General features: G+C 64.7%; 48 protein-coding genes and 3 pseudogenes (2 of these 51 only partly in view). 30 read left to right on the forward strand and 21 right to left on the reverse strand.

Annotation, left to right across the window (positions count from 1 at the left end):
• The 4 genes and pseudogenes from BAC01S_RS06240 to BAC01S_RS06255 form a co-directional block, all read left to right on the forward strand.
• Positions 1-33, forward strand: partial view of a hypothetical protein gene (locus BAC01S_RS06240; protein WP_027793982.1) — the 3' end only. Its footprint begins 2094 nt before the window's first position; the window shows 33 of its 2127 coding nt (coding positions 2095-2127); the start codon falls outside the window, past its left edge; the stop codon is at positions 31-33.
• A 175-nt stretch (positions 34-208) separates the two neighbouring features.
• Entirely contained in the window at positions 209-1300 is a 1092-nt protein-coding gene (gene serC / locus BAC01S_RS06245; protein WP_027793983.1) for a 3-phosphoserine/phosphohydroxythreonine transaminase, read from the forward strand.
• Between the two features lie 48 nt (positions 1301-1348).
• Positions 1349-1510 (forward strand): annotated as a pseudogene (locus tag BAC01S_RS35910) (hypothetical protein); the annotation flags it as partial.
• Positions 1511-1636: 126 nt separating this feature from the next.
• A complete protein-coding gene (locus tag BAC01S_RS06255) occupies positions 1637-2770 on the forward strand; it encodes an ATP-grasp domain-containing protein (RefSeq protein ID WP_027793985.1) in 1134 nt (377 codons plus the stop codon).
• Positions 2771-2804: 34 nt separating this feature from the next.
• Here BAC01S_RS06255 and BAC01S_RS30495 read toward each other — a convergent pair whose 3' ends face one another.
• Both BAC01S_RS30495 and BAC01S_RS30500 read right to left on the reverse strand, forming a co-directional pair.
• A complete protein-coding gene (locus BAC01S_RS30495; RefSeq protein WP_052408705.1) occupies positions 2805-4508 on the reverse strand; it encodes a tetratricopeptide repeat-containing sulfotransferase family protein in 1704 nt (567 codons plus the stop codon).
• Positions 4509-4623: 115 nt separating this feature from the next.
• A complete protein-coding gene (locus tag BAC01S_RS30500) occupies positions 4624-5580 on the reverse strand; it encodes a LysR substrate-binding domain-containing protein (RefSeq protein ID WP_043201354.1) in 957 nt (318 codons plus the stop codon).
• A gap of 173 nt (positions 5581-5753) precedes the next feature.
• On the opposite strand from BAC01S_RS30500, the gene BAC01S_RS30505 reads away from it, so the two are divergent.
• From BAC01S_RS30505 to BAC01S_RS06285, 4 genes are all read left to right on the forward strand, one after another.
• Entirely contained in the window at positions 5754-7133 is a 1380-nt protein-coding gene (locus BAC01S_RS30505) for an MFS transporter (protein ID WP_043201357.1), read from the forward strand.
• 63 nt (positions 7134-7196) lie between these two features.
• Positions 7197-8471, forward strand: coding sequence for a CaiB/BaiF CoA transferase family protein (locus tag BAC01S_RS30510; RefSeq protein WP_043201359.1), 1275 nt, complete (start codon positions 7197-7199; stop codon positions 8469-8471).
• An 18-nt stretch (positions 8472-8489) separates the two neighbouring features.
• Positions 8490-9311: an enoyl-CoA hydratase/isomerase family protein gene (locus BAC01S_RS06280; protein ID WP_218001630.1), complete on the forward strand. Its 822-nt coding sequence runs from the start codon at positions 8490-8492 to the stop codon at positions 9309-9311.
• A gap of 58 nt (positions 9312-9369) precedes the next feature.
• Entirely contained in the window at positions 9370-10533 is a 1164-nt protein-coding gene (locus BAC01S_RS06285) for an iron-containing alcohol dehydrogenase (RefSeq protein WP_027793987.1), read from the forward strand.
• 93 nt (positions 10534-10626) lie between these two features.
• Here BAC01S_RS06285 and BAC01S_RS06290 read toward each other — a convergent pair whose 3' ends face one another.
• From BAC01S_RS06290 to BAC01S_RS06320, 7 genes are all read right to left on the reverse strand, one after another.
• Positions 10627-11856 (reverse strand): glycoside hydrolase family 88 protein, encoded by a 1230-nt coding sequence (locus BAC01S_RS06290; RefSeq protein ID WP_245616516.1) that lies wholly within the window; start codon positions 11854-11856, stop codon positions 10627-10629.
• A 71-nt stretch (positions 11857-11927) separates the two neighbouring features.
• On the reverse strand, positions 11928-12824 hold the full coding sequence (locus BAC01S_RS06295; protein ID WP_027793989.1) for a helix-turn-helix domain-containing protein: 897 nt from the start codon (positions 12822-12824) through the stop codon (positions 11928-11930).
• 63 nt (positions 12825-12887) lie between these two features.
• Positions 12888-13361 carry a MaoC family dehydratase gene (locus BAC01S_RS06300; RefSeq protein ID WP_027793990.1) on the reverse strand — a complete coding sequence of 158 codons (474 nt, stop codon included), beginning with the start codon at positions 13359-13361 and terminating at the stop codon, positions 12888-12890.
• A complete protein-coding gene (locus BAC01S_RS06305) occupies positions 13358-14551 on the reverse strand; it encodes a CaiB/BaiF CoA transferase family protein (protein WP_027793991.1) in 1194 nt (397 codons plus the stop codon). Before BAC01S_RS06305 ends, BAC01S_RS06300 begins: the two co-directional genes overlap by 4 nt.
• A 25-nt stretch (positions 14552-14576) precedes the next feature.
• Entirely contained in the window at positions 14577-15743 is a 1167-nt protein-coding gene (locus BAC01S_RS06310; RefSeq protein WP_027793992.1) for an acyl-CoA dehydrogenase family protein, read from the reverse strand.
• Complete coding sequence (locus tag BAC01S_RS30515; protein ID WP_043201363.1) at positions 15740-16567, reverse strand: enoyl-CoA hydratase/isomerase family protein; 828 nt, start codon at positions 16565-16567, stop codon at positions 15740-15742. Before BAC01S_RS30515 ends, BAC01S_RS06310 begins: the two co-directional genes overlap by 4 nt.
• A gap of 4 nt (positions 16568-16571) precedes the next feature.
• Entirely contained in the window at positions 16572-16997 is a 426-nt protein-coding gene (locus BAC01S_RS06320; protein ID WP_027793993.1) for a MaoC family dehydratase, read from the reverse strand.
• 298 nt (positions 16998-17295) lie between these two features.
• Here BAC01S_RS06320 and BAC01S_RS06325 point away from each other — a divergent pair, with 298 nt between their 5' ends.
• Genes BAC01S_RS06325 through BAC01S_RS06340 form a run of 4 tightly spaced genes read left to right on the forward strand, consistent with a single transcriptional unit; the run spans position 17296 to position 21419 of the window.
• A complete protein-coding gene (locus BAC01S_RS06325) occupies positions 17296-18330 on the forward strand; it encodes a TRAP transporter substrate-binding protein (RefSeq protein ID WP_027793994.1) in 1035 nt (344 codons plus the stop codon).
• 40 nt (positions 18331-18370) lie between these two features.
• On the forward strand, positions 18371-18904 hold the full coding sequence (locus tag BAC01S_RS06330; protein WP_027793995.1) for a TRAP transporter small permease: 534 nt from the start codon (positions 18371-18373) through the stop codon (positions 18902-18904).
• A 10-nt stretch (positions 18905-18914) separates the two neighbouring features.
• Positions 18915-20186: a TRAP transporter large permease gene (locus BAC01S_RS06335; RefSeq protein ID WP_027793996.1), complete on the forward strand. Its 1272-nt coding sequence runs from the start codon at positions 18915-18917 to the stop codon at positions 20184-20186.
• A 48-nt stretch (positions 20187-20234) separates the two neighbouring features.
• On the forward strand, positions 20235-21419 hold the full coding sequence (locus BAC01S_RS06340) for a fumarylacetoacetate hydrolase family protein (RefSeq protein WP_027793997.1): 1185 nt from the start codon (positions 20235-20237) through the stop codon (positions 21417-21419).
• A 134-nt stretch (positions 21420-21553) separates the two neighbouring features.
• Here BAC01S_RS06340 and BAC01S_RS06345 read toward each other — a convergent pair whose 3' ends face one another.
• A complete protein-coding gene (locus BAC01S_RS06345) occupies positions 21554-22204 on the reverse strand; it encodes an SGNH/GDSL hydrolase family protein (RefSeq protein WP_084168271.1) in 651 nt (216 codons plus the stop codon).
• 138 nt (positions 22205-22342) lie between these two features.
• On the opposite strand from BAC01S_RS06345, the gene BAC01S_RS06350 reads away from it, so the two are divergent.
• The 4 genes and pseudogenes from BAC01S_RS06350 (at position 22343) to BAC01S_RS06365 (ending at position 26879) form a co-directional block, all read left to right on the forward strand.
• On the forward strand, positions 22343-22945 hold the full coding sequence (locus tag BAC01S_RS06350) for a TetR/AcrR family transcriptional regulator (RefSeq protein WP_027793999.1): 603 nt from the start codon (positions 22343-22345) through the stop codon (positions 22943-22945).
• 168 nt (positions 22946-23113) lie between these two features.
• A complete protein-coding gene (locus BAC01S_RS06355) occupies positions 23114-23797 on the forward strand; it encodes a type 1 glutamine amidotransferase domain-containing protein (protein ID WP_027794000.1) in 684 nt (227 codons plus the stop codon).
• A 64-nt stretch (positions 23798-23861) separates the two neighbouring features.
• A pseudogene (locus tag BAC01S_RS30520) lies at positions 23862-24349 on the forward strand (oxidoreductase); the annotation flags it as partial.
• Positions 24350-24518: 169 nt separating this feature from the next.
• Entirely contained in the window at positions 24519-26879 is a 2361-nt protein-coding gene (locus BAC01S_RS06365) for a tetratricopeptide repeat protein (RefSeq protein WP_027794001.1), read from the forward strand.
• 380 nt (positions 26880-27259) lie between these two features.
• Here BAC01S_RS06365 and BAC01S_RS35465 read toward each other — a convergent pair whose 3' ends face one another.
• Positions 27260-27532: a hypothetical protein gene (locus tag BAC01S_RS35465; protein ID WP_245616517.1), complete on the reverse strand. Its 273-nt coding sequence runs from the start codon at positions 27530-27532 to the stop codon at positions 27260-27262.
• A 22-nt stretch (positions 27533-27554) separates the two neighbouring features.
• On the opposite strand from BAC01S_RS35465, the gene BAC01S_RS06370 reads away from it, so the two are divergent.
• The 3 genes from BAC01S_RS06370 to BAC01S_RS06380 all read left to right on the forward strand — a co-directional run bounded on the left by BAC01S_RS06370 (position 27555) and on the right by BAC01S_RS06380 (position 36164).
• On the forward strand, positions 27555-29348 hold the full coding sequence (locus BAC01S_RS06370) for an arabinofuranosidase catalytic domain-containing protein (RefSeq protein WP_245616518.1): 1794 nt from the start codon (positions 27555-27557) through the stop codon (positions 29346-29348).
• 362 nt (positions 29349-29710) lie between these two features.
• Positions 29711-35623, forward strand: coding sequence for an excinuclease ABC subunit UvrA (gene uvrA, locus BAC01S_RS06375; protein WP_027794003.1), 5913 nt, complete (start codon positions 29711-29713; stop codon positions 35621-35623).
• 310 nt (positions 35624-35933) lie between these two features.
• Positions 35934-36164, forward strand: coding sequence for an H-NS histone family protein (locus BAC01S_RS06380; protein WP_027794004.1), 231 nt, complete (start codon positions 35934-35936; stop codon positions 36162-36164).
• A gap of 412 nt (positions 36165-36576) precedes the next feature.
• Here the strand turns inward: BAC01S_RS06380 and pcaG are convergent, their stop codons facing one another.
• Entirely contained in the window at positions 36577-37164 is a 588-nt protein-coding gene (pcaG, locus tag BAC01S_RS06385; RefSeq protein WP_027794005.1) for a protocatechuate 3,4-dioxygenase subunit alpha, read from the reverse strand.
• Positions 37165-37167: 3 nt separating this feature from the next.
• Entirely contained in the window at positions 37168-37872 is a 705-nt protein-coding gene (gene pcaH, locus BAC01S_RS06390; RefSeq protein ID WP_027794006.1) for a protocatechuate 3,4-dioxygenase subunit beta, read from the reverse strand.
• A gap of 133 nt (positions 37873-38005) precedes the next feature.
• On the opposite strand from pcaH, the gene pcaQ reads away from it, so the two are divergent.
• Positions 38006-39031 (forward strand): pca operon transcription factor PcaQ, encoded by a 1026-nt coding sequence (gene pcaQ / locus BAC01S_RS30525; protein ID WP_043201367.1) that lies wholly within the window; start codon positions 38006-38008, stop codon positions 39029-39031.
• Positions 39032-39047: 16 nt separating this feature from the next.
• Here pcaQ and BAC01S_RS06400 read toward each other — a convergent pair whose 3' ends face one another.
• On the reverse strand, positions 39048-39713 hold the full coding sequence (locus BAC01S_RS06400; protein WP_027794007.1) for a helix-turn-helix domain-containing protein: 666 nt from the start codon (positions 39711-39713) through the stop codon (positions 39048-39050).
• Between the two features lie 328 nt (positions 39714-40041).
• Here BAC01S_RS06400 and BAC01S_RS06405 point away from each other — a divergent pair, with 328 nt between their 5' ends.
• Together BAC01S_RS06405 and amaB are read left to right on the forward strand one after the other, a co-directional pair.
• Positions 40042-40245 (forward strand): DUF6900 domain-containing protein, encoded by a 204-nt coding sequence (locus BAC01S_RS06405; protein WP_043201369.1) that lies wholly within the window; start codon positions 40042-40044, stop codon positions 40243-40245.
• A gap of 398 nt (positions 40246-40643) precedes the next feature.
• Positions 40644-42143, forward strand: a complete 1500-nt coding sequence (gene amaB, locus BAC01S_RS06415; protein WP_027794009.1) for an L-piperidine-6-carboxylate dehydrogenase — start codon at positions 40644-40646, stop codon at positions 42141-42143.
• Positions 42144-42234: 91 nt separating this feature from the next.
• Here the strand turns inward: amaB and BAC01S_RS30530 are convergent.
• From BAC01S_RS30530 to BAC01S_RS06430, 3 genes and pseudogenes are all read right to left on the reverse strand, one after another.
• A pseudogene (locus BAC01S_RS30530) lies at positions 42235-42721 on the reverse strand (metal-dependent hydrolase); the annotation flags it as partial.
• A 141-nt stretch (positions 42722-42862) separates the two neighbouring features.
• The gene (locus BAC01S_RS06425; RefSeq protein WP_027794010.1) at positions 42863-43219 is read right to left on the reverse strand and encodes a hypothetical protein; all 357 of its coding nucleotides are present in this window, start codon (positions 43217-43219) and stop codon (positions 42863-42865) included.
• Positions 43220-43451: 232 nt separating this feature from the next.
• Positions 43452-44615: a porin gene (locus BAC01S_RS06430; protein WP_027794011.1), complete on the reverse strand. Its 1164-nt coding sequence runs from the start codon at positions 44613-44615 to the stop codon at positions 43452-43454.
• Positions 44616-45272: 657 nt separating this feature from the next.
• On the opposite strand from BAC01S_RS06430, the gene BAC01S_RS06435 reads away from it, so the two are divergent.
• A complete protein-coding gene (locus BAC01S_RS06435) occupies positions 45273-45794 on the forward strand; it encodes a hypothetical protein (protein WP_027794012.1) in 522 nt (173 codons plus the stop codon).
• A 21-nt stretch (positions 45795-45815) separates the two neighbouring features.
• Here the strand turns inward: BAC01S_RS06435 and BAC01S_RS06440 are convergent, their stop codons facing one another.
• Positions 45816-46241, reverse strand: coding sequence for a hypothetical protein (locus BAC01S_RS06440; protein WP_027794013.1), 426 nt, complete (start codon positions 46239-46241; stop codon positions 45816-45818).
• Positions 46242-46514: 273 nt separating this feature from the next.
• Between BAC01S_RS06440 and BAC01S_RS06445 the strand changes: the two genes are divergently transcribed.
• From BAC01S_RS06445 to ggt, 6 genes are all read left to right on the forward strand, one after another.
• A complete protein-coding gene (locus tag BAC01S_RS06445; RefSeq protein ID WP_043201372.1) occupies positions 46515-47225 on the forward strand; it encodes a CDP-alcohol phosphatidyltransferase family protein in 711 nt (236 codons plus the stop codon).
• The gene (locus BAC01S_RS06450) at positions 47222-48067 is read left to right on the forward strand and encodes a HalD/BesD family halogenase (protein ID WP_027794015.1); all 846 of its coding nucleotides are present in this window, start codon (positions 47222-47224) and stop codon (positions 48065-48067) included. The genes BAC01S_RS06445 and BAC01S_RS06450 overlap by 4 nt, the downstream gene beginning before the upstream one ends.
• Complete coding sequence (locus BAC01S_RS06455) at positions 48064-49098, forward strand: lysylphosphatidylglycerol synthase domain-containing protein (protein ID WP_027794016.1); 1035 nt, start codon at positions 48064-48066, stop codon at positions 49096-49098. The genes BAC01S_RS06450 and BAC01S_RS06455 overlap by 4 nt, the downstream gene beginning before the upstream one ends.
• Positions 49099-49151: 53 nt before the next feature.
• The gene (locus tag BAC01S_RS06460; RefSeq protein WP_027794017.1) at positions 49152-49931 is read left to right on the forward strand and encodes a phosphocholine cytidylyltransferase family protein; all 780 of its coding nucleotides are present in this window, start codon (positions 49152-49154) and stop codon (positions 49929-49931) included.
• A 107-nt stretch (positions 49932-50038) separates the two neighbouring features.
• The gene (locus tag BAC01S_RS06465) at positions 50039-51442 is read left to right on the forward strand and encodes an MFS transporter (RefSeq protein ID WP_027794018.1); all 1404 of its coding nucleotides are present in this window, start codon (positions 50039-50041) and stop codon (positions 51440-51442) included.
• A 120-nt stretch (positions 51443-51562) separates the two neighbouring features.
• Positions 51563-53290 carry a gamma-glutamyltransferase gene (gene ggt / locus BAC01S_RS06470; RefSeq protein WP_027794019.1) on the forward strand — a complete coding sequence of 576 codons (1728 nt, stop codon included), beginning with the start codon at positions 51563-51565 and terminating at the stop codon, positions 53288-53290.
• A gap of 38 nt (positions 53291-53328) precedes the next feature.
• On the opposite strand, the gene BAC01S_RS06475 is transcribed toward ggt, so the two are convergent.
• The 3 genes from BAC01S_RS06475 to BAC01S_RS06485 form a co-directional block, all read right to left on the reverse strand.
• Positions 53329-53520 carry a hypothetical protein gene (locus BAC01S_RS06475; protein WP_027794020.1) on the reverse strand — a complete coding sequence of 64 codons (192 nt, stop codon included), beginning with the start codon at positions 53518-53520 and terminating at the stop codon, positions 53329-53331.
• Between the two features lie 25 nt (positions 53521-53545).
• On the reverse strand, positions 53546-55252 hold the full coding sequence (locus BAC01S_RS06480) for an FAD-dependent oxidoreductase (protein ID WP_027794021.1): 1707 nt from the start codon (positions 55250-55252) through the stop codon (positions 53546-53548).
• A 142-nt stretch (positions 55253-55394) separates the two neighbouring features.
• Complete coding sequence (locus tag BAC01S_RS06485) at positions 55395-56213, reverse strand: helix-turn-helix transcriptional regulator (RefSeq protein ID WP_027794022.1); 819 nt, start codon at positions 56211-56213, stop codon at positions 55395-55397.
• 281 nt (positions 56214-56494) lie between these two features.
• Here BAC01S_RS06485 and BAC01S_RS06490 point away from each other — a divergent pair, with 281 nt between their 5' ends.
• Positions 56495-56848, forward strand: the 5' end (the start) of a protein-coding gene (locus BAC01S_RS06490; RefSeq protein ID WP_027794023.1) for a VTT domain-containing protein. 678 nt of this gene lie beyond the right edge of the window; 354 of the gene's 1032 nt are visible here — the first part of the coding sequence; its start codon is at positions 56495-56497; the stop codon falls past the right edge of the window.

The following is a 56848-nucleotide window of genomic DNA, read 5'->3' on the forward strand; positions in this document are numbered from 1 at the left end:
ATGCTCGACAGTCTTCGTGACGGCCAGGTCTAGCCGCCATGAGCCGCCGTCTCGTTCCGCGGCATGGTCGGTTCCGGCATACCTTCGTATGCCGCCATGCCTCTTCGCACCGGCCAGTGGCGGTGGCTTCCATTTCATTCATACTTCGTTCATGCGTGGTCTACCCGTCGTAGCGAACGATGTTGCATATTCCCGAGCGAGGCGCAAATTGGATCTTCAATACAACTTCTCCGGCGGACCGGGCGCTCTTCCGCTGCCGGTCCTGATGCAGGCGCAGCAGGCCATCCAGATGGTTCCGGAAGCCGGTCTCTCCGTGCTGGGAATCAGCCACCGTTCAGACTGGTTTCGCGAAACGCTCGACGAAGCCGAAGCGAATATCCGCCGCCTGCTGGCGATTCCGCCGAACTATCACGTTCTCTTTCTGCAGGGCGGCAGCACCTTGCAGTTCGCGATGCTGGCGATGAACTTCGGCGAAATGGGGGACAGCGCGCCGTCGTATGTGTCGTCGGGATACTGGAGTCGCAAGAGCGTATCCGACTCCGGCGCCGCGGCTCGACTGCAGGTTGCGTGGGATGGCGAATCCAGCGGCTATCGGCGCGTTCCCAAGGCTTCGGAACTCAAGCTCTATCCCGGCACCAGCTACCTGCACTACGTTTCGAACGAAACGGTGGAAGGGCTGCAGATTTTCGACACGCTTTCCGCCGGCGATACGCCGGTCTTTTGCGACATGTCTTCCGATTTCATGTCGCGGCCGGTCGATATCGCCCGCTACGCGATGATCTATGCCCATGCGCAGAAAAACCTCGGGCCGGCGGGCGTGACGATTGCGATTCTGCGCGACGACATCGTCGAGCGGGCGCAAACGGGGCTGGCCAAAATCCTCGACTACCGGACCCACATCGACGCCCGCTCGATCTACAACACGCCGCCGGTATTTTCCATTTATATCGTGCTGCTGGTGACGCGCTGGATTGCCGAGACCTTCGGCAGCCTCGCGGGACTCGATGCGGCGAACCGGAAAAAGGCCGATCTGCTTTATCGCGTGCTCGATGCCGAGCCGGAGTTTTACGTGGCGCACGCAGAACGCGATTCGCGCTCGCTGATGAACGTCACGTTCAATTGCCGCACGCCCGAGCTCACCGCGCGGTTTCTGCGCGAGGCGCGGGCCGCCGGCCTGCATGGGCTGGAGGGCCACCGTTCGATAGGCGGCGTGCGCGCCTCGCTGTACAACGCGCTGACCGGGCACGAGGCCGGTGCGCTGGCTTCGTTCATGCAGGATTTCCACCACCGGCATTCCTGATTGCACCCGCTGACTGCACCCCTGATCGCACCTCTATCGGCCCACACCATGTCCCTCGACACTCTCTTGTCAGAAGCGCTCGCGCATTCCCGGGCAAAGCGGTTCGATCTTCTGGAACCGGTCCTGCGGCAGATACTCGCTGCCGAGCCGCGCCACCCCATAGCCAGCCTCGAACTCGCGCGGGTGATGATTCTCGAACACCGCTTCGACGACGCGGTCGACGTGCTCGATCCGCTTGCCAACGACCCGGATAACGGCATTCAGGTCCACGGTGCCGATGTTCATCGAAAGCTCGCGCTGGCGCACTCATACGCGGGCAGAAAGCGCCGTGCCGTCATGCACTACCGGCGAGTTCTCGAATTCGTGCCCGACGACGGGCAGGTGTTGCACAGCATCGCGAATCTGGAGCAGGCGCTGGGGCTCGCGGACGAGGCCGCGATCACCTATCGCCGCGCGATCGAAGTGAAGCCTTTGTGGACGATGCCCGCTGCGGTATCGCCGCCGGACTTCCGGGTCCTGCTGATGTTCGCGCCGGGCGGGGGCAACACGCCGATCGACTATTTCATCAACGACGCCCGTTTCGAAAGCCATATCTTTACGGCGCTGAAAGGCGTCGAGTACGACGTCGACCTGCTGCACAACCAGACGGACGTGGTCGTCAACCTCGTTTCCGACGCCGACAACGGCCGCGCCATTCTCGGCACCGTGGAAGCGCTCGCGGAGCGGATCGGCCGGCCCGTGGTCAATCATCCGCGACTGATCGCCGGTACGGACCGCGCGACGATTTCGGCGCGTCTTGCCGGAACGGCGGGTTGTCTCGTGCCGCGCACGCGCGTGTTTTCGGAAGCCGGGTTGCGGCAATTGGCGGGCGAGGGTGCCGACGCGGCGCCGCAGTTTGCCTTGCCGTTTCCTCTGCTGGTTCGTCCGCTGGGAACCCACGGCGGCGAAGACTTCGAGAAGATGGACGACCGCGATGAGCTGGGCCGCTTCCTGAGCCGTGTCGGCGGGGAGCATTACTACGTCACGCCGTTCGTCGACTACCGGTCGGAAGACGGCTATTTCCGCAAGTACCGCTTCATTTTCGTGGGAGACGAGATTCTCCCGTACCACCTTGCGATCGACGAGAAATGGAAGATCCATCACGCGACGACGCCCATGGCGGAGTTGTCGTGGATGCAGGACGAAGAGCGGGCGTTCCTGGCCGATCCGTGGCGGGTTTTCGGCGCGCAGCAGCAATCGGCGTTGGGTTCGATCCGCAATGCGATCGGTCTCGACTACTTCGGGATCGACTGCGCGCTGACGCCGGGCGGCGAGGTTGTGGTGTTCGAGGTCAACGCGACCATGCTGGTGCACGGCAGGAACGAAAGCTTTCCGTACAAGAACGAGGCCGTCAGCCGGATCAGGCAGGCATTCCATTCGTTGCTCGAGCGGATTGCGCGCGGGGTGCGCTGCCCACCGCCGCACCCGTGAACTCGCACATTACGCGCAGGCCGAGACATGGCCTTTAGTCGTTCGCGTTGTTCGCGAGGCCGTCCAGAAGCGGCTGCAACACGGGCTGGGGCGGCCGCCAACGCTGCAACGACGATCGGAACAGGGGCCTGCGAACCTGTTGGGCGCTCATGGTCATAACGGGGCGCCGGGTTTCGTGAAACAGCATGCAGCGTTCGTCCCAGTCGAGCCCGCAATGATCGAGCATCCGGCGGACGGTGTGCTCGAAGTCGTTGACCAGGTCCTCGTACTGAATCTCGAGCAGGGCGCCTTCCGGCAAGATACGCCGCCAATGCGCCATCAAACCGGCATACGCGCGATAGTAGCGGCCAAGCTCACCTGGATCGTAGGCAAACGGGACATCGGCAAACAGCTTCGAGTAGATTGACAGGCAGGTATCCACGGGATCCCTTTGGATGTGGATCAATCTCGCACTCGGAAAAGCCAGATGAATCATGCCCAGATAGACAAAGTTAAACAGATATTTGTCTGTAGTCCTCTGATAATCCTTATTTCCTGTGGCAGCCAGTTCGACGGCCAGATCAACGCGGCGCAGGTAATCATGCGCAATCGGCGTCAACGGCATGGCCGTCATTGCGCGGATCGCGTCGACGTCGATTCTGCCGCCTGCGTTTGTGCGTGCCAGCAGCGCCCTTTCGAAGTCAGGCCGCTCTCCGAGTGCGAACACCTTGGGATGGCTGGAAAGGATCTGTTCGACCAGCGTTGAACCCGAGCGTGGCATACCTACGATAAAGATCGGGGAGCACGATGGGTGGCCCGTGCCGCGACGGGCTTCCAGAATCTCGCGCGTGATGACGTCCGGTATCCGCCGGAGCAGATCGAGCGTCAATGCTTCGTCATACTGAATGCTCGCGCGATACAGGGCGTTGGCCTTCTGAATGTGCTCGAACGACGGCTCATGGTTTCCGTTGTCGGCCAGCGCCTGCCCGAGTGCGAAGTGCAGGTGCATCTGGTTAGCCGGCGTTAGCGAATCGATATTCTTGATGCGCTCGCTCATGGAAACAACGCACGGATCGCCGATAGACAGGCGTTTCGCTTCAGCCAGAAGCCGGTAGTACGAAAAATTTTCCGGGTCGGCGGCAATCGCGCGCCGGAAGTGCAATTCGGCGCTCTCCACTTCGCCTGCCGACACCAGCGCTTTCGCCAGATTGTTGTGTATCGCCGGAACGTCCGGCGCAAGTTCGAGGGCTTGCCGCAGATGCCGAAGGGCCGCTTGCGAATCCCCCAGGTCGTTCAGGACCGTCCCCAGGTTGTTGTGCGCCTCGGAATTGCCGGGATCGAGCTGAATGGCCTTGCGGTAGTGAGCGGCGGCATCCGGCAGATTTCCCTCGAACTGAAGGGCGAGCGCCAGGTGGTAGTGAAGCATGGCAAAGTCAGGCTGCTGCGCCAGCCCTTCGCGAGCGCTCCGGACCGCCGCGGCGAACTTCTGCATCGTTAGCTGAACGATGCAGAGGCTGTTGTAGAACACCGGATTCGAGCAAGCATTGATTGCGTGCGAAATCCATGCTTCTGCAGACGCGTGCTGGTTTGCGTCAAATGCAACCAGGCCGCGCAGGTGCAAGCCTTCGGCATGTGCGGGATTGACGGCGACGAGACGTTCGAGCCACTGCGCGGCAGCGTCGAGTTTGCCCGACCGATATGCCTGTTGCGCTTCCTTGAACCAGATTTCGCTATATTGCTGTAGGAAAACAGAATCCATTTTGAAAGCGCCGCCAATGTTCCGGCAATTCAGGACGTGGTGGGAGTATAGGGGATCGCAAACTCCCTTTTCGGTCCGTGCGAAAAAATAGGAAGTTGTAATATTTCTCCCTGTTTCAACGGCCAATGCCACTCCCGGCAACGGGATGCACTCCGCGCCAATCCGACGACGACGCGAGCCTTCCCAACTCTCCCAGCAACGTATCCCGCACCACCTCCACGGCCTGCGAGACAGCCACGTCCGCAGGCATGCACAACGACAGCTCCCGTTCCAGCTTCGCATCGAGCAGCTCGCACGCGTGAATCCGGTTGCGCCGGACCTCGTCGGCGAGCGCGCTCCAGGGCAGCGCGGTCACGCCGACGCCCGACGCGACGAGATGGATCAGCAGATCCGTCGCACTGACTTCGGCGGCGAGGCGGTAAGGCAAGTGCGCGTCGGTCAGCGCGACTTCGATGCGGCTGCGGATCGTGCTGGGCGGGCTCGGCAGCAGCAGCGGATGGGTGGCCAGTTCGGCGAGGTCGATCGCGTGGCCGGCGCGACGGCCGCGCGAACGCTTCGCGCCGCGCGCGAGCACCACGAACAGGCGCTCATGGAAAAGCGGCGTGAGCGCGACGCCGCGCGAGGGTTGGGCGTCGACGGCAATCGCCAGGTCGACCGAGCCTTGCGCCGTCAACCCGACCAGTTCGGCGCTCGGCCGCTCGACCAGTTCGATCAGGATGTCCGGATAGGCCTTCAACGCGATCAGCAGCGGCGCGGCGACGATCCGCGCCGTGCTGCCCGCCATGCCCAGCACCACGCGGCCCGACGGATTGGCGATCTCGTGATCGATCGACGCGCGCATGTCGTCGATCTGCCGCAGCAGGCTGCGGGCGTGCCGGTACAGGATTTCGCCGGCCGCCGTCGCGCGCATGCCCAGCGGACCGCGCTCGAACAGCCTGCCGCCGACATCCGCCTCCAGATTGGCGAGTTGCTGGCTCAAGGCCGGCTGGGCCACGTGCAGCGTTTCCGCCGCGCGCGTCATGTTGCCGTGCTCGACAATCGCGGCGAAGTATTTCAGTTGTCGCAGTTCCATTTGCCATGCCCCTTTGCAAACCGGCCGTCGCGATGCGGGCCTCCGGTCTTCGCGGACCGGCCATAAGCGAAGCTTATTGGCCGATATCAATTTATTATTTTCCCATATCGGGCCGCTTGCCTATACTCGGTTTCACAAAAATGCCGCTCGATACGGCGCACCAGGAGACAGCCATGACCGAACCAGCCGGCGCCGTGACGCTTGACGCTTCCCAGGATGCCGTGTGCCGCAAGGTCGTCCGCCGTCTCACGCCCGTGCTGTTCCTGAGCTATCTGTTCTGTTCGATGGATCGCTTCAACATCTCGTTCGCGCAATTGCAGATGCACGAGAGCCTGAAGTTCTCCGACGCCACCTACGGTCTGGGCGCGAGTCTCTTCTTCGTGACCTACGTGCTGTTCGAAGTCCCGGCCAGCCTGCTGCTCAGGCGCTGGGGCGCGCGACGCCTGTTCTGCTCGATCATGGTCGGCTGGGGGCTGTGCTCCGCGTCGATGCTGCTGGTGCGCACGCCGCACGAGTTCTACGCGGCGCGGCTGCTGCTCGGGGTGCTCGAAGCGGGCTTCTATCCGGGTGTCATCTACTACCTCAGCGCATGGCTGCCGCAGGCGCATCGCAGCAGGGCGATCGCGATCTTCGCATCGGGCATCGTGATTGCCGGCGTGATCGTCGGCCCGCTGTCCGGCTACATCATGACGACCTTCGATGCACGCGGCGGTCTGGCCGGCTGGCAATGGCTGTTCCTGCTCGAAGGCATGCCGAGCGTGGCGATGGCGATCCTCTGCGCGATCCGTCTGAGCGATACGCCGCAAAGCGCGACCTGGCTGACGCGGCAGGAAGCGGGCACGCTGGCCGACTGCCTGCGCATCGACCGCGAGCGTTCGGGGCTGCGCCTGGGCGGCCATACGGTGGGCTCGCTGCTGCGCGAACCGAAGGTCTATCTGTTCGCGTTCGTCTTCTTCTGCGCGACCTCCGGCATCTATGCGCTCAACTTCTGGGTGCCCAGCATCATCAAGGGGCTCGGCTTCAACGATCCGCTGCATATCGGCCTGATTTCGGTGATTCCGTGGGGTACGGCCGCCATCGCGACGATCCTGATCGCGCGGCATTCGGACCGTACCGGAGAGCGCCGCTGGCACTTCGCCGCCACCGCGTTCGCCGGCGCCGTCGGTCTCGCATTGTCGGCGCTGCCCGGCATGCCGGCGTCCCTGTCGTTGGCATTCCTGAGCGTTGGCGCGGTCGGTGTCTCGGCAACTCTGCCGGTGTTCTGGTCGATGCCGAGCGCGGCCATCGCGCCGGGGCTCGTCGCGGGCGGGCTCGCGTTCATCAACAGCCTCGGCGCGTCCTCGGGCATCGTGGCGCCCTACGCGATGGGCCTGATGAAGCAGGCAACCGGCGCCATGACCTCCGGTCTCTATCTGCTCGCGGCGGTGCTGTGCGCCGGCGGCCTCGTGCTGCTCGCCATCGTGCCGGGCGCGCGGCGGGCGGGAACCACGGCCGGTGCCAACGCGGGCGCCGATGCGGCGCTTGCCGGCCGCGTCAAGACCGTCGACCGCTAAGCCACCCTTGTTCGATCATCCGGTCCGCCGCCGGGCGGCAGGCCGCACAGGAGTACGTTGCCCATGCATCCATTGCCGAACGATCTCGACCAGCCGCTTGCCGGCGTCAAGGTTCTCGAACTCTCGCAGATTCTCGCCGGCCCCACTTGCGGCCTGATGCTCGCCGACCTCGGCGCCGAGGTCATCAAGGTCGAGCGCTTTCCGCAAGGCGACGATGCGCGCCGTTATCGCCGCCAGGGCGACGACGGGCTGCCGCCGTCTTTCATGATGCTGAACCGCGGCAAGAAGTCGATCGCGCTCGACATCAAGCATCCGGCCGGCCGCGAGGCGCTGCTGCGGCTCGTCGCGAAGAGCGACATTCTCACCGAGAACTTCCGCATGGGCGTGATGGAGCGGCTCGGCCTCTCCTGCGAAGCGCTGCAGGAGATCAACCCGGCGCTCGTCTATTGCTCGATCACGGGCTATGGGCGCAGCGGGCCGCTGGCGTCGCGAGGGGGCTTCGATCTGATCCTGCAGGCGTTCGCCGGACTGATCAGCGTGACGGGCGAGGAGGGCGGGCAGCCCGTGAAGCCGGGCATTTCGGTCGCCGACGTCAACGCGGGCATCCTTGCCGCGTTCGGCGTGCTCGCCGCCTACGTGCGGCGCCTGCGCACCGGCCGCGGGCAGCGCGTCGATACCTCGCTGCTGCAGGCCTCGATGCAGCAGCTTTACTGGTATGCGGCAGCCTACTTCTCGCGCGGCATCGTGCCGAAGCCGGCCGGCACGGCGCATCCGCTGATTGCGCCTTACCAGGTCTATCGATGCAGCGACGGCGGCCTTGCGATCGGCGGTGCGAACGAAACCAACTGGAACCGCATCGCGCAGGTGCTCGGCCACCCGGAGTGGATCGAGGATCCGCGCTTCAACACGCCCGACGTCCGGCTGGCGAACCGGGGCGAACTGGAGGTGCTGATCAACGCAATCCTCGTGACCGACACGCGCGCCGCGTGGACCGAACGTCTCGAAGCGGCCCAGGTGCCGTGCGGCCCGGTGCAGACCGTGGGTGAGGCGCTCGATCACGAACAGAGCCGGGCGGTGCGCGCCGTCGTCGAGGTGCCGTCGCCGGACGGCGGCACGATGCGCGCGCTCGGCCTGCCGGTGCTGTTCGACGGCACTTCGCACGTCGCCGGTGCGCCGGCGCCGCGAGTGGGCGAAGATACGTCCGAAGTGCTGCGCAATTTCGGCTTCGGCGCGGACGAGATTCGCGCGCTGCTTGCTTCGGGCGCGGCGCACCAGTCGCCGGTGCAGGCGTCGCGCGCGGGCTCTCCCGCTGCTGCGTTCGCAGCCGCCACCTGTTGAACCGACTGGACCCGTCTTATGAAAAATCAGACCATGCCCATATCCTCATCCGACAGCCGCCCGGTGGCCGACGCGATCCAGTGCAAGATCGAAGACGGCATCGCGCTCGTCACGCTCGATCGCGCCGAGAAGCGCAACGCGCTGACACTCGCGCTATGGCGCCGGCTCGGCGAGATCTTCGTCGATCTCGGCGAGCGCCGCGACGTACGGGCCGTGGTGTTGACCGGCCGCGGCGCCAGCTTCTGCGCGGGCGCCGATATCTCCGAGTTCGGCACGGTGCGTGCCGGTGCCGAACAAGCGCTCGAATACGAAGCGGCCTATGAAGGCTGCTGCGACCGGATTGCGGCCACGCCGAAAGCGACGATCGCCGCGATCAACGGTTTCTGCATGGGCGGGGGCTGCAATGTCGCGATGTCGTGCGATTTCCGCTTTGCGGTCGCCGACGCTTCGTTCGCCATTCCGGCCGCGCGTCTGTCGATCGTTTACGGCGTCGCCGGTACGCGGCGGCTGTTGTCGCTGGTGGGCCTCTCGAACGCGAAACGGATTCTCTACTCGGCGGAAAAATTCGACGCCGCGCGTGCCTTGCAGATCGGTTTCATCGACGAGATAGCCGGCGATGCGCTGCTTGCCGCCCGGACCTTTGCCGCGCGCCTGACCGAGTGCGCGCCGCTCACGATCTCCGGCTCGAAAACGATGCTTGACGGACTCGCGTCGGGCCTCGGCACGCTCGACGAGGCGCACGTGCGTCGGCTGCTCGAAGAGGCCGCGCAGAGCCACGACTATCGCGAAGGACGCGAGGCGTTCGCGCAGAAGCGCGCCCCGCGCTTTCGCGGCGAGTGAAGCCGCCGGGCATCATCCATTGTCATTGCGCAAGCCGCCTCGAACAGGTCCACGCTCCATGTCAGGTTATACGTTTCACGCTCCTAAAACGCTCGTTGTCGAAGCGGGCGCCACCGCACGCATCGGCGAAATCGCGGGCCAGCTCGTGGGCCAGCTCGCGGCGAGTTCGGTGCTGCTCGTGTCCGACCGCGGCGTCCAACGCGCCGGTCTGCTCGATGCGCCGCTCCAGCATCTGCGGCAAACGGGCATGCGCGTCGCGACTTTCCTCGACGTCGAAGCGGACCCGTCCGCCGCCACGGTGGAAGCCGCCGCGGCCAGCGCGCGCGCCTGCCAGGCCGACTGTGTGATCGCGATAGGCGGCGGCAGTCCGATGGACGTCGCGAAGCTCGCCGCGCTGCTCGCGCGCGGCAAGGAGTCGCTCGACGCGATCTATGGCGTAGGACTCGCGCGCGGCCCGCGGTTGCCGCTGATCCTCGCGCCGACGACGGCCGGCACCGGCTCCGAAGCGACGCCCATCTCGATCGTGACGACCGGCGAAGGCACGAAGCGCGGCGTCGTGTCGGACGTGCTGCTGCCGGATATCGCCGTGCTCGACGCGAGCGTCACGCCCGGCCTGCCGAAGCACGTCAGCGCCGCGACCGGAATCGACGCGATGGTGCATGCGATCGAGGCCTATACGAGCCGCCGCCTGAAGAATCCGATTTCCGACGCGCTCGCGCGCGAGGCGCTGCGTTTGCTCAGCCTGAATCTCGAACGCGTGTGCGCGCACGGCCAGGATCTCGCCGCGCGCGAGGCGATGCTGCTCGGCGCCAATCTCGCCGGCATGGCGTTCGCGAATGCGCCGGTCGCGGCCGTGCATGCGCTCGCGTATCCGGTTGGCGCCCGTTTTCATGTGCCGCACGGCCTGTCGAATTCTCTCGTGTTGCCGGCGGTGATGCGTTTCAATCTGTCGCACGCGGCGCCGTTGTATGCGCAACTGGCGTCGATCGTGCTGCCCGCCGTGGCGGGCAGCGATACCGTGCGCGCCACGGCCTTCGTCGACTGGTTGAGCGGGCTTGCGCCCCGGCTCGGGTTGCCGGTCCGGCTCGCCGAAGTCGGGATTGCACGCGACGACCTGGCCATGCTCGCCAGCGACGCGATGGAACAGACGCGCCTGCTCGTCAACAATCCGCGCGAGGTGACGCGCGACGATGCGCTCGCGATCTATGCGGAGGTGTTGTGAGCGAAGGTGGTGAGGCGCGTTCGTTATGCCGATACGAACGGTGCGCCTACGCATGATCTTCGGCGCCCGGCAACGGGATGCACCCCGCGCCCGTCAAAGAATTGACAGGTTCGGCGCGTTGTTGGGCCTCAGGCGACCAGGATGCGCAACCCGGCAAAGCGCCTCCACGAAATAGAAGTCGCCGAACATCGTCGCGCCGTCCACGCCGATGTTGTGCGGCTTCGAATAGCATGAATTATGTAGCAGTCCATGCTGATCGTCGGACGTGAATTCCTCACGGCACAATGCCTCGAGCATGACGAGCCCCCGTTCTCCCCATTTTTTTCCGGCGGCCGCTTCGGGATGCAGGCGCGCCAGTTCAAGCAGCGCCGACGCAACGATTGCCGCGGCAGCCGTGTCCTTGATCTCGGCGTCGCGCCCGGTCGCATCGAAGTCGTAGGGGGGAACCTGGCGATTGCCCAGGCGCTTCACGTAATAGTTGGCGAGCCGTTGCGCAAGGTGCACGTATTTCAGCTTGCCGGTTTCGCGTGCCGAGTTGACGTATCCATAGATTGCCCACGCCTGCCCGCGGCTCCACGCGGACTCGTCGAAGGCGCCCTGGAAGGTATAGCCGCGCTTGCGCGCTCCGCTCTGGACGTCGTATTCAACCGCGTGATAGGTCGAATCGTCGGCGCGGATGAACGCGCGCGCCGTCATTTCCGCATGCGCGTCTGCGGCAATCCGATAGCTGCCGTCGTCGGAGAAATTCGCGGCCCAATAGAGCAGCGACAGATTGGCCATCGTGTCGATGGCCGATGCGCTGCGCCCGCGTGGATCCGATAGCGGCCCCCATGACGCGATATACGCGCCATCCCGGGTCGTCACGAGGCGTGCGCGTAATTTGTCCGCGGCTTCCAGCGCGACTTGCGCGAATTCCCGATCGCCAGTCAGATGAAAGCCCGGCACGGCGCTGCTATCGAAAATGAAACCGATGTCATGGGTATTCGGGTCTCGGGCGCGTAACGCAACCAGCTGCATACGCGTGCGCGCCCAGTCGAGAAATTGGGCGTCGCCGGTATGCAGATGAGAGGCAAGCAGGAGTCCTACCCAGAATCCGCAGAACCAGTTTCCATGGCTCCAGGCTTCGCCGTCGTATCCCGCCGAAAGAGAAACGGGCATGCGCACCCACTTGCCGTCGGGTCCGGTAACTTGAGGAAACTCGACGCCGAACGTCAGCTCGTCGCGCGCAACCCTGGCCGCCACGCGATCCAGCGTAGCGCGGAACAGGCGCGTCTGCTCCGAAGAAGCAGGGATCGATTCCGGCAATGAAGCAGCTTGAGGCACGATATCTCCTTGTGCAGGTGAGCGGGATCAGGCCCGCAGAGACGAAATGGGCGAAGCGCAGCGGCGCTGCTTCAGATGTGAAGCTTGTCCAGGCTGCGCCGGTAATCGATCGGCGAGCGTCCGGTGTGCTTGCGAAAGCAGCGGCTGAAATAGGCGGGGTCGTCGAATGACAGCATCATCGCGATTTCCGCGACGTTGACCTCGGTGTGCAGGAGCAGGCGTTTCGCTTCGAGCATGACCCGTTCACGGATCAGCTTGCTGGCGGTTCCGCCCAGCGCCTGACGGGTCGCCTCATTCAGCGCGCGTTCGGTCACGTTGAGCAGGCGGGCGTAGTCGGCCGCTTCGGTGAGCGAACGAAAGTGCTTCTCCAGCAGGCTCTTGAAGCGGCGAGACAGCAATACGTTGCGCGAAGCCCCGGCTTCCGGCGTCGCGGCCGCATTGCACATGCGGGCCACCTTGATCAGGAACACGTGCAGATAAGCCCAGATCGCATCCTGGTAGCCCACGGGCTCGCCGTGGTATTCCTCGCGGATACCCTCCATGACGCGCGTCAGCTCCCGCACCTGGGCGCCGGACAGGTAGACGCACGCGCCGAACTGGTCGAAGTCGTAAACCGGAACCTCGGTTTCCGAATGGCGGTTTTTTACGCGAAATGCAAAGAACTCGGAGGAGAAGCTGATCGAGTAGCCGAGTGTGTCGGCGGACAGATCGAGATCGTGCACCTGCCCGGGTGTCATGAAGTAAAGCGTATTGGGGCGAACGTCGTAGCGAACCGAGTCGATCACGTGCGACCCGCTGCCCGAGATGACCCACATCAGATGGTAGAAGTCATGCCGGTGCGGGTACGGCAGTGTCGACTTGAGCGCTTCGATGGGCGCGAGATGGAAGTCGGGCGACTTCACATGCGCGCCGTACTCGTAGTCCTCGATCCTGATGACAGGAACGTGGCAGCAACATACTGTTCCCACCTGTCTTCCCCCACGCGGCCATAAATAGCGATTATCCGGCGTAACGCGTTCCGCGACTGCGGGTTACGCAACCGCGATCCGTTCGACAATCGAGTCGTCGAATTTCAGTTCCTTGAGCGCGGAAAGCCCGCTCAACACGACGCGGCCATGCTGATTTCGGACCGTCGTGTCCATCACGATAATGCGCTTGGCGGGTTTCTTCTCCACCACGCACACTGTAATCGTTACGGTGTCGTCGATATAGACCGGTTCGAGGAAGCGCAATTCCTGACCCACATACGCAAATCCAGGTCCCGTCAATTCGGTGTGCGCCGCGGACACGAGTGCCGCTGTCAGCAAGCCGTGCACGACGCGCCGGCGAAACGGCGAGCGTTCGGCAAATGCCTGTTCCATATGCAGCGGATTCAGGTCGCCGGAAAGGTGCCCAAACGCGTTGACCTCCGACTCCGTGACGGTATGAACGATGACCTGGGTACGGCCGATCTCGACGTCGTCGAAGCGCAGCAGTCGCGGCCGGCTCTGTTGGTGTGCGCTCATGCGGATCTCCTTGAAGTCAGCGCGACGCCGCGATCGATCAGGTCGTCGATCTGTTCCGGCGAAAGTCCGAGTTCCGCCAGCACTTCGCGGGTATGCTGGCCCTGGCGAGGCGGATGCCTGCGCAGCGGCGGCGCCGCGCCGTTGTAGCGAACAGGATGGGCGAGCACGCGCACGGGACCGGCTTCGTCGTGTTGAAACTGCATGATCATCTGGTTGTGCGCCACCTGGGGATCCGCTTCCACCTGCTCGTAGTCGTTCACGGGCGCAAACCAGATGTCGTGCTCCGCGAAGACGTGCATCCACGCTTCGGTGGTCCGCGTCTTCAAGGCGTCGTACACGAGCCGGTTGATCTCGTCGCGACGCATCACGTCGTCTTTAGGATGCCTGAATTCGTCGAGCGCGAGGCAGTCCAGCGCGGCGGCGAGTTTGTTCGTGGGGGTGAGCGATATCGCGATCCAGCCGTCCAGCGTGCGGTATACGCCATATGGGGCGGGATGGAACCGGCTGCCGGTGGGCGGGTCGGTGCGCTTCCAGAGGGGCCCCTTGTTCATGTAGTACGTAAACGGCTCGATCTGAAGATCGAGTGCCGCGTTCAGCAGGTTGCTTTCCACGCGCGTGCCCATTCCCGTGCGCTCGCGCGCCTGCAGGGCCGCGACCACACCGAAGGCGGCCAGCACGGCCGCGTGCTGGTCCACGATCGCCGAGCCGAACGGCGTGGGCGGCGAGTCCGCCTCGCCGGAGAGCATCGTCATGCCGCTCATCGCCTGCAACAGCAGATCCTGCCCCGGTCGCTCCAGATAGGGGCCCGACGAACCGTAGCCGGTGCAGGAGCAGTACACGAGACGGGGATTGGCTTCGTGGACCGCTTCCCAGCCAAAGCCCATGCGGTCGAGAACGCCGGGGCGGTAATTTTCCACGAGGACGTCGGCCTCGCGTATCAGCTTCCAGACGAGTTCACGCGCGGCCGCTTCGCGCAAATTGAGCGATAGGCTGCGCTGGTTGCGATTCCCGAGCAGGAAGAATACGCTCACGCCCTCCACGAACGCGTCCGCGCCAGTCCAGCTACGCTCGAATGCGCCGCCCGGCGGTTCTATCTTGATCACGTCCGCGCCGACGTCGGCGAGCATCTGCACGGCGGCCGGGCCTTGCAGAAAGTGGGTGAAGCTCAGTACCTTGATGCCTTCCAGCATGACGTCTCCCTGTTCCAGTAACGCGCTAGGCCAGCACGGCGCGCGCGATGATCATTCGTTGTATTTCCGATGTTCCTTCGACGATTTCGAGTACCTTTGCGTCGCCGAACGCGCGCGCCACGGCCTGCTCGGCCATCACGCCATAACCGCCATGAATCTGCACGGCCTGATGCGCCGCCTCCATTGCCCGTTCGGAGGCGAACAGCTTGGCGAGGGATGCCTGCGTCTCGAACGGGAGGCCGGCATCCTTGAGCGCGGCGGCGTCGTAGAGCATCAGGCGCGCCGCATGCGCATGAGTTGCCATATCCGCCACCTTGAACTGCAGCGCCTGAAACTCCGAAAGTGCGCGACCGAACGCGCGGCGCGTACCCATATACGCCGTCGAGCGATCGAGCGAGCCCTGCAGGATGCCGAGCGCGAGCGCGCCAATCAGGATGCGGCCGGTGCTGATCTGCGCCAGCGTCTGTCGCAGGCCCGCGCCGCGCTCGCCGAGCAGATGGTCGGCGGGGACCGCGCACTCGTCGAAAAACAGCTCGTGCGTGATGGACGCGCGCCAGCCGATCTTGCGCAGCTTCCGGCCAGTGGAAAAGCCGGGGGCGCCCGAGGGAATCACGAAGTTCGAGATTTCCTTGCGGCCGTCCGGACGTGTGCCGGTTACGGCTGCGATGACCACCGGGCCGCCTATCGCGGTTCCCGAGTTGCTGATGAAGGTTTTGGATCCGGAGACGGTCCAGCGCTCTCCGTCGAACGTGGCGCGGGTAGCGAGGTTGGCTGCGTCCGATCCCGCGTCAGGCTCCGACAGGGCGATTGACCCGATTTGCCGCCCGTCCAGGATCGGGCGCAGGAAGCGGTCTTTCTGTTCGGGCGTACCGTAGTTCGAAAGAAGGCTCGCCACGGTCGAATTGGCCATCAATGCATTCGCAACCGCGCAGTCGATACGCGCCAACTCCTCCAGCACGATCACGAACGATAGCCAGTCGCCGTCACCGCCGCCCCATGTCTCCGGGTACGGCAAGCCGGTGAAGCCGAGTTGCGCGGCCTCGCGCCAGATGTCGTAGGGAAAAGCCTCGTCTTCCCATAGTTTTTCGGAGTACGGAGCGATTTGCGCTTCCGCGAAGCGGCGCACCGCATCGCGAATCATCGCGTGCTGGTCGGTCAGCCAGTGCGGCCGGGACGGGATGGGACGGTTCATTCTGCCGCCGGATCGGAGCGGGAAGGAAAGGGCGCGGGTGAGTTCGCACGGGCGCTCGAGCGGCGTGCGACGAACTGGTGCAGGCCCGCGCGCGCCGCTTCGCTGCCGAAATTGACGGCATACTGCGCCGCCTCGAGATCGAGGCCTGCCGCCAGCGGCAATTCGCCCGCACGATTCACGGCGCGCTTTGCCATCTCGTAGGCGAATCCGTCGTAGTTCGCGAGCGTTGCCGCGAGATCATTCACGGTCGCCAGCAACTGTTCGGGCTCGGTCAGCCGATGAATGAAGCCAAACGCGGCGCATTCGTCGGCACGATAGAGCGCTCCGCTCAATATCATCTGCTTGGCGCGGGCGAGCCCCAGTTTGGCGACCGCGAGTTGTGTTCCCCCCCAGCCCGGCATCGTGTTCAGCGTGATTTCCGGAAAGCCGAAGCGCGCCGCTCGCGAGGCCACCACGAAGTCGCACGCGAGCGCCAGTTCGAAGCCGCCGCCCAGCGCGTAGCCGTTGACCATCGCAATGGTCGGCTTGCGGCATTCGTGCACGCGCATCAGCACGCGTTGGCCGTCCACCATGTCGCGATAGGCGGCAATGGTGTCCAGCGAGGCAAGCCGCTCGACATCGTTGCCCGCGGCAAAGGCTTTCGATCCCGCACCGGTGATGGCGATCGCACGGGTCGCCGGATCGTTTACCGCGGTGTCCAGCGCTTCGTCGAGCGCGGCGAGCATGGCGGTCGTGAACGCGTTGAGCTTGTCCGGTCGATTCAGCGTCAGGACGCACAGCGCACCGCGCCGTTCGACGACGACGGGAAGGGGGCTTTCGAGCATGGCGTCACAGCACCTTCAGATACGTTTTGCCGGAGGCGACGACCACGCCGTCCTGGCGCGTCACCTGGGCCGCGAACACGCAGACGTTGCGATCCTCGTCTTTCTCTTCGAGGGTGAGGCGCGCCGTGACGGTATCGCCAATGAACACCGGCGCGTCGAAGGTGATGTCGTAACGATAAGAGACCGCACCGGGGCTCGGAGCCTTCTGGGCCATGTAGCCCATGACGGTCGACAGAAAGCCGACGGAAAGGCAGCCCTGCGCAATTCGCTTTTCGAAGCGCGTGGTTCGGGCGAATTCCTCGTTGAGGTGAACGGCGTAAAAGTCGCCGACGATGCCGGCGAAGCCGTAAATATCGTATTCGGAAACCGTCTTGGCGAAGCCGGCGGTATCGCCGATCGCATAGTAGTCCATATGTGGGCGCTTTGCCATGATGAGCAGGATGTCTCGTCCGTGTCGTTCTGAAGGTACGGCGCCGTGTTGCAGCGCCGTTCATGTGAGGCTTACTTTAAAGACGGCACATCCACAAACGGTAGGACGGTTTTCCCGATCTCTTGGATTTTTTCGCAACCGGACTCCCGGCGCGAAAATCCGCCCGTCAAAAAGTCCAAGAAATCCGAAGGGCGGTCCTAACGCACCGCGATGTCGATCACAAATACTTGGAGCAACCCGCCGGCGGCACCCTCTGCGACGCATGACGCGGGTATCCATATCGTGGCAAGGAGACACCATGAATCCGCTTTCAAAGGCGCAGACCGCCTGGCGCGCGGCAACGCACGTCGTGCTCGCGGTCCTGTGCGTGGCCGTATCGTCCGTAGCGCTCGCGCAGGACAAGGTTGTGATGAAGCTCGGTCACACGCTCGCGCCCGACAATCATTACCAACTGACCGCCCAGGTGTTCGCGAAAGAGGTCGCGCAGCGCACGCACGGCCGGATTACGATCGAGATATTTCCCCAGTCGCAACTGGGCGGCGAAGTGCAAATGGCGCAGGCGCTGCGCACGGGTACGCAGGAGCTGATGATCTCGGCTCAGGCGCCGATCGACAACACCATCAAGCAATGGCAGATCTTCGACATACCGTACCTGTTCAGCAATATGGACGAGGCGAATGCCCTGCTCCAGGGGCCGGTGGGCCGCAAGTATCTCGACATGATGCAGCCGGTCAATATGGTCGGTCTCACGTGGCTTGCAGTGGGCGAGCGCAACGTATTCACGACGAAGCGCCCCATCAATTCGTTGGCCGACATGCGCGATCTCAAGGTTCGCGTCATGCAGAGTCCCGGCTATATCGCGGGTTACAAGGCACTCGGCGCGAATCCTACGCCGCTCGCCTATAACCAGCTGTTCCTCGCGCTTTCCCAGGGGCTGGTCGACGGCGCGGACACCTCGCCCGAGGAATTCATCCAGGACAAGTTTTCAGAAGTCGCTAAGCATTTCTATCTGACCCACGTGAACTACCTGCCTGTCGTGCTGGCCATGAGCAAGAGCGCATGGTCGAAGCTCTCGCCGGGCGACCAGAAGATTTTCATGGACTCGGCCAAGGTGGCGGCGCAATTCGACTTGCAGGAATACAAGCGCGAATATAACGCCGCGCTGGCCGCCATGAAGCAAAAGGGCATTCAGGTGGCGGCGCCGGATACGAAGAGCTGGATTGCGGCGACTCAACCGGCGCGCGACGAATTGATCGGCCAGATCCCGGACGGCAAAGCGCTCTACCAGCAGATCGTCGACACGGAGAAGAGCGATTCCGTCGCAGCGAAATGACGTCCGCGGACTGGATCGCCGGTAAAGGAGGATGCCAATTATGGAGAAGGTTGCACGTGGCCTGATGCTGATCGACGGCATCGTGTTGAAGGTTACGCTGTTCCTGTGCTGCTGCCTGCTTCTGGCGGCAGTCGGTATTGCAGGCCTGGGGGTGATATTCCGCTTTGTCCTGCACGATTCGCTGTCGTGGTCGGACGAGGTCGCGTCTTATCTGTTCGTGTGGCTGACCTGCCTCGGCGCTGCGGCGGGGATCAAATTGCGCGTGCATCCGCAGGTGCGCGTTCTGGCGGATCGTGTGCCCGGCGCGCTCGTGCCTTTGCTCAATGACCTGACCGACTGCGCCATTTTCGCGCTGGGCGCCGTGTTCATCGTGTACGGATCGGACATGCTGGAGTTGATGGGCACGGAGACGGCGGCGTCGATTCCCCTGTCGATGGTTTATCCGTATCTGTCCATTCCGGTGTGCGGCGCCTTGATCGCGTTTCACTCCGTCGTACGCATCGTCGTATCGCACCTCGTGCCGGGAGCGCAGTCGGGCGAGGCCCTGGTCGGCGGCGTATCCGAACACTTATAGGATTCAGACCATGTGGGCAATCGTATTTGGAGCCGGACTTCTCAGCCTGGGCGTGCCGGTGGCGGTCTGTATCGGGATAGCCGCCGCACTCGCGCTCTACGTCAACGGCACGCCGCTGCTCGTGATTCCGCAACAACTGTTTTCCAATCTCAACAACGTCAGCCTGCTGGCGATTCCGTTCTTCATGCTGACCGGCGCCATCATGGATTCGGGCGGCGTTTCACGTCGGATTATTGAGTTCTCCCAAGCGCTGGTCGGCTTCATGCGGGGCGGAATCGGCCAGGTGACGATTGTCGCGAGCATGTTCTTTGCGGACCTGTCCGGCTCCGCGACGGCGGATACGGCGGCCATAGGCTCTGTGATGATTCCGGGCATGGTGAAGAACGGCTATGCCCGCCCGTTTGCCGTGGCGCTGCAATCCGCGGCCGGTTCGCTCGGCCTGCTTTCTCCCGTCTCGATGAGCATGCTCGTCTACGCCTATACGGCGAATGTTTCCGTGGGGGTCATGTTCATCGCGGGCATCATTCCGATGCTGCTCGTCGTGTCGTCGTTCATGATCGTCAACTTCATCACCGCCGTGCACAGCGGATATAGCTCGGTCGAACCGTTCGACGTTCGCGTACTGTGGAAGACGTTTCGCGAAGCATTCCTTGCGCTGCTCACGCCAATCATCATTCTGGGCGGAATACTGGGCGGCGTGTTCACGCCGGTCGAAGCCGGGGTGGTGGCGGCGACCTACGTGACCCTCGTGAGCGCATTCGTCTTTCGCTCGCTCAAGCTCTCGCACTTCAAGGACATCCTTCTGCGGACGTGCGTGAACACGACGCGCGTATCGTTCCTGCTCGGTCTCGCTTTCGTGCTGGGCCGCTATCTGATCGAGGCGCAGATTCCGCTGCATGTCGCCAACAGCTTCATGTCGATCACCACGAACGCGATCGTGCTCCTGATTCTGATTAATCTGTTTCTCATCGCGGCGCATACGGTGCTCGAGACTATTTCGAGCATTGCGGTCATCATTCCGGTGTTTCTTCCGCTGGTTACCCAGATGAACATCGATCCCGTGGTATTCGGCGTCATCGTGCTGATCAATTCGGCGATCGGGATCAACCTGCCGCCCATCGGGTTTTGCCTGTTTACCGCGGCCTCTATTGGCGGGGTGTCGGTCGAGAAGGCCACGCGCGCGATCCTGCCGTTTATCTTCGCGCTGACTTGCGACCTGCTGCTGGTCATCTTCTTTCCGCATATCGCCCGCTTTTTGCCCAACCTCCTGGGCGCTCAATGACGTGATGCCGCCTGCCGCTGCCGCGGTACTTTCTCTGGAAATGCTTCCATGCCATCCCAATCCCCTTACCTTCCTCAGGACTTCGAACAGTCGCTGCTTGTCGGCCGCATCTGGCGATCAACGGCAAGCGGCGAAGGCCCCTGCGTCGTCGTCGTGCGCGGTGGCAGGGTTTTCGACATTACCTCCATCGCGCCGACCACGGCGGATCTGTTCGAACGGGATGACCTGCTCGACGTCGTGCGCGGTGCATCCGGCGAGTCGCTCGGGGAGGTCAATGCGCTGGTCGCGCACAGCCTCGAAGCCGGTCGCTCCGCGGGAAATGTGACGGACCGCTTCTCGTTGCTCGCGCCGTGCGACCTGCAGCCGATCAAGGCCTGCGGCGTGACGTTTGCCGTGAGTCTCATCGAACGCGTCATCGAAGAGCAGGCCGGCGGCGATCCCGCCAAAGCGCACGACTTTCGCGCCCGAATCACGCAACTGGTCGGTACCGATCTTTCGAAGATCAAACCCGGCTCCGCTGCCGCGATGAAATTGAAGGAAGAACTGCAGCGCCGGGGCGCGTGGTCGCAATACATGGAAGTGGGTATCGGCCCCGACGCCGAAGTGTTCTCGAAGTCGCAGCCAATGTCCGCCGTGGGATTCGGCGCGGAGATCGGCCTGCATCCGGCCTCCGCTTGGAATAACCCCGAACCCGAAATCGTTCTCGCGGTCAACAGCAAGGGCACGGCGGTCGGGGCAACGCTGGGTAACGACGTCAATCTGCGCGACATCGAAGGCCGCTCGGCGCTCCTGCTTGGAAAATGCAAGGACAACAACGGCTCGTGCGCAATGGGGCCGTTCATCCGGCTATTCGATGAAGCCTTTACGCTCGATTCGATTCGCTCGACCAGCGTTTCGCTGCGTGTCGAGGGTATCGACGACGATTTCCTGCTAGAGGGCGTGAGCCATATGAAGGAAATCAGCCGCGATCCTCTCGATCTCGTCGCGCAAACGTGGGGCCGCCATCATCAATATCCCGATGGCTTCATGCTGTTTCTTGGCACGATGTTCTCGCCGATCGAGGATCGCGATGCGCCAGGCGGAGGCTTCACTCACCACCTGGGCGATCGCGTCACGATCAGTGCGCCGCCGCTTGGCGCGATCGTGAATACGGTACGCCTTTGCACCGAAATCGAACCGTGGACGTTCGGCGTGCGCGCGCTTTACGCCAATCTCGCCGCGCGCGGCTTTTAACCAGGACCGTCACATTCCCTTGCTCTTCGGCAGTTCCGGCAGCTGCGCCAGCAAAATTTCGAGTCCTTCGGAAATCAGCGGGCGGCCGATGATTGCGTCGCGCCAATGCGGCCCAGGCGCGGCCCAGGCGCGGCTCAGGCGCCAAAGCGCTGGCGGACCAGTTCGGCCACGGCCTTGCCAAGGCGGTGGTGCTGCTCGGCCTCGTAATGCACGCCGTCGGTCGGGCTGACCTTGACGACGTCGCCGGCGTCGAGGAACGCGGAGCCGTACTTCACGGCAACGCGCTCGTAGAGCGGGGCGAGCAGGCGCGATTTGGCCGCGCCGCCCGTGAAGATTTCGCCGAGAAAGCCGACTTCCCCGATCGGCGCGGGCGCCATCAGCAGCACGTGCGGCGTCGATCCGCCCGGGCCCGCCCGGCAGGCCACGAGCGTTTCCAGCAGCACGTCGACCGAGTTCGCGACGTCGGCGGGCGTGACGGAGAAGCGCGCCTTGAGGTCGTTCGTGCCGAGCATGAGCACGACCACGTCCACGGGCAACTGGCTTTCGAGGCACGGGCGCAGATACGCGAGACCGTTCTTGTGCCGGCCCTCGATGGGATCGTCGTGAACGGTGGTGCGCGCAGGCAGGCCTTCCTCCACGACACTCCAGCCGTTGCCCAGCGCCTCGCGCAGCACGCCGGGCCAGCGGTCGGCGGGGCCGAAGCGTTCGAGCACGCCGGGCAGGTTGAGCGGCTTCGTGCCGTGCGTGTTGGAGTCGCCGTAACAGAGCAGGGTGCGAATCGCCATGTGTTTCCTCGTTTGCGGATAAGTTGCCGATGCGAAATCCCGACAGCACGCCTCGCGGGCCTCGGGCGCTGCAATGCCACTACGAATTCTGTGAGATTACTAGACGACCGGTCTAACGGGTCGCTAAACTGCCACGCCATGAATGCAGAGACAGCCGTCGAAATGCGGCAATACATCCTCGATACCGCCATGCCCATCCTGCTGGGCAAGGGCTTCTCGGCGGTCGGCCTCAGCGAGATTCTCGCGGCCGCGGGCGTTCCCAAAGGGTCGTTCTACCACTACTTCGGCTCGAAGGAGGCGTTTGGCGTCGCGCTGCTGACGTCCTACTTCGCCGATTACGTGGAACGCCTGGACGAACTGCTGGAGCGCCGGCCGGGCACGGCGGCCGAGCGGCTCATGCGCTACTGGGACGACTGGTGCGCGACGCAGTGTGCCGACGACCCGGCGGGCAAATGTCTCACGGTCAAGCTGGGCGCCGAAGTCTGCGATTTGTCCGAACCGATGCGTCTCGCCCTGCAGCGCGGCACCGGGCAGATCGTGGCGCGGCTCGCCGCGTGCATCGAAGCGGGGCGCGAGGACGGAACGCTCGCGGGCGTGAGCGATGCGGCCGCGACGGCGGCATCGCTCTACGAGTTGTGGCTGGGGGCGACGCTCTTGGGAAAGATCCGGCGTGACGGGCGACCGCTCGATGCGGCCATGGCGACGACGCGCAGCATGCTGGGCCTGCCGCCGGCCCGCTGATCCGGCGGCGAGCGGGCGCACCGCCCCTTGGGCGGGCACCCGCGCGGCATGGTGCGATATGCCGCGATAGACTAGACGACCGGTCTAATAGTCTGCTATCTGGCCGACGACGGACCGGTTTCCACGACGGCGCGCAAGCGCCGGGATGCCATCGAGAAAGGAATTCCGATGAAGGTACTGATCGTTTTGACCTCGCACGAGGACCTCGGCAGCACGGGCAAGAAGACCGGCTTCTGGCTCGAGGAGTTCGCAGCACCGTACTACGCGCTGCGCGATGCCGGCGCGCAGTTGACGCTGGCCTCGCCGAAGGGCGGCCAGCCGCCGCTCGACCCGAAGAGCAGCGATCCGTCCGCGCAGACCGAGGCGACGCGCCGCTTCGACGCCGACGCGGCCGCACGCGCGGAGCTTTCCAATACGAAACGGCTTGCGGATGTGGATGTGAATGCGTTCGATGCCGTGTTCTATCCGGGCGGGCATGGTCCGCTGTGGGATCTCGCGGAGGATCCCGTTTCGATCGCCTTGATCGAGAAGACGCTGGCGGCCGGCAAGCCGGTGGCGGCCGTCTGCCACGCGCCGGGCGTGCTGCGGCACGTGAAGGGCGCAAACGGCCGGCCGCTCGTGGCCGGCAAGGCGGTGACCGGTTTTTCGAATACCGAAGAGGCGGCGGTCGGGCTGACCGAAATCGTGCCGTTCCTCGTCGAGGACATGCTCGAGGCCAGCGGCGGCCACTATACGAAGGCGGCCGACTGGCAGCCCCATGTCGCCGTCGATGGGCTCCTGATCACGGGGCAGAATCCGGCTTCTTCGGAGCCGGTCGCCGAAGCGCTGCTCAAAGCACTGCGTCGCGCGTAGACGCAATACCCCGATCTTTCAACCTGGCGCAGGCGCTGTGCTGGCCGCGGCCTGCGTCCAACTGGAGAGCCGCAGCCGTTTCCTTCTGGAAACGCTGGCGGGGCCGTGCGCAAGGTTTGGCCGGAACACCTGCCGCTGACCGCGCGTTTCGGCGTGATCGAATACGACGGGCGCGACGACGAGACGCTGGCCGAATCGATCGAACTCGCGAAGGGTTTCCGGCGCGAAGGGCTCGACATGTTGAGCGTGAGCGTGGGCTTTTCCACGCCGGCCGCGCAGATTCCGTGGGCCCCCGCGTTCCTCGCGCCGATCGCGCAAAAGGTGCGCCGCGCTACCGGACTGCCGGTCGCTTCGGCCTGGGGCATCGACACGCCGGCGCTGGCCGAGCGTTCGGTGGCAAGCGAGCAGCTCGACCTCGTGATGGTGGGCCGCGCGCATCTCGCGAATCCGCACTGGCCTTACCACGCCGCGCGCGAACTCGGCGTCGAGCGCGCCGCGTGGACCTTGCCCGCGCCTTACGCCCATTGGCTCGAGCGCTATAAGGTCGGCTGACCTGTGGCCAGGCGGCGCATCGGCGGATCGGGTGGTCTGTCCTTCGTAACACTTGGTAACGATTGGTAAACGAAGGAAACGCGTTGGCGGCTATGCTCGCGCTGCGGCTGGCGCGTGGCGCCACGCACTGCATAGCCCTACCGAACGCGACGCGAGTCGCACAGACCGGATGCCCAACGATCCCCTCTTCGAGCGCGCCAGCGAGGCTCATCTCGCCGGCGATCTGCTTGCCGCGCGCAAGTTGTACGTGGCGCTGCTGGAGCATGACGCCGCGCACGCCGACGCGATGTTCCGGCTGGCCGTGCTGGATCTGCAGGAGGGCCAGCCATCCGCCGCGCGCGTCCGGCTGCAGCGCTTGCTGGAGCTGCGGCCAGGGTATCGGCGCTATCGCGAGGCGCTGGCGCAAGCCTGCGCAATGGGCGGGCAACATGCGCAGGCGGCCGAGGTGCTCCGCGGTCTGCTTGCAGAGGACAGCACCTCGGCCGAATGGTGGTTCGCGCTCGGCACGGCACTGCAGGCGCAGGGTGCCTTGCGCGAAGCGGCCGACGCGTGGCGCAAGGCGGCACAAGGCAATCCTCAGTCGTCCGACGCTTCGAACAATCTCGGGAATTGCCTCCGGCTGCTGGGGGATGCCGATGGGGCGCAGGCAGCGTACCGGCATGCACTGACCGTGCGGCCCGCCGATGCGAACGCACTGACGAACCTGGGCACGCTGCTGCAGGCGCAGGGGCGCCATGACGAGGCGCTCGATTTGCTGCAGGCCGCGCTGGCGGCCGCGCCGGATGCGCCAACCGCCATGGTCAATCTCGGCGTGCTGCTGACCCTGCTCGGGCGCCCCGGCGAAGCCGCCGATGTGCTGGCGCGCGCCGTGGCGCGCGATCCGGATTTCGCGCAGGCTGCTTATAACTACGGCAATGCGCTCCATGCCCTCGGCCGTCTTCGCGATGCGCAAGCGCAGTACCTTCGCGCGCTCGCGCTCGATCCGGCCCATGCGGAGGCCGCGAACAACCTCGGCAACGTGTGCCGCGAGCTTGGCGATCATCGCGCGGCGCTGAGCGCCTTCGAAACGGCGATGCGTGTGCGCCCGGATTTCGTCGACCCATACAGCAACGCGGCCAATCTGATGCGCACGCTAGGCCGTCTCGACGATGCGCACGCGCTATTGCGCCGCGCGCTCGAACTCGATCCGGCGCATGCGTCCGCGCTCAACAACCTCGGCAACGTATTCAAGGACAGCGGAGACCTCGACGAGGGCATCGCGTGCTTTCGCCGGGCCACGGCAAGCGATCCGGGCAATCTGATCGCGCACAGCAACCTCGTCTACGCGCTGTCGTTCCAGTCGTTCGACCCGGGCGCGATACTCGAAGCGGCGCGCGGGTGGGCCGCGCAGCACGCCGCGCCCGTCGCGCCGATGCCCGCGCTTGCGGCAATCGAGCCTTCCGGGGAACGGCGCCTGCGCATCGGCTACGTATCGGCGGATTTTCGTGAGCATTGCCAGGCATTGTTCACGACGCCGCTTTTCGTGCATCACGACCGGGCGCGCTTCGAGATCCACGCGTACTCGAGCGTCGTGCGGCCCGATGCGACGACCGCGCGGCTCGCCGCCTGCGTGGAAGCCTGGCACGACGTGCGCGCGCTGGACGACGCAGCACTGGCAACGAAGATACGCGCGGACGGCATCGACATCCTGGTCGATCTCACCATGCACATGGGCAGCGGCCGGCCTTTGCTGTTCGCCCGCAAGCCGGCGCCGGTGCAGGTGGCGTGGCTCGCGTATCCCGGCACCACGGGCATCGGGGCGATCGACTGGCGGATCACCGATCCGTATCTCGACCCGCCCGCGCACGACGCTCACTACAGCGAGCAGTCCTGGCGCCTGCCGCATACGTTCTGGTGTTATGACCCGCTTGCTACGGAGCCCGAAGTGAATCCGTTGCCGGCCGCAAGCGCGGGCCACGTCACGTTCGGCAGCCTGAACAACCCCTGCAAGCTCACGCCGGCAACGCTGCGGCTGTGGGCGCGCGTGTTTGCCCGCTTGCCGTCCGCGCGCCTCGTGCTGATGGCGCCCGAGGGCGACGCGAGACGACGGATCGGCGCGAGGCTGGCTCAGGCGGGAATCGATCCGGTACGCGTGCGCTTCGTTCCGTTCAGGGCGCGTGACGCCTATCTGCGCGGCTATCACGAGATCGACATGGGTCTCGACTCGCTGCCGTACAACGGCCATACCACTTCGCTCGACGCGCTGTGGATGGGCGTGCCGGTCGTCACGCGCATTGGCCCGACGGTGGCGGGGCGCGCGGGCTTGAGCCAGCTCGTCAACCTGGGCCTCGAAGCGCTCGCCGCCGATTCGGACGAGGCCTTCGCCGAAACCGCAGTCGATCTCGCGAACGACCTGCCGCGTCTTGCGGCGCTCCGTGCGGATCTGCGTGCGCGCATGTCAGGCTCGCCGTTGATGGACGGCGCGCGCTTCGCACGCGACATCGAAACCGCCTACGAAGCGATGTGGGCGCAGCGTCGGCGCGCCAGCTGACTTCGGGTGCTGCGGCTCCTGCTGTTCGATGGTTATTAGTAATAATATCGGCTGCCCCTGCGGCACGGTTTGACATGCCATGCGCATATCAAGGGTGTTTGCAAAATCTACGGGAATCTACCAGGGCGATATTTAATAATAATGAGTAATATTATTAGCGCGGCCGCTTCGTGATGCCGCGAGGTGCGCCACCCAGAGCGCGTCGCTTCCCACCTGAAATCACTGCCCGAAATCCGGCGCTAACCCGCGCGGATGGCGAAGGGGAGTTTTGCGCCAAGGGCCGCGATCGACGCACTGCAGGCGTCTCATCGCGCGCTCCCGTTTTTCGTAAATCATGCTGATCAGTCGTGCGTCGTCGGTAACTGTTACTCGTGAATCGTTTAGTAATCCTGCGTTATAAGCGCGTAAAGCAACGCTGGCTTATTGGAGGGAATCATGACGTGTAGAACAGTTGGACTGGTTTCTCTGTTGTTGTCGGCAGCCCTCGTGCTGTCGGCGTGTAATGGCGATTCGTCGTCCGGATCCCAGGTCGCCGGTGTGGCGAATTCGAGCGTCGCGCCAACGAGCGCCGCGGCGCAGACGAATGCGGCGGCGTCCGCCGAAGTCGGGACGTCGACACCGCTGCCGTGCGACGCCGCTTCTGCGGCGGGCACGCCGTGTTCGGCGGCCCATAGCGTGACCCGTTTGCTGACAAGGAACTATACGGGACCGCTGTTCCAGATCTTGCGTGCCTCGGATAACACCACGAAGGATATCTATCCCTACACTTCGGCCACGCTCCCAGGCGGCGCCAGCCGTGAGCTGATCGGAACGACCAACCTCGGCAGCGTGAATGCCTTCTGCAACAACACCACTTGCTCGGTGTCGTATCTCTACGATCAGATCGATCGTGTCGCGTCGCTCAAAGGCGGCGCGTACGGGAATGTCCCCGCAACGCTCACGCTGAATCAGAACGGCGGCGAGTCGCTGACGCTGCCAAGCAGCGGCCCAGGCTCGCAAAGCCCGGTCACGGTGCCGGTGCTCAACGGCTTTGCGACGATCACGCTGCCCGGAAGCTCAGGAACCCTGACGGTTCAGCTGTCCCAGCCGCCGGTCGCCCTGACGACGCAATCGCCCACCCTGCAGCTGACCGTCGGCAACGATCTGCCGGCGCTGACGGGCGCGCCGGCGAAGCTCGCGATGGTGCCGCTCAACGGCGGGACGATCCCCGCGTTGTCGACGCTGGCAGGACAGGCCTACCGGAACCGCTTCGGGACCGTGAACCAGTCGATCGGCGACACCGAGATCGCCGAATACATGGTGGCCGGCGCGCATTACGACCAGTCTTCGACGTGTTGCGGGACCTACGGCAACATGGAGAGCAGCGCGAATTCCAGCACCTATGCGCATGGGGAAGTCGAGGGCGAGATGTTCGCGCTGGCGTTCTCGGACGGCGCGGCCGCGGTATTCGGCTACTGCGACGGCGATTCGGATCAGTCGCCGACCGTGAAGGACCCGGTGTGCAACGGGCTCGACGTCAACTGGCCGGGTGTCGACGCGGAAGCGGGCGTGTATCTCTACGGACCGCAGCAGCCTCCCAAGGAGAAGTTCGTCACGGTGCTGGCGAAATATTCGCCCAACACGGCGTCGAATATATTCGCCGTGAAGGGCGGGGCCGCCTCGCAGGGCGTACTCACGGCGGTCTACGACGCAGCACCACCGGAAGCCTACAACTTCAGTAGCGACGCGGGCCATGCCTTCAACGGCCAATGGCAGGGCGGTCTTTCGCTGGGCGAAGGCGGGGACGGCAGCGCGGCGCCGATCCAGTTCTTCGAAGGCGCGATTCTCACGAAGGCCACCACCGACACGACGGACAACGCCATCCAGGGCAGCATTGCCGAGTTCTATGGTCCGCCGAAAGACAAGGAACTCGCGGCCTGCTACGCGGGCAACCTGGTCAATTCGCCCTTGAGCCTCGCGATTCCCGATGCGTGGAGCCAGAGCAACGGCGGGACCGCGCAGCCCGCTCCCGACATCTACGGCAAGAGCCCGCGCGCTGCTTTGGTCACGGCGACGAACGGCTCCGCGGTGGCGAACATTCATGAAGTCATCCGGGTGCAGGGAGGACAGACGTACAGCTTCACCGACTATGTGCTGGCGACGACGAACGCAACCGTGTTTCCCGGCGGATCGATCCAGACCGACGACTCGAACGGCACCGAGTTCGCCTGGGTCCTCAACACGAATACGGGCAGTATCGTTCGCGGAACGTGGGGCGCGGGCCAGGCCACTTCGCTGTCGGCCGTGAAAGCGGGGAACTGGTGGAAGATCACCATGACCTTTACGGCGCCGGCCGGATCGAATAACGCCTCCATTTTCATCGATCCCCCGACCTCGAACGCGGGCGGCACCCGGTCGCAGCAGGCGTCCTATCTGAGCGCCACGCACTACTGCCCGAGCCTGTCGATCCAGACGGCTTCGACCATGTAGTCGTCCTGACTTTGCCTCTGCGGCGCCGCTGCTCGGGTGAGCGGCGCCGGGGGCATACCGTTTGTTCCTTCGCATCCGGACGCATTCGTTCGTCCGTCCATTCCGCCCCCGGCAACTGCCCCTTTGTTCCGATCATTCCGCTGGCAGGGCGCCGCCGCGTCGCCTGAAAACTGTATAAATATACAGTGTGCTACTATCACGACCGATACTCCGAAGCACAGCGCGAATAGCAGCATCGTTCCGGCGATGCCGACCCGCCGCGCCCGTCCCGGGCTCGATTTCATGGGTGCAAGGCCGGGTGCTCCAGGGCGTGCCAGAGCCGCCCTGGAAGTGAGCTAACTTTTTGATTTTGCGATAAAACCGTGTCGTCAAATAGCCTGATCCGCATCCGTGGTGCCCGTCAGCACAACCTGAAGAACCTCGACCTCGACTTGCACACCGGCCAAATGACCGTGGTGACGGGGCCATCGGGGTCGGGCAAATCCAGTCTCGTCTTCGATACGCTCTACGCCGAGGGCCAGCGCCGCTACGTCGAGACCTTCAGCGCTTACGCGCGCCAGTTTCTCGACCGCATGGACCGGCCGCAGGTCGATCGCGTCGACGGCGTGCCGCCCGCCATCGCCATCGATCAGACCAATCCGGTGCGCAGTTCGCGCTCGACGGTCGGCACGATGACCGAGCTGAACGATCACCTGAAACTGCTCTACGCGCGCGCGGCCAGCCTGTTCGACCGCGTCACGGCGCAGCCGGTGCGCCACGACACGTCCGAGACGATCTACGCGGAACTCAAGGCGCGCACGGCGGCCGCCGGCGATCCGCGCCTCGCGATGACTTTCCCTGTCGAATTGCCCGACACGACCACCGACGAGGAGGTCACGCAATGGCTTTCCGCGAGCGGCTATACGCGCGTGCAGGCCCAGCGCGAGGTGAAGACGGCCGAGGGAACGCGCAAGGTGCTCGACGTGGTGGCCGACCGCTTTCGTCTGCAGAACGCGGAAAAGAGCCGTGTGGTCGAGGCGATCGAGGCCTCGCTCAAGCGCGGCGGCGGCCGCGTGAACGTCTATGTGCTGGCGGACGCCGAAGCGGATGCGCCGGCACAGCCGCAGATCTGGCGTTTCTCGACCGGCCTGCATTGCCCGGACAGCGACCTGCGCTATGCCGACCCGCAGCCCGCGCTGTTCTCGTTCAATTCGGCCTACGGCGCCTGCGACGCGTGCCGCGGCTTTGGCCGCGTGATCGGCGTGGACTGGGGCCTCGTGATTCCGGATGCGCGCAAGACGCTGCGCGGCGGCGCGATCAAGCCGCTGCAGACGCCGGCCTGGAAGGAGTGTCAGGACGACCTGATGCGTTATGCCGCCAAGGCGGACATTCCGCGCGACACGCCGTGGTCGGAGCTCACGCAGGCGCAGCGCGACTGGGTGCTGAACGGCGCGCCTGACTGGCGCGGCAACTGGCAGTCGCAGTGGTATGGCGTGAAACGCTTTTTCCAATATCTGGAGTCCAAAGCGTACAAGATGCACATCCGCGTGCTGCTTTCGAAGTACCGCAGCTATACGCCCTGCGAGACTTGCGGCGGCGCGCGCCTGAAAACCGAGGCGCTGCTGTGGCGCCTCGGCACGCAGCAGAATGCCGATGAGGTCCTCGCGCCTGCCGCGCGTTTCCTGCCGCACGGTGTGGAGTGGACGCGCGCGCAGCTCGAAGCGTTGCCCGGTCTCACGCTGCACGACGTGATGCTGCTGCCGATCGAGCGCATCCGCCTGTTCTTCGACAATCTTTCGCTCTCCTCCGCACTGCTCGACGACGCGCTGAAACTGCTGCTCGCCGAGGTGCGCACGCGCCTGAAATATCTGTGCGACGTAGGCCTCGGCTATCTCACGCTGGACCGCCAGAGCCGCACGCTCTCGGGCGGCGAAGTGCAGCGGATCAACCTGACCACGGCGCTCGGCACTTCGCTCACCAAGACGCTGTTCGTGCTCGACGAGCCGAGCATCGGCCTGCATCCGCGCGACCTGAACCGCATCGTCGAGGCCATGCAGCGGCTGCGCGACGCCGGCAATACGCTCGTCGTGGTGGAGCACGATCCTTCGGTGATGCTCGCCGCCGACCGCCTGATCGACATGGGACCGGGGCCGGGCGAGCGCGGCGGCACGATCGTCTTCGACGGCACGCCCGACGCTATCCGCCGGGCCGGCACGCTGACCGGCGAGTACCTGGCCGGCCACCGCGCCGTGGCCGACGCCTCGCATTGGGCGCGGCGCCCCGTCGACGCTGCGGCGCCGAGCCTCCTGCTCGAAGGCGCGAGCGAGCACAATCTGCGCGACGTGAGCGTGCAGATTCCGCTGCAACGGCTCGTGGTCGTGACGGGCGTATCGGGCTCGGGCAAATCGACGCTCGTGCAGGACGTGCTGTATCCGGCACTCGCGCGGCACCTCGGCAAGGCCACCGAATCGCCGGGGATCTATCGCAAGCTGAGCGGGGCGGAGCAAATCAGCGACGCCGTGTTCGTCGACCAGTCGCCGATCGGCAAGACGGCGCGCTCGAACCCGGCCAGCTATGTCGGCGCGTTCGACGAGATCCGCAAGCTGTTTGCGAAGGCCACGCTCGCGAAGCAGCGCGGCTACACGGCGGGCATGTTCAGCTTCAACTCGGGCGAGGGGCGTTGCCCGACCTGCGGCGGCTCGGGCTTCGAGCACATCGAGATGCAGTTCCTGAGCGACGTGTACCTGCGTTGCCCCGACTGCGACGGCAGCCGTTATCGCGCGGAAGTGCTCGAAGTGAAGATCGAGCGCGCCGGGCGCCTGCTTTCGGTCGCGGACGTGCTCGACCTTACGGTGAGCGAAGCGGTGCAGTGCTTCAGTGAGGATGCCGAAGTATTGCGCGTGCTGCAGCCTATCGTCGACGTCGGTCTGGAGTACGTGAAGCTCGGCCAGCCGGTGCCCACGCTTTCGGGCGGCGAAGCGCAGCGGCTCAAGCTGGCGGGCTATCTGGCCGAGACCGCGCAGGGGGGCGGCAAGAAGGCGCCCGCCGGCGGGCGCCTCTTCATGTTCGACGAGCCCACCACGGGCCTGCACTTCGACGACATCGCCAAGCTGATGCGCGCATTCGGCAAGCTGCTGGCGGGCGGCCATTCGCTGCTCGTGATCGAGCACAATCTCGACGTGATCCGCGCGGCCGACTGGCTCATCGACCTCGGTCCGGAAGGCGGCGACGCGGGCGGCGAAGTGGTTTGCGTCGGCACGCCCGACGACGTGATCGCCTGCCCGCGCTCGCACACGGGGGCAGCGCTGGAACGCTACGAGGCGGCGCTCGGCAGCGGCGCGGGTGCGCTCGTCGCGGAAGAAGAGGGCATGGCGCTGCAAACGGCCCTGCGGGCCGCGCAGTCGAGGCGCGAGGTGCAGGGCGAGGACGTGGTGCGCATCGTGAACGCGCGCGAGCACAATCTCAAGGCGCTCGACGTGGATATTCCCCACGGGCGCTTCAACGTGATCACCGGTGTTTCGGGGTCCGGAAAGTCCACGCTCGCCTTCGACATTCTGTTCCACGAAGGACAGCGCCGCTACCTCGAATCGCTGAATGCCTACGCGCGCTCGATCGTGCAGCCTGCCGGGCGCCCCGAAGTGGACGCCGTCTACGGCATTCCGCCTACGGTCGCGATCGAGCAGCGCCTCTCGCGCGGCGGGCGCAAGAGCACGGTGGCGACCACGTCCGAGGTCTGGCACTTCCTGCGGCTGCTTTATGTGAAGCTCGGCGTGCAGCATTGCGTGCATGACGGCACGCCCGTGACGTCGCAAAGCGTGGATGCGATCGTGGCGCAACTGCTGCGCGAGCATCGCGGGCAGCATGTCGGCTTGCTCGCGCCGCTCGTCGTGAATCGCAAGGGGGTCTATACCGATCTCGCGAAATGGGCCAAGGCGCGCGGCAACACGCATCTGCGCGTGGACGGCGAATTCGTGCCGGTGGCGCCGTGGCCGAAGCTGGACCGCTTTCGCGAGCACACCATCGAACTGCCCGTAGGCGACCTCGTGATCGAGCCTGAAAACGAGGCCCAGCTGCGCCAACTGCTCGACACGACGCTCGAGGCGGGCAAGGGCGTGGTGCATCTGCTCGCGCCGCTCGACGGGCTCGAGCGGGCGCTTGGCAACGGCGGGTCGACGGCGCGTGTCGGCACCGTCAAGGTGCTCTCGACGCGGCGCGCGTGTCCCGTGTGCGGCACGAGCTATCCCGAACTCGATCCGCGCATGTTCTCGTACAACAGCAAACATGGCTGGTGCGGTTCGTGCGTGGGAACGGGCCTCGCGCTCACGCGCGAACAGCGCGCGGCCTATGACGACACCGTCGTGGCCGAAGATGGACGCGGCCGCGAGCAGACGTTGCCTTCGGAAGAGCAGGAGCCGGAAGGCATGGGCGAAACGCCGTGCCCGGATTGCGGCGGCACGCGCCTGAATCCGGTGGCGCGAGCAGTGAGTTTCGACGAGCATGCCATTGTCGAGATCGCGCAATGGACGGTTGCGGACACACGCAGGTGGATCGACACGCTGGAGCTGGACGGCCGCGACGCGCAGATCGCGCGCGACGTGGTGAGCGAAATCCGGAGCCGCCTGCAGTTTCTCGAAGAAGTCGGCCTCGGCTATCTGAGCCTCGATCGCGCGGCGCCGAGTCTCTCGGGCGGCGAAGCCCAGCGCATCCGGCTGGCGGCGCAGCTCGGCAGCAATCTGCAGGGCGTGTGTTATGTGCTCGACGAACCGACCATCGGTCTGCATCCGCGCGACAACCAGATTCTGCTCGACGCGCTGCGCAGCCTCGGCGAGAAGGGCAATACGCTCGTCGTGGTCGAGCACGACGAGGATACGATTCGTCGTGCCGACCATATCATCGACATCGGGCCGGGTGCGGGCAAGCGCGGCGGCCGCGTGGTCGCCCAGGGCAGTGTCGCCGATCTCGCGGCGCAGTCCGATTCGCTGACCGGGCGCTATCTCGCGCATCCGATCGTGCATCCATTGCAGCCCCGCCGCGAGGTGAAGCCTGCGCGTGCGGGACGCGAGGCCGTGCCCGCGCAATGGCTGACCGTGCACGGCGGCAACCTTCACAACCTGCGCAACGTCACCGCGCAGATTCCGCTCGGGCGGCTCGTCGCGGTCACGGGCGTGAGCGGCTCGGGTAAATCGACGCTCGCGCGCGACGTGCTGCTTTCCAACCTGCTCGACGCCGTGGGTCGTTCGGTGCTGTCTTCGCCGGCCGAGCGCCGGGCGCGCAAGGCCGCGCAGGGCGATGCGCCGGCCGCCAAAACGGCTGCCGCGAAACGTTCGAGCGTGCTCGCGCGCAGCGTGTCGAAGCCGAAGCTCGACGTCGCGCATGCATGGCAAGGCTGCGACTCGATCACGGGTTGGGAGAGCATCGACCGCGTGCTCGAAGTCGATCAGACGCCGATCGGCAAGACGCCGCGTTCGTGCCCGGCCACGTATATCGGCGTGTGGGATGCCATCCGGCGTCTCTTTGCCGACACGCTCGAAGCGCGCGCACGCGGCTACAGCGCCTCGCGTTTTTCGTTCAACACGGGCGACGGCCGCTGTCCGGCATGCGAAGGCCAGGGCGTGCGCACGATCGGCATGAGCTTCCTGCCCGACGTGAAGGTGCCCTGCGACGTCTGCCACGGCCAGCGTTTCAATCCGGAAACGCTCGCGGTGACGTGGCGCGGCCGGAATATCGGCGAGGTGCTGACGATGGAGATCGACGAGGCCGTCGAGTTCTTCGCGGCGATCACGAACATCGGGCATCCGCTGCAGTTGATGAAGGACGTGGGCCTCGGCTATCTCACGCTCGGCCAGCCTTCGCCGACGCTTTCCGGCGGCGAGGCGCAGCGCATCAAGCTCGTGACCGAGCTGAGCAAGGTGCGCGACGACATCACCCGCCGCGGGCAGAAGGCGCCGCACACGCTCTACGTGCTCGACGAGCCGACGGTGGGCCTGCACATGGCCGACGTCGCGCGCCTGATCCGCGTGCTGCATCGTCTTGCCGACGCGGGGCACAGCGTAGTCGTCATCGAGCACGATCTGGACGTGATTGCCGAAGCCGACTGGATCATCGACCTCGGTCCCGAGGGCGGTGTGGGCGGCGGCACGATCGTCGCCGCCGCGGATCCCGAAGGGCTCGTGAAGGTGCCGGCCAGCCACACGGGCGCGGCGCTCGCACCGGTGCTCGCGCGCGAGCGCACGGAGGAAGACGGCGCAGCGGGCGAGACGCCGCGCGCCGACCGCCGCGCAGCGGCTTCGCACTGAAGCGGGGCGCGGCACGGGGCGGCGCCTGCCGCGTGCCGCGCCGTGATGAAACCGCTTGATCTGTGCGGCGAGCGCACGGTATGATCGGTTCCGCTTGCAGCAAACGGTCGCCCATCTGCGGCGCCCAGCTCTGGCGAGCGGAGCAGCGGACCAGCAGATCCCCTCCGGTCCGGCCAAGGGTTCGACACCCGCGGCACCTCATCAGTGCAGTAAGGCTTCGCAGCGCCTTCGCGAAGCCTTTGTCTTTTCAGGGCAGACGATTCGATTTCAGCCGGCGCCTGGCCCTTGACGAAGCGAGAGGAATTATCCGATGTTCGACCTCGATGGAGAGGCGCGCGAACGGCTCATCGTGTGGATTAAACGCCGCATGGAAGAGTACGGCATTACGCTCGAAGATCTTGAAACGTCTATTGCCGAAAGCGAAAAGCAGCCGAAGTATCGCGACGCCTATGGCAATACCTGGAATGGCGAGGGTGAGATGCCCTCCTGGCTTTTGCGTTACATGCATGCAGGGCAGGATATCGAGCATTTTCGCTGTTAATCGCACGCAGTCCGCGTCCTGCGGCGAGCGGCATTGCGGGGATCACTCCCGGCGTGTGTCGGCCGCTTCTGGCTTTTCTTCAGCGTTATGTTTAAAGCGCATGTTACGGGCGACGCGGCGGATTCGCGTTTGATTATTTGCGTGCCGCACAAATCTGTTTTGTTCCATTAGAACGGAAAGGCACCCTCTAATGGCGTAGTTGTTATGCCTGATCAAATGGCCGCGCGAGGTTGCGCGTCAATCGTCGCCATTTTCTGTCCGGCTGATTCGCGGCCCGCGCAAAAAAAGAAGCCTGCTTGCGGCAGGCTTCGGAAGTACTACTCGGAGTTCCGCGATCAAATCGCAGGCAGGATCATAGGGCCCGTTCGTGAAAGGACCGTGAAAGTGCGGGCGATTTGCTGAGCGGCTTGCATCAGAGATCGAAGAATACCGTTTCGTCCGCGCCCTGCATGCGGATGTCGAAGCGATAGATCACACGGCCGTTCTGTTCGCTGCGCTTCGCGATCAGCGTCGCGCGCCGCGACTCGGGCACGGATGCGAGTACGGGATCGCTCGCGTTCGCGGCGGCTTCGTCGTCGAAGTAAATGCGCGTGAATGCATGGGTCAGCAGTCCGCGCATCGTGACGATCACGTTCAGGTGCGGGGCCTCGCCTGCGTCGGCCCGGCCGGGCTTGACGGTTCGCACGACGAAGCGCAGCTGGCTATCGGTGCCGGTGCCTACGCGGGCGAAGCCGCGAAAGCCGCTCCGTGCGATGTCTTCGCGCGTGGCCGGGTAGCCGCCGTCCGCGTCCACCTGAGAGAACTCCAGCATGGCGTCCTGGACCGCGTTGCCGTCACCGTCGTACACGTTGCCGATCAGCGTGATGTGTTCGCCGCGCGTTTCCGGTGCAACCAGATCCGCCGTGAAGAGGCTCTTCAGGTCGAAGTCGTATTGCTGCGGGCAGAGGCCGTAGGCGAAGTACGGGCCGACGGTTTGCGAGGGCGTTTCCTTGTGTGCCATGGTTCAACGCTCCGTGGGGGTCTGATTGGGGCCGCGCAGCACGATGTCGAACTCATAGCCGAGCGCGTAGTTTTCTTCGGTGACGTCGAGCGTGAAGCGCGAGATCAGGCGGTCGCGTGCCTGCTCGGGCGTGCCCTGGAAGATCGGGTCGTAGGCCAGCAGCGGATCGCCCGGGAAGTACATTTGCGTGACGATGCGCGAACCGAAGTAATCGCCGAACAGCGAGAAGTGAATGTGGTTCGGCCGCCACGCGTTGGGATGATTGCCCCAGGGGTACGCGCCCGGCTTGATCGTGAGGAAGCGGTAGCGGCCTTCGTCGTCGGTGAGGCAGCGGCCCGCGCCGAGGAAGTTCGGGTCGAGCGGCGCATCGTGCTGATCCGCCTTGTGAACATAGCGGCCAGCAGCATTGGCCTGCCAGATTTCGACCAGCGTATTGCGCACGGGCTTGCCGCCGACGTCGAGCACACGTCCCGTCACTATGATGCGTTCGCCGAGCGGCTCGCCGTTGCGCACCGCGTTACGGGTGAGATCGTGGTCGAGCGGGCCGAGATCTTCCGCGCCGTAGACGGGCGCGCGCTGATCGCGCAATTTTTCCTTTAGTGGAATCAGCGGCCGCGTCGGTCCGCGTTTGACCGACGAACGATATTCCGGGTGGATGTACGCGGGGTGCGAATCGAAGTCACGCGGCGACAGGATGGACTCGTCCATGAATGTCTCCTCTGAGGATTATGGGGAAGCGGGCCGCACGCCGTGTGGCGGATGCGTGCAGACGTCACGACTTTATCCAATCGGGAAAGTTATGCAAAATGATGTTTTCTCGCATCTCGTATAACGGACCGTTATGCAAACCCGGCTCGCGGACGCACGCGTCAAGTTTCGGCACCTCCAGTGCTTTCTGGCGGTCGCGCAGTTCGGCAGCGTGCAGCAGGCCGCCGAAAGTCTCTCGATCACCCAGCCCGCGGTGTCGAAAACCATTGCCGAGCTCGAGTCGGTGCTGGGCGTGCGGCTCTTCGAGCGCGGCCGGCACGGCGCTGTGCCCACGCGCGAAGGGCAGCTTTTCATGCCGCACGCGAGCGCCTGCGTGAGCGCGCTGCGCCAGGGCGTCGAACTGCTCGCCCGCGACGAAGGCGCCGTGGCGGCGACGCTCGATGTGGGCGTGCTGCCGACCGTGGCCACCGATGTTTTGTCGGGCGCGTTGCGGCGCTTCGCCGGGCAGTGGCCGCGCGTGAGCGTCCGGCTTTCGACGGCGGCCAACGCCGAATTGCTCGAGCGCCTGAAATCCGGTGCGATCAGCTTTGCGATCGGCCGTCTCGCGGATCCCGAGCGCATGGTCGGCCTGAGTTTCGAACTGCTTTATAACGAGCCGCTCGCGGTCGTGGTGCGCGCAGGGCATCCGCTCGCGCAAGGGGGCGGCTTTCCCGCACAGCTTGCCCAATATCCGCTCGTGCTACCGCCGTTCGGCACGCTGATTCGCCAGGCGGCCGACAGCCTCCTTTCGGCGTGGGGCGCGCAGACCTTGCCGGCCTTCGTGGAAATGCTCTCGGTGTCGGTGGGCCGCGCGCTCGCGCTCGAGAACGACGCGGTCTGGTTCGTGCCTGCCGGTGCGGTCGAATACGACCTTCGGCAGGGTGCCCTCGTGCGTTTGCCGCTGCCGTCCGGAGGCGGCGAGGAGCCGGTCGGGCTGATCCTGCGCACGGACACGCAGCCTTCGCCGGCCGGGCGCGCACTGATCGAGGCCGTGAAGGGCGCGGCGCGCGAGCGCACGGCGCGCTCGACAAATGAACCGGATGGGCGGCGCACGCGAAGCAAGCGCGGCGTGGCGAAGGCGGCCGCCCCAGGCACGCGCACGACCGCGCGCCGGCGTTAGCCGGGGAGGCCGGCGCTCAAGCGTCGGAGGGCTTGATCCGGCTGCGTGCCGTTTTCCTTGCCGGCGTCGCAGTCTGTGCCGACGCACCAGGGGCGGTGGCGCTGGTGGCCATCCAGAGCACTTCGGCGTCTTCCTTGCTGGTGGAGATGGCCGCGTGACCCGTCCGGCTGTCGAAGTAGAGGCTGTCGCCGGTTTCGAGATGGGTGGGCGCGTACAACTCCGAGTAGAGGCAGACGCTGCCGCTGATTACGTAGAGAAACTCCTCGCCCTCGTGGCGCCCCCAGTCGTCGAAGGCATCGAGCGAGTGCGCGGTGATGCGGATATGAAACGGCAGCATGGCCTTGTGAGCCAGGTCGGTGGCGAGCAGTTCCATCTGATAGCCGCGATAGGCATGCCGCTGCCCGGCGCCCCGCCGCGTCAGCGCCCGGCGGCCACCCGCGTTGAGCTTCGGCACCGAGCCGAACAACTCGCCCAGATCGATCTTGAGCCCCACGACGATCTTCTGAAGCACGTCGAAAGTGGGCGACATGTTGCCGTTTTCGATCTTCGAGAGTGTGGAGCGCGACACGCCGCACAGCCGGCTCGCGGTGTCGAGTGTCAAGTCGTGTGCGAGGCGGGCGGCGCGCACGCGGCGACCGAGGTCGGCGGTTGATCCGGCGGGTGGGCTGAGCGTGGTATCCATGGGGAGCGCATCGGAAACGCCTGGGCGGCGCATAGGTTTCCGATATTACCAAACCCGCGATGTTCAGAAACCTCGGCTGTTCGGCCGACGTCTCGCTCGGCGCGGCGCCCGGTGCGTCTGACGATCAGTGCCGAGGCTTTTCAATAATTGACGATATTAATTAACAGTATTTAAACCTTAATCGGTTTTTCTCATTTATCTTCGGGAAGTTTCATCGAATGGCTATTTTTGAATAGTTCTTCAAACTGCGTCCGGACGTCGCGCAGGTGATCGGCGCTATCACTATAAGATTTATACCGGATGATATAGATCAAATGGGGAAGGAATTATGAATGACGAACGCCTCGAATTGTTGTTGGCCATATCGCGCAGGACGCTCGGAGTCGAAAGCTTCGAGTTGACGGGCAGGCAGACGCTGGATTTCCACGTCGTAAACGCCGAGGATCTTGGGCGCGCCCTGGAGTCCGCGTACGACGCTGGGTTGCTCGTGGGGCACCGGATGGGACGCACGGAACATGTCCGGCGTGTCTGATGGGTTTGAGCCGGTATTGGGAGTTAATTTTTATTGCCGCGGCATAGCCTCGTTGAGTTAGCTAGTTTCACGTAAAGGTTTGATCGAATGTTTGCATATATTTTCACGCTGAATTACATGCAAACCGGGATTTTCGTCGATCATTTCCTGTTGTCCGATCTTCGGCACGGCGTGCCATTCCGCCATTGGCCTCACAGCCGCATCTCAATCGAAAATTTCTGAAAGGAAACTTTCTTCGAGATGGCGCCCTGTCGGCGGTCGATCCAGCTTGCATTGGCAGCGATTCATATAGGCATACGGCTCTGGCCGGTGGGCGTTTCCCGGCTTGTCGCCTCATCGGCCCGCGTGTATAGTCGGCGAACCTGAGTATGTTTCTTATCGGAAATTAAGGGCTCGCTATGGACGCATCACGGATTCTTGCCGATCTCGGCATTCTCGAACAGGCTGGCGCTGGCGACATCGAGGTTCGGTCGCCCATTTCCGGGGCAGTGATCGGCAGGGTGGCGAGCCACACGGCCGCCGACGTCGACGCGGCACTTGCCCGCGCGCATAGCGCTTTCCTCGTCTGGCGCGACGTCCCCGCGCCGCGCCGCGGCGAGCTGGTGCGGCTGCTTGGCGAGCGGCTACGCAAGCACAAGCACGCGCTCGGCAGCCTCGTCTCGCTGGAGGCCGGCAAAATCCTCCAGGAAGGGCTGGGCGAGGTGCAGGAGATGATCGATATCTGCGATTTCGCGGTCGGTCTTTCCCGCCAGCTCTACGGCCTGACCATCGCGTCGGAGCGCCCCGGGCACCGCATGGCGGAGAGCTGGCATCCGGCGGGCGTCTGCGCGATCATTTCCGCCTTCAATTTTCCGGTTGCCGTGTGGTCGTGGAACGCCGCGCTGGCGCTCGTCTGCGGCGACCCCGTGATCTGGAAGCCTTCCGAGAAGACCCCGCTCACGGCGCTCGCCGTGCAACGCCTGATGGACGACGTGTTGCGCGAATTCGGCGATGCGCCGGACGGTCTCGTTTCGCTCGTCATCGGCGATCGCGAAGTCGGGGCGCAACTGGTTGCCGATCCGCGCGCGGCCATTGTCAGCGCCACCGGCAGCACGGGCATGGGGCGCGCCGTCGGCGTTGCCGTGGCGCAGCGTTTCGGCCGCGCCATCCTGGAGCTCGGCGGCAATAATGCCGGCATCGTGACGCCCAGCGCCGACCGCGAACTCGCGTTGCGCGCGATCCTGTTTTCGGCAGTGGGCACCGCGGGGCAGCGTTGCACCTCGTTGCGGCGCCTCTTCGTGCAGGAGAGCGTTCATGACGACACGGTGAGCCGGCTCAAGCAGCTCTACGGCAAGGTTCCGATCGGAAACCCGCTCGAACCGCGCACGCTGATGGGTCCCCTGATCGACCGCCAGGCGTTCGAGCGCATGCAGGATGCGTTGCAGCGAGCGCGGGCCGAAGGCGGCAAGGTGACCGGCGGCGGCCGGGTGAGCGTGGCGGGCCTCGCGGAAGGCTATTACGTGGAGCCCGCGCTGGTCGAGATGCCGGCGCAGACCGATATCGTGCTTCAGGAGACCTTCGCGCCGATTCTCTACGTGATGAAGTATCGCGACTTCGGCGAAGCCATTGCCGCCAACAATCGCGCGTCGCACGGTCTGTCGTCGTGCGTGTTTACGACCGACCTGCGCGAAGCCGAGAGTTTCGTCTCGGCTCGCGGCAGCGATTGCGGGATTGCGAACGTGAATATCGGACCGAGCGGCGCGGAGATAGGCGGTGCGTTCGGCGGCGAGAAGGAAACCGGCGGCGGTCGCGAGTCGGGTTCCGATGCGTGGAAGGGCTATATGCGGCGCGCGACGAACACGGTCAATTATTCGTCGGCGCTGCCGCTGGCACAGGGCATCGACTTCAGGCTCGATTGACGTCGGTTTCGCGCAGTTTCCTGCAGTTTCCCGCAGTTTCCTCATGGAAACTGCGGTGCCCAGCCGGGCACGACACCAGTTTTCGCAGCGGGGCCATCGGCCAGCCGTGCGGCCATCCATGCACGGCGAAGAACCATGCCGCAACCCATGATGCGGCTACCACGATCAGATCGCACCGTCCGCTCTTCCACCAGTTCAGGGAATGCCGCTGGATGACCCAGGGTACGCCGAGCGGATTGGGCCAGTCCGCAAGCAGATGAATCACGCCTCCACAGGCGAAGCCGAACACCGGAGCGGCCGCCGGCAGATGGCCGAGCTTCTGGTACGACCAGACAAGCAGCGCGATCCAGCCAATACCCCAGTGCGTCAGGGTGCGATGCGTGATCCATAGCTGGCGCTTCTTGCGCCACCATGCAACTTCCAGCCAGTCCGGCGCGGAGCCGCCCGCCACGCCCGCAATAAAGGCCAGCGCGGCGTAGAGATGCCAGGGACCGTCCGCGTGCTGGTGCGTGACCATGGCCGTGGCGGATGACGCCGGCCGCCCAGCCGGTTGCGTGATGTGCGGGGCCTGATGCCATGAAACGGGGTGTGCAAAGTCGAAGGGGCGCACATCTTCTCAGATGTGACGCCGTTGTGACAGCGGAATCGACGATCCGCGTGCGCGACTGCACGAAAGAGCCCGAACGATTGACGACACGCCGGGCCGACGCGCGTGCGCGTCAGGTCGTGCAGCGCGCCACGTCGAAGCGCAGCTCGGGTTCCGGCGGATCGTAGGACGACGAAGTACCGCGCGTCACGCTGATGACCGAGCCATATCCCGAAGGCGTGAGCATCACGAAGTACGATGCGTCCGAACCGGAGCCCACGCTCAGTTCGGTTGCGTTGCCGCTCGTCGACTCGTGGACGCGCGGCAGCCGGTCTTCGAGGCAGCTTGCGATCGACTCAGGCGAGCGCGCCGAAGAGGCGTAGATCATCCGCTCGCCGTTCGCGGCGGCGCCCGAATTCGGCGTCGATCCGCAGCCGACGATCAGGACGAGAGGCGAAGCGGCAAGCAGGCATCGAAGAAGTGATTTCATAGGGCGGCGATTCGATCGAACAGGCGGCGGTAGACGCGAAGCAGTATACGCACGCTGCGTGGCGTGACACGTAAGAAGATGCAACAGGGTGTGCAGCGGGCAGGAAGCCCGGGCGCTGGAAGCGGCGCGCCCCAAGCCCCAAAAAAAACGCACATGCGGTTGTGCCGCATGTGCGTTGCGTGAAGAGTCGGCAAGACGGCGGATCGCGCCGTCTGCCTGATCGCCGGAGCGATTAGAAGCGGTGACGCAGACCGACCGTTGCGGCGACCTGGTTGGCGGTCGACGACGGAGCCAGCGTGTTGATCGCTGCGACGTTCTGAACAGCTGCGCCCGTGGTCGGATCGACGCCCAGGTAGCCCGAAGCGTGCTGGTACACACCGGCCAGGTACACGTCGGTACGCTTGCTGAGCGAGTAGTCCGTGCCCAGCATGACGGTTTGCCACTTCGGCGACTGGTTGCCGGCGCCGGTCACGGTGCCGTCGGTGAACGTGTACGAGCCCTGCAGCGCGAGAGCCGGGGTCAGGTGGTACGCGCCGTTGAGTTCGTAGTTGTCGAGGTGCAGGTTCAGGCCGCCCATGCTGCCAGCGGAAACGTTGGCGCTCTGGAGCGTGCCGATGCCGTCGATCTGCGAGTGCGTGTACACGAAGCCGACTTGTGCCGGGCCGTACGTGTAGTTCACGCCTGCGCCGTACGTACGTTGCAGAGCGGCTGCGATGTTCGTGTCGTTCGCAGCGGCTGCGCCCGTCGAGTTGTTCAGGCCGCCCGAGTTGTTCAGCTGCGAGTAGCCGGCTGCGAAGTTCAGCGGGCCATTGCCATACGACGCGCCAACGCTCCATGCGCGGCCGTTCGAGAAGTTGCCTGCCTGGTTGCTGAAGCCGTACTGGCCGCCGAACTGGAAGCCCGAGTAGTTCGCGCTCTGGAACTTGACCGCGTTATTGATCGAGAACGACTGATCGAGGTTGTCGTTGTCGAACGGGTGAGCGGCGAGGTTGTTGCCGTAGCCCTGGCCCGCTGCCGACAGCGGCGACAGGTAGTCGACGACGGAGTCATACTGACGGCCGAGGGTCACCGTGCCGTACTGGTCGCTCTTCAGGCCGACGTAGGCTTGACGGTTGAACAGGCTGTTGCTGTTGTAGAGGCCGCCGTTGTTGATGTCGAAGCCGCTTTCCAACTTGAAGATTGCCTTCAGACCGCCACCGAGGTCTTCAGAGCCCTTCAGGCCGAAATAGGTGTACGAGAGGCCGCTGCTGCTTTGATTCCACGTGCTGTGGCCGCCAGCATTGTTGGCGTACAGGATACCTGCGTCGAGCGAACCATAAAGGGTGACGCTGCTTTGCGCGTGAGCGCTCATTGCAAATGCACCGAGAACGCCAGCGAGGATGAGGGTTTTTTTCATGCTTTCTAACTCCGAACAGTACTTGGGAATCACACGGCCGCGAAAGAAGCGGGCACGGCACGTGGTCTAACGATTCGGAGCAGAGTTTATGCTGGTAATCCCCAACATTCGCGCCGCGTCGCGCAACAATACTTTCTCAATATTGTAGGAATCGCATCAATGCGCGTAAGTCGCTGGGAATAAAGGGATTTTCTATTTGGGAATAAGCCGGGAAATCTCGTGTCAACTATTATTTTGTTGCGCGAGTGCCACGTTTCGAGACTTCTAATACGGCTCGCATGACTGGATAACGGCGCGATTTTCCCTTCCATTCAAGCCGTTTTGCGAAACGCACTATTCCAGCTTATGCGCTCGAAGCCCCGACTGGCGGGCGGTAAAATAGTTCCGCCTCTTGACTGAGGGCGGTCTTTTTTTCATTGTTTTACGCGGCCCGATGGCCGCTTTTTTTCGCCTGCCGATATTGAACCATTTTTAGTTCAATCGGAAATGAAACAGATTGTTACGGCGGGTCGCGAAATATTATTAATAGGCAATTAATCCGGCGCATGGTTTGGGCCCCCCGTCGACCAGCCAGTGCTTTCTTGCGGGTAAAATCCAGCACCGGCCCCTTTGGGAGGGCACGCTATATAGATTGGATAGAACCAGACCTGACCCGCCATGACCGATTCCTCGCCTGAAATGAGTTCCAACCCCCTTAACGACGACGTTATCGGCGGCGCCGAAGTGTGCGAACAACCGCGCTTGTGGCGCAAGGACGGCTGGACTGCGCGCGTGATCAAGAACGAGGACGACGACGGCTGGGCGGTCGAGATGATCAAGGCGGGCGAATCGGAGCCGGCGCTGGTCGGTCCATGGACCATGGGGCGCGACAAGAAGAATCCCAAGCCGCTCGACACGGCGGCGTTCAACACGCTTGTGAAGACGGCTTCGGAAGTGCTGCGCCGCCATGAGCAGCAGTTGCACGCCACGCTTCATAAGCGGGTGAGCATTCGCGTGGAAGAGGGCGACGTGGATGTGACCCTCCAGATCGTGCCCGACGAATACGAGCCGTATGCGTTACTGACCGCGCTCGACGCCTTCGGCGGGCAACTGGCGCAGCGGCGCGTCGCTGCGGGGTTCAAGCTCACGAAGGCGCGCGCCGAGGAGTGGGCCGCAGGCGGTTTCGACCGGATCGGCTAACGTCCGTCTCCTGCTATCCGCTCAATCCTGCTGGCAGAAGATGGCCGTGAGCATCGGCCCGGCGTGATGGACGATAGCCGTATTGCCCGCTTCGGCAAGGGCGGCCTGGACCTTCGCCACGCTGCCGAACACCACGGCGCCATAGGCCGAACGTGCGATCGGCGTGCCCTTGCCGGTGCGAAAGAGCGGATCGTCCTGCTGGAAGCCGACGACGGCGAACACGCTGAATCCATAGGCCGTCATGTGCTGGCCGTGTACCGGCCAGAACGCATTGATCGAATTGCTTTCGACCCTTGAAGGCGTCGGCTCGATCAGCTTCTGGTCGATCAGGCCCGAAATGAAGTCGTGCGCGGACTCCTGGCAGGTCAGCGATTCGTCGAGGGCGGCCGCGTGGCCTGTGAGCGGCAAGGCCGCGAGCAAAAGGGCTGCGAGAAGAAAGCGTTTCATTGAAATTCTGGCAAATGCGCCGCGCTGTCGTCCCGCCGTCGTTCCGTCGACGGCCCGCGCTGTGGTCGGGACGGCGCCGCAGCTCATCTCGCGCGATGCGGCAAAGGGATGCACTGTACGCGTGTTCGCGCAATTTCGCTTGCCGCACTGCCGCATCGGCGGGCGTGCCGTCCCGCCAGACTGTCGCGGAAATCCCGCAGATCGGCCATGGGCGGCGCGTTGGCAGGCCGGAAAATCTGCAGGTTTTTTGAAAGGCGTATATATTTCACAGTTATGACTGGAAAAGACCAACCTGCGAAAGCGGTGCCGGGGGCGGCGCCGCTTCCGCGCACCTGGGACGCGCGCGCCGCACGCTGGCTCGTGACGCCGCTCGTGCCCACCCGCGTTACGCCAAACCATCTCACCACCCTGCGCCTGTTGATCGGGCTTGCCGGCGCCTTCTATCTGGCACGCGGCGATTTTCTGCATGTCAATCTGGGCGCGTTTTTGATCGTTTTGTCGAATTTTGTTGATCATACCGATGGCGAGCTCGCGCGGATCAGCGGTAAAACTAGCCGGATCGGCCATTTCTACGATCTCGCTGCCGACGCGCTCGTCACCGTTCTGCTGTTCCTCGGCATGGGCTGGGGGCTGGGCGCGGAAGCCGCTGCAGCGGGCCATGGCGCCGGCGCCTGGCGGGTGCCGCCGGCCGCGCTGGGCGGCATCGCGGGCGTGGCGGTCGCGGTGATTTTCTTCCTGCGCATGCGTATCGAGGAGATGGCCGGCAAGGCGGGCACGCAGCAGGCGTTCGTCGGCGGCTTCGAGACTGAGGACGTTCTCTATTTGTTGCCGCTGATCACGCTGACCGGCGTGGCCTCGCCCTTCGTCGTGGCGGCCTCTATCGGGGCGCCGCTTTTCGCCGTCTGGGTCGTGCTGGACTACTGGCGCGTGATGCGCCGCAACCGGCCCGGGAAGGATACGAATCAAGCCTGGAACAGCAGATGAGTGTGCAAGCAGAACAAGAAGAAGTCGTGGCCTCGCCCGTTCGCGGTCGTGCGAGCGGGGCCGTGGCCGCGGCGGCCGGCAACCCGGACGGCGCCGTCGGCCGTGCGCTGAACCCGTTGAACGTCGCGCAATTACGCAGCGACTACGTGCAGCAGGGCTCGTTCCTTTACCTCTCCGAGTTTCTTCCTGCCGACGCGACACAGCGGCTCATCGACGCCGCCCATGCGCTCCTTCCCGAAGTCAACCGCAATTACCTGCCGGGCCACAAGGCGGGCGGGAGTGTGAGCCGTCACACGATCGACCGGCTTGCGCCTTACATCGCCGAGCTGTATCGCTCGCCGCAGCTGCTGGCGTGGCTCGAGAAGATCACGGGTGACCGTCTGCAGCTTTCGCCCGAAGACGATCCGCACGCCTATGCGCTCTACTACTACACGCGGGCGGGCGACCATATTGGCTGGCACTACGACACGTCCTACTACGACGGCCGCCGCTACACGATGCTGCTCGGCGTGATCGACGACTCTTCGTGCCGCCTCGACTACGAACTGCATACGCGCGACGAGAGCAAGGCCGACGTGCCCGGCTCGGTGCAGTATCCGCCGGGCGCGCTCGTGCTTTTCGACGGCGACAAGCTGCGCCACCGCGTCACGCCGAGCGCCGAGGGTGAAATGCGCGTTTCGCTCACGTTCGAATACGTGACGGACCCGAACATGCGTCCGTGGCGGCGCTTCATTTCGAACATGAAGGACGCGATTGCGTACTTCGGTTTCCGCCAGGTGTTTCGCAAGGCCTTGCTGGGCGCGAGTGCCGCGGCGCGCAAAAAAGCGGGAGATTCGGCGTGAGCCGTGCCGCCATCCTGCTGCTGTCGATCGGCACGGCACTTTTCATCGCGCTGCTCGCGTGGCAGGGGCTCGGCTCCGTAACGGGGGCGCTCGCGGCCGCCGGCTGGGGGCTCGTGCTCGTCGCCGCGTTTCACGTCGTGCCGCTCGTACTCGATGCCGCCGCCATTGCCGTGCTGTTCGGCAAGGACGCACGCGTCGAGGCGCGCGACGCGCTCTTCGCGCGCTGGAGCGGCGAGTCGGTCAACAGCCTGCTGCCGGCCGGCCAGATCGGCGGTCCGGTCGCGATGGTGCGCCAGCTCGCGCAGCGCGGCATGGCCATGCGCGATGCCGCCGCGGTCATCACGGTCAGCACCACGCTGCAGGCCGTCGCGCAGATCGTTTTCGCCGTGTTCGGCATTGCGCTTTTTTCGATCTACGCGGCGAACGGCGCGGCGAACAGCACCGCGAACGGCGCGCCACGCGATCTTGGCGTCGCCGCGCTGATTGCGACCGGTGTGCTCGCGGGCCTCATCGCGCTTTTCTATCTCGCGCAACGGCGCGGCCTGTTCGGCCGTGCGATGCGTCTTGCTTCGAAGGTGTTCGGCAAGCACGACTGGTCCTCGCTTGCCACGCGCGCCGACGCCGTCGACGCCGCCGTCAGGTCGCGCTATGACGAGCGCGGCCGCGTGGCGGCGAGCTTCGCGCTGAGCTTCGTCGGCTGGCTCGTGGGTACTGTCGAGGTATGGCTCGCGCTGCGCTTTCTCGGCCATCCCGTCGGCTGGATCGACGCGCTCCTGCTGGAGAGCATAGGCCAGGCCATACGCGGTGCGGCCTTCGCGATTCCGGGATCGCTCGGCGTGCAGGAAGGCGGCTATCTGTTGCTCGCTCCGCTCGTCGGCTTGCCGCCCGAAGCCGCGCTTGCGCTCTCGCTCGCCAAGCGCGCGCGCGAAATCCTGCTCGGTCTGCCGGGCCTCCTGTATCTGCATTTCAGCGAAAGAAGCTGGCAACGCCGGCGCGCCGTTCGCGTGGCCGCCGTCGAAATCGCCGATTGACCTCGCTGTTTGACCTCGCAGTTCGACCTTCTTCTCCCAAGGGACGTTTGCGCATGCGCGCCATCATTCTCGCGGCAGGCCTCGGCCTGCGCCTTCAGCAACGCGCTGGAGAACAGTTTCCCAAATGCCTGCTGCAGTTCGAGGGCGCGACGCTGCTCGAACGGCATTTGCAGATGCTCGAGGGGGCGGGTGTCACGGAGGTCGTGCTGGCGCTCGGCTTCCAGCCCGAGCGGGTCGAGGCTGAAATCAAGCGCATCGGCTGGCCGCACGACATCGAGATCGTGCTGAATCCGCGCTTCGATCTGGGCAGCGTGCTGACCGTGCATCGCACGGCCGAGGCGCTCACGCGCGGCGGCGACGTGCTGCTCATGGACGCCGACGTGCTTTACGACGAGCGCGTGTTTGCCCCGCTCGTCGCGGGCGAGGCGCCGGCGAACCGTCTGCTGATCGACCGCGATTTCGAGGCCGGCGACGAGCCGGTGAAGCTGTGCCTGCGCGACGGCGTGCCCGTCGAGCTGCGCAAGCAACTCGCGGTAGGCCTGCAATACGACACGATAGGCGAGTCGGTGGGATTCTTCCGCCTGAACGAGGAGACGGCGCGCCGCTTTGCGCAGATCGTCGAGGGCTATGTGGAGACTGGCCGGGCGAACCTGCCGCACGAAGAGGCGCTGCGCGACCTGTTGCTCGAGCGCGGCCGCGAGTTCGAAACGGCCGACGTCACGGGCGCGCCGTGGATCGAGATCGATTTTCCCACCGACGTTACGCGTGCGGCCGAGCAAGTGCTGCCGCAACTGCGCCCCGTGGTGAGCCGGGTCAAGCAGACGGCGGTCTGAAAAAGAGGCGCAACGGCTTCATCTGTTGCGAAGTCAACCGTTCTTCGCAACACAGTGACATAATGAGAGCTTGCCGCCATCAGCCGCGCTGACTGTCGTTCCTGCCCATGCCACTCGCCCTCGGCGCTTTCATCGTTCCCCTCATCGTCGCGTGCGCGATGTTCATGGAGAACGTGGATGCGACGGTCATCGTCACCTCGCTTCCCGCGCTGGCCCGCGATCTGGGACAGGATCCCATCACCCTGAAGCTGGCCGTCACGAGCTACGTGATCGGGCTCGGCGTGTTCATTCCGGTTTGCGGCTGGGTAGCCGACCGCTTTGGTTCGCGCAACGTGTTTCGCACGGCCATCGGCATCTTCATGGCGGGTTCGCTGCTGTGCGCCGCTTCCACTTCGCTCGGCATGTTCGTGGCCGCGCGGTTCGTGCAGGGCATAGGCGGCGCGATGATGGTGCCCGTCGGGCGCATCATCATTTTCCGTTCGCTGCCGAAGTCGGACTTCATTCGCGCCGTCAACTATCTCACCGTGCCCGCGCTGCTCGGGCCCGTGGTGGGACCGCCGCTCGGCGGCTTCATCACGACCTATCTGCACTGGCGCCTGATCTTCTGCATCAACATTCCGATCGGCGTGCTCGGCATCTGGCTCGCGAACCGGCACATCGCGAACATGCACGAAGAGCATCCCGGGCGCCTCGACTGGTCCGGCTTCGTTCTTTCGGCGGGCGGCGCCTCGCTCTTCATGCTCGGGCTCTCGCTCGTCGGCAGCGGGCTCGTTTCGAATGACCGTGCCGTGATCCTGTGCATCATCGGCGCGGCGCTGCTCGCGGCGTACTGGTTCTATGCGCAGCGTGTGGAGCGGCCCGTGCTCGATCTGCGCTTTCTGCGCATTCCGACCTTCAACGCGAGCGTGGCGGGCGGCTCGCTTTTTCGCATCGGCCTCGGTGCCGTGCCATTCCTGCTGCCGCTCGCGCTGCAGGAAGGGCTGGGCATGACCGCCTTCGTCTCCGGTTCGATCACCTGCGCCTCCGCGTTCGGCTCGATCTTCATGAAGACGATCGTTTCGCGCGTACTGGGGCGCTTCGGCTTTCGCCGCACGCTGATCGTCAATGCGATGCTGGCCGGCATGTCGATCGCCATCTATGGGCTCTTCTTTCCCGGTGTGCCGCATTGGGTCATCTGGCTCATCGTGCTGCTGGGCGGCGTGTTTCCTTCGCTGCAGTTCACGGGACTCAACTCGCTCGCTTATGCCGACATTCCGACGCGCGATATCGGCCGCGCGACGAGCGTGGCGAGCGTGATTCAGCAGGTGTCGCTCGGGCTTGGCGTGACGATTGCCGGCATCGTGCTGCAGATTTCGCACACGCTGCAGGGTCACTCCGCCATTGTCTGGTCCGACTTCTGGCCCGCGTTCCTCGTGGTGGGGCTGTTCTCGGTGGCGTCCATTCCCGTGACGATGCGCTTGCCCGCCAATGCCGGCGACGAGATCGCGCGCGGCAGACGCGCAAAGGCCTGAACTTCCTCGCATCGCGCATCCCGTGGTGGACGGCTGGATCGCAACCGTTTTGTCAGCATGTTATATAAGGCCAAGGCAGGTTGAAGAGCCGTTGATGAACCGGACCATGGAGGACACGCAATGAAGTTGGTCGAAAGAACGAAAATATCCACCGCCGTCGCGCTCGTTTCGCTCTCCGCGCTATCGGCGGGCTTCCTCGAAGCCTCTCCCGCTTTTGCCAGGGAAACGTCGCAGCCTGCCGTGCTGACCGCCTCGGCGGTGGCCGTGGCGGACAAGTACGCCGCCGACGCCGCCGAGCAGATTTTCAAGGAAGGCGGCAACGCCGTCGATGCGGCCGTGGCGATTGCATTCTCGCTGGCCGTTACCTATCCGGAAGCGGGCAATATCGGCGGCGGCGGTTTCATGACGCTGTACGTGAACGGCAAGCCGTACTTCCTCGATTATCGCGAGCGCGCGCCGCTTGCCGCCACGCGCACGATGTACCTCGACGACAAGGGCAACGTGATCGAAGGCAAGAGCCTGTACGGCTACGATGCCGTGGGCGTGCCTGGCACCGTGGACGGCATGTGGGAAGCGCAGCATCGTTTCGGCAAGCTCAAGTGGAAGCAGGTGCTCGCGCCCGCGATTCATTACGCACGCGACGGCTTCCTTGTCGACGAACAACTGGCGAAGCGGCGCGACGAGGCGTCGAAGGAGTTCGGCGGCAAGACCAATTTCGACCAGTACTTCGGCGACATGAAGGAGGGCACGACGTTCAGGCAGCCCGACCTGGCCGCCGTGCTCACGCGCATCGCGAACGACGGCGCCAGGGACTTCTACGACGGCAAGACCGCCGATCTCATCGCCGCCGCCATGAAGGAGGGCAACGGCCTCATCACGAAGCGCGATCTTGAGGAATACAAAGCAGTCTGGCGCCAGCCTGTCGAGGCCGGGTGGAACGGCTACGAGATCATCACCGCGCCGCCGCCGAGTTCGGGCGGTGTCGGCCTCGTGCAGCTGCTCAAGATGAAGGCGATGCTCGCGCCGCAATTCAAGGACGTGCAGCTGAATTCGCCGCAGTACATTCATCTGATCGCCGAGATCGAGAAGCGCGTGTTCGCGGATCGCGCGCAATACCTCGGCGACCCCGACTTCTACAAGGTGCCGGTCGCGCAGCTCACGGACGACGCCTACCTCGCGAAGCGAGCCGCCGAAGTCGATCCCGACAAGCCGTCCGACACGAAAAGTGTGCAGCCGGGCCTCGGCACGTCGATGCCCGAGAAGGCGGAGACCACGCACTTCTCGGTGGTCGACAAGTGGGGCAACGCGGTGTCGAACACCTACACGATCAACGGCTACTTTGGCTCGGGCGAGGTCGTGCCGGGCGCGGGCATCGTGCTCAACGACGAGATGGACGACTTCTCGTCCAAGCCGGGCGTGCCGAACATGTTCGGCGTGGTGGGCAGCGACGCGAATGCGATTGCGCCGAAAAAGCGCCCGCTTTCGTCGATGTCGCCGACCATTCTCACGAAGGACGGCAAGGTGGCGCTCGTTATCGGCACGCCGGGCGGTTCGCGCATCTTCACGTCGATCTTCCAGGTCATCAACAACGTATACGACTTCAAGATGCCGTTGAAGGACGCCGTTGCCGCGATGCGCTTCCATCATCAACTGCTGCCGCCGAACACGATCTTCTGGGAGCCTTACGAGCCCATCGACGGCGATCTCGCGAAGCAGGTCGAGGCGAAGGGGTATGTGCTGAAGGGACAGGACTTCAGCGGCGATATCCAGGCCATCAAGATCGACGGGGATACGCCGAACCCGGTATCCGATCCGCGCGGCCGTGGCGTTTCGCGTGTGATCCAGTAACCGTGGCCTGAGATGGCGGGTGCGGTCCGCGGCCAGGCTCAATGCGCGCCTGGCGCGGGCAGGTCTTCATGCGCTGCGGCGATCAGGCCCAGCGAGGCATCCGCGTTTCCAATCCGCTCGATCGCGAGCAGCGCGAAGCGCGCGAGAAAAAGCGGCGCCTGCGTTTCGCCCACTTCGGTCATGGTCTTGCACAGGCGGGTATAGACGGTATCGAGTTCACTGTCGGTCATGGAAGTCTCCTCGGGCGGCAACAGGTCAAGCCCGCAGTGTGCGGTCGATTGCAGCGAGAGCATGGGCCGCGAGCGCTTCGGCTGCGCCTTGCCAGCGGCCCAGCACGTGGCCGTCCGGCCGCGCCAGGTAGAGCGTGCTGGTCGTGGCGCCATACATCGGGAAGAGACGCCCCGTGTGGTCCCAGCCGGCTGCGCGTGCGCTGTCCGGCGGCCGCCGGGCGGCGAGCGGCACGACGGCGAAGGGCACGTCGCGAGCGGCGAGCGTGCTTTCCAGCGCGGTCAACGCGGCGGGCACCGAGCCATCCGTGCTGAACCAGAACGCCGTGAAGCACGGTTCGAGGAGATCGGTCAGATGCCCGTCGCGCGAGGTTCCGGCGCCGACGATCGTCAGCGGGCACTCGGGCAGCGGGGCGCCAGGCATCGGGCCGTTTGCGAACCGTGTGGAGCTTGCCGCGTTCAACGGGGAGGCGCCGTACGTGATCGCCGAAGTCTGGCGCGGGTTGATGAGCGGGCGCACGAAGGGATGCCGGCGCGCGAGGCTCAGGACGGCGGTGCGCATGAGATCGAACGCGAACGAAGGCGGCGCCATGAACTCCGTGCTCTTCGTGCCGTAGCCCAGATTCTCGTGGGCCGCGTACACGCGCTCGTCGGAGTAGCTGTCGAGCAGGGTGTCCGTTGCGCGGCCCTTTACGACATACGCGAGCTTCCACGCCAGATTGTCGGCATCGTCGATGCCGGAGTTCGCGCCGCGCACGCCGAAGATCGGCACGAGATGTGCGGCGTCCCCCGCGAACAGCACGCGGCCGTGGCGATAGCGTTCGAGCGTGAGCGCGTTGGCCTTGTAGATAGTGATCCAGATGGGCGACCACGGCGCCGTTTCGCCCATCATGTCGAGCAGGCTCTGCACCCTCGGCATGACGTTTTCCGGCTTGACGGCTTCTTCGGCGTCCTCGCCGTCGCGCAGCTGATAGTCGATGCGCCAGACGTTGTCGGGCTGCTTGTGAACGAGCACGGTCGAACCCGGATTCGACGCGGGATCGAAGTACGCGAGGCGTTCGGTCGGACGCTCGCTGTCGAGCAGGATATCGACGATCACGTAGCGGCCTTCGTAGCTCGTGCCGGCGAGTTTCAGGCCGAGCGCTTCGCGGATCGTGCTGCGGCCGCCGTCCGCCGCCACGAGCCAGTCGGTCTGTATTTCGTAGTCGCCCTCGGGCGTCGAGAGCTGCAGTGTCGCGCCCTGTGCGTCCTCGCGCATCGCGGTGACTTTCGTCTGCCAGCGGATGTCGATGAGGTCCGCCCTGGCCTCGGCCGCGTCGAGCAGGAACTGCTCGATGTGGTATTGCGCGAGGTTGACCATGGGCGGCAGCTTCTGGTTTTCGTCCTGCGGCATCTGGAAATGCAGCACTTCGTCGTTGCGGTAGTAGCTGCGGCCGCCGGTCCACGGCAGGCCTTTCGCGAGAAAGCCGCCGAGCGCGCCCAGTCGTTCGACGATTTCGAGGCTGCGGCGCGAGATGCAGATCGCGCGGCTGCCGTAGCAGACCGACGCGTCGGCTTCGATCAGCACCGCGCGCACGCCGTGGCGTGCGAGGCCCAGGGCGACGGCAAGGCCGACGGGGCCGCCGCCGACGATCGTGACCGCTTGGCGCTGAACTTCCCGGCCCTGGTCGAGTTCGGGTATCCGGGCGGCGTACTGCTTCGCCTCGAACGGATAGGGCTTGAATGCTGCGCTCATCGTGTGTTCCCGTTGAAGATGCGGCGGCGATGGAGGCAGTATGGAGCGCGATGGCGCGCGCGCTGTCCTCAATTTGGGTACAGCGAGGTCGTATCGGAAACGCCGGACGGTCAGGCGATGAGGGGGGGGTCGGGGAGGGTGCTCAGGCCCGGTCGGCTGCGAGGCACAGCGCGAACAGCTGTCGCTGGCTGGAAATGCCGAGCCGCCGGTACGCCCGCTTCTGGTAGGTCACGACGCTGGTGGGCTTGATGCCCATGCGTTCGGCGATCTCGGCCGCGCCGAATCCTTCGAGCACGCCGCGCAGCACGTCGAGCTCGCGCTTCGAGAGCGTCGGGCACAGGCCGCGCAGCCGCGCGAGCATCATCTGCGGAATGCCCATCTGGCTCTGGCCGCACAGGGCGTAATGGTGGCGCGCGGCTTCGCCGATCAGCGGCGACAGGGTTTCGACGAGCTCGATCTCGCCGGGCCGGAAGATGCCGGCGTCGCGTTCGCGGTAGAGATTCACCGAGAGCCAGATATCGGCGGCCGGTTGCAGCAGCAGCGAAAGCCGGTCGGACACGTTGGGCGCCGAGTAGCAGGCATTGCGATAGCCCTCGTGCGCGATGTCGTGGCTCGATTGCCAGTGCAGCACCAGCGACGAACCCGGCGGTTCGCCCGTCGCGCCTGTGACGACCTGCTGGTTGCCGTCGAGTGGGTAAAAGAGGCGCGCATAGGTGTCGGCGACATCGCGCAGGAAGCGGCCGCCGCGATGGTCCGCGACCGAGACGGTGCGCGGACGGTTGCCGAACTCGTAGGCGAACACGGTGCACTGCGAAACCGAGGCCGCGGGGCCGAGCAGGTTCAGCACTTCCGCGGCGAGCGCGTTGGCGTCGTCGCGGCCAATGGCCGAAACGAGGTTCGTGACGCGCGACAGGTCGAATTGGCCTGTCTGCTTCGGCCGGTCGAGACGCCAGTAACGCATGTTTCGTAACGGAAAATCGCGGTGGAAAACACTTCTGCAAGATTAGCACCTCGTGCGCGGATCATGCGCAATCGCTACACCAGCCTGAGAGGGCGGGAGAGGGGCGGATCCTGACGGCCCGGAATGGCGACCTGTTGCGCCCCTGCAAAAGACCCTTTCACCGGCACGGCAAGCAAGGATTCACAGGTTTGGGGTAATCTCCCCACTCCGGCTCGCGCGAGCGCGCCGCATTATGTTGTGCGTCATTTTCGTCAGGCCTCTCAAGCGCAGGAACACCCGCAATGTGGACTCTCCCGACGGCCATTCCGCCCGATTTCGGCGCCGGGGTGGTCTTTCTCAGCGTGCTCGTGACACAACTCGGCGTGCCGGTTCCGGCCGCGCCCGTGCTCGTGCTGGCCGGGACCATGGCGGCCGACGGCGAGGTGTCCTACGTCCATCTGCTGGCGGCAGCGGTGTTTGCCACGCTGCTGGCGGACTCGCTCTGGTTCACGGCGGGCAGGATGCGTGGCCGGCGGCTGCTGAACGGGCTCGTGCGCTTTTCGCTGTCGCTCGATACGACGATCCGCATGGCGCGCAACGTATTCGAACGCCATGGCGCGCCGATTCTTTCGGTGGCGAAGTTCGTGCCGGGGCTC

Source organism: Paraburkholderia acidipaludis NBRC 101816 (genome assembly GCF_000684975.1).
Taxonomy (GTDB): Bacteria; Pseudomonadota; Gammaproteobacteria; order Burkholderiales; family Burkholderiaceae; genus Paraburkholderia; species Paraburkholderia acidipaludis.

Excerpts from the sequence above, each read along its gene's own strand:
- BAC01S_RS06400 (WP_027794007.1), bottom strand. The coding sequence starts at position 39,713 with ATGGATACCACGCTCAGCCCACCCGCCGGATCAACCGCCGACCTCGGT.
- BAC01S_RS30510 (WP_043201359.1), top strand. The coding sequence starts at position 7,197 with ATGCATCCATTGCCGAACGATCTCGACCAGCCGCTTGCCGGCGTCAAG.
- pcaH (WP_027794006.1), bottom strand. The coding sequence starts at position 37,872 with ATGGACGAGTCCATCCTGTCGCCGCGTGACTTCGATTCGCACCCCGCG.
- amaB (WP_027794009.1), top strand. The coding sequence starts at position 40,644 with ATGGACGCATCACGGATTCTTGCCGATCTCGGCATTCTCGAACAGGCT.
- BAC01S_RS06310 (WP_027793992.1), bottom strand. The coding sequence starts at position 15,743 with ATGAACCGTCCCATCCCGTCCCGGCCGCACTGGCTGACCGACCAGCAC.
- BAC01S_RS06285 (WP_027793987.1), top strand. The coding sequence starts at position 9,370 with ATGTCAGGTTATACGTTTCACGCTCCTAAAACGCTCGTTGTCGAAGCG.
- BAC01S_RS06300 (WP_027793990.1), bottom strand. The coding sequence starts at position 13,361 with ATGAGCGCACACCAACAGAGCCGGCCGCGACTGCTGCGCTTCGACGAC.
- BAC01S_RS30515 (WP_043201363.1), bottom strand. The coding sequence starts at position 16,567 with ATGCTCGAAAGCCCCCTTCCCGTCGTCGTCGAACGGCGCGGTGCGCTG.
- pcaQ (WP_043201367.1), top strand. The coding sequence starts at position 38,006 with ATGCAAACCCGGCTCGCGGACGCACGCGTCAAGTTTCGGCACCTCCAG.
- BAC01S_RS06330 (WP_027793995.1), top strand. The coding sequence starts at position 18,371 with ATGGAGAAGGTTGCACGTGGCCTGATGCTGATCGACGGCATCGTGTTG.
- BAC01S_RS06320 (WP_027793993.1), bottom strand. The coding sequence starts at position 16,997 with ATGGCAAAGCGCCCACATATGGACTACTATGCGATCGGCGATACCGCC.
- BAC01S_RS06345 (WP_084168271.1), bottom strand. The coding sequence starts at position 22,204 with ATGGCGATTCGCACCCTGCTCTGTTACGGCGACTCCAACACGCACGGC.
- BAC01S_RS06460 (WP_027794017.1), top strand. The coding sequence starts at position 49,152 with ATGCGCGCCATCATTCTCGCGGCAGGCCTCGGCCTGCGCCTTCAGCAA.
- BAC01S_RS06435 (WP_027794012.1), top strand. The coding sequence starts at position 45,273 with ATGACCGATTCCTCGCCTGAAATGAGTTCCAACCCCCTTAACGACGAC.
- BAC01S_RS06430 (WP_027794011.1), bottom strand. The coding sequence starts at position 44,615 with ATGAAAAAAACCCTCATCCTCGCTGGCGTTCTCGGTGCATTTGCAATG.
- BAC01S_RS06325 (WP_027793994.1), top strand. The coding sequence starts at position 17,296 with ATGAATCCGCTTTCAAAGGCGCAGACCGCCTGGCGCGCGGCAACGCAC.
- BAC01S_RS06355 (WP_027794000.1), top strand. The coding sequence starts at position 23,114 with ATGAAGGTACTGATCGTTTTGACCTCGCACGAGGACCTCGGCAGCACG.
- BAC01S_RS30500 (WP_043201354.1), bottom strand. The coding sequence starts at position 5,580 with ATGGAACTGCGACAACTGAAATACTTCGCCGCGATTGTCGAGCACGGC.
- BAC01S_RS06335 (WP_027793996.1), top strand. The coding sequence starts at position 18,915 with ATGTGGGCAATCGTATTTGGAGCCGGACTTCTCAGCCTGGGCGTGCCG.
- BAC01S_RS06365 (WP_027794001.1), top strand. The coding sequence starts at position 24,519 with ATGCCCAACGATCCCCTCTTCGAGCGCGCCAGCGAGGCTCATCTCGCC.
- BAC01S_RS06340 (WP_027793997.1), top strand. The coding sequence starts at position 20,235 with ATGCCATCCCAATCCCCTTACCTTCCTCAGGACTTCGAACAGTCGCTG.
- BAC01S_RS30505 (WP_043201357.1), top strand. The coding sequence starts at position 5,754 with ATGACCGAACCAGCCGGCGCCGTGACGCTTGACGCTTCCCAGGATGCC.
- ggt (WP_027794019.1), top strand. The coding sequence starts at position 51,563 with ATGAAGTTGGTCGAAAGAACGAAAATATCCACCGCCGTCGCGCTCGTT.
- BAC01S_RS06445 (WP_043201372.1), top strand. The coding sequence starts at position 46,515 with ATGACTGGAAAAGACCAACCTGCGAAAGCGGTGCCGGGGGCGGCGCCG.
- BAC01S_RS06465 (WP_027794018.1), top strand. The coding sequence starts at position 50,039 with ATGCCACTCGCCCTCGGCGCTTTCATCGTTCCCCTCATCGTCGCGTGC.
- BAC01S_RS06305 (WP_027793991.1), bottom strand. The coding sequence starts at position 14,551 with ATGCTGGAAGGCATCAAGGTACTGAGCTTCACCCACTTTCTGCAAGGC.
- BAC01S_RS06480 (WP_027794021.1), bottom strand. The coding sequence starts at position 55,252 with ATGAGCGCAGCATTCAAGCCCTATCCGTTCGAGGCGAAGCAGTACGCC.
- BAC01S_RS06440 (WP_027794013.1), bottom strand. The coding sequence starts at position 46,241 with ATGAAACGCTTTCTTCTCGCAGCCCTTTTGCTCGCGGCCTTGCCGCTC.
- BAC01S_RS06350 (WP_027793999.1), top strand. The coding sequence starts at position 22,343 with ATGAATGCAGAGACAGCCGTCGAAATGCGGCAATACATCCTCGATACC.
- BAC01S_RS06450 (WP_027794015.1), top strand. The coding sequence starts at position 47,222 with ATGAGTGTGCAAGCAGAACAAGAAGAAGTCGTGGCCTCGCCCGTTCGC.
- BAC01S_RS30495 (WP_052408705.1), bottom strand. The coding sequence starts at position 4,508 with ATGGATTCTGTTTTCCTACAGCAATATAGCGAAATCTGGTTCAAGGAA.
- BAC01S_RS06255 (WP_027793985.1), top strand. The coding sequence starts at position 1,637 with ATGCACTACCGGCGAGTTCTCGAATTCGTGCCCGACGACGGGCAGGTG.
- BAC01S_RS06405 (WP_043201369.1), top strand. The coding sequence starts at position 40,042 with ATGAATGACGAACGCCTCGAATTGTTGTTGGCCATATCGCGCAGGACG.
- BAC01S_RS06380 (WP_027794004.1), top strand. The coding sequence starts at position 35,934 with ATGTTCGACCTCGATGGAGAGGCGCGCGAACGGCTCATCGTGTGGATT.
- pcaG (WP_027794005.1), bottom strand. The coding sequence starts at position 37,164 with ATGGCACACAAGGAAACGCCCTCGCAAACCGTCGGCCCGTACTTCGCC.
- BAC01S_RS06425 (WP_027794010.1), bottom strand. The coding sequence starts at position 43,219 with ATGAAATCACTTCTTCGATGCCTGCTTGCCGCTTCGCCTCTCGTCCTG.
- BAC01S_RS06485 (WP_027794022.1), bottom strand. The coding sequence starts at position 56,213 with ATGCGTTACTGGCGTCTCGACCGGCCGAAGCAGACAGGCCAATTCGAC.
- BAC01S_RS06475 (WP_027794020.1), bottom strand. The coding sequence starts at position 53,520 with ATGACCGACAGTGAACTCGATACCGTCTATACCCGCCTGTGCAAGACC.
- BAC01S_RS06280 (WP_218001630.1), top strand. The coding sequence starts at position 8,490 with ATGAAAAATCAGACCATGCCCATATCCTCATCCGACAGCCGCCCGGTG.